49 protein-coding genes, 3 tRNA genes, 1 pseudogene and 2 riboswitches (2 of these 55 only partly in view) are annotated in these 56834 nt (G+C 60.8%); of the genes and pseudogenes, 34 read left to right on the forward strand and 19 right to left on the reverse strand.

The features are described 5' to 3' along the window. Positions 1-225, forward strand: partial view of a GGDEF domain-containing protein gene (locus ASB58_RS07520; protein WP_118129876.1) — the 3' end only. Its footprint begins 1623 nt before the window's first position; 225 of the gene's 1848 nt are visible here — the last part of the coding sequence; its start codon lies off the left edge, out of view; the stop codon is at positions 223-225. A gap of 21 nt (positions 226-246) precedes the next feature. On the opposite strand, the gene ASB58_RS07525 is transcribed toward ASB58_RS07520, so the two are convergent. The 3 genes from ASB58_RS07525 to ASB58_RS07535 all read right to left on the reverse strand — a co-directional run bounded on the left by ASB58_RS07525 (position 247) and on the right by ASB58_RS07535 (position 5428). Continuing rightward, positions 247-1332 carry an AI-2E family transporter gene (locus tag ASB58_RS07525; RefSeq protein WP_118129877.1) on the reverse strand — a complete coding sequence of 362 codons (1086 nt, stop codon included), beginning with the start codon at positions 1330-1332 and terminating at the stop codon, positions 247-249. Between the two features lie 173 nt (positions 1333-1505). Further along, a complete protein-coding gene (locus ASB58_RS07530) occupies positions 1506-3788 on the reverse strand; it encodes an ATP-dependent DNA helicase (protein ID WP_118129878.1) in 2283 nt (760 codons plus the stop codon). Further along, positions 3785-5428 (reverse strand): VRR-NUC domain-containing protein, encoded by a 1644-nt coding sequence (locus tag ASB58_RS07535; protein WP_118129879.1) that lies wholly within the window; start codon positions 5426-5428, stop codon positions 3785-3787. The genes ASB58_RS07530 and ASB58_RS07535 overlap by 4 nt, the downstream gene beginning before the upstream one ends. 188 nt (positions 5429-5616) lie before the next feature. Between ASB58_RS07535 and ASB58_RS07540 the strand changes: the two genes are divergently transcribed. The 10 genes and pseudogenes from ASB58_RS07540 to ASB58_RS07580 all read left to right on the forward strand — a co-directional run bounded on the left by ASB58_RS07540 (position 5617) and on the right by ASB58_RS07580 (position 16108). Then, a complete protein-coding gene (locus ASB58_RS07540; RefSeq protein ID WP_118129880.1) occupies positions 5617-6915 on the forward strand; it encodes a serine hydrolase domain-containing protein in 1299 nt (432 codons plus the stop codon). Positions 6916-7592: 677 nt separating this feature from the next. Beyond that, complete coding sequence (locus ASB58_RS07545) at positions 7593-8354, forward strand: methyl-accepting chemotaxis protein (RefSeq protein WP_407920672.1); 762 nt, start codon at positions 7593-7595, stop codon at positions 8352-8354. A gap of 141 nt (positions 8355-8495) precedes the next feature. Further along, entirely contained in the window at positions 8496-8861 is a 366-nt protein-coding gene (locus ASB58_RS07550) for a response regulator (RefSeq protein ID WP_118129882.1), read from the forward strand. Between the two features lie 27 nt (positions 8862-8888). Next, positions 8889-10691: a chemotaxis protein CheA gene (locus tag ASB58_RS07555; protein ID WP_118129883.1), complete on the forward strand. Its 1803-nt coding sequence runs from the start codon at positions 8889-8891 to the stop codon at positions 10689-10691. Further along, a complete protein-coding gene (locus tag ASB58_RS07560) occupies positions 10688-11200 on the forward strand; it encodes a chemotaxis protein CheW (RefSeq protein WP_118129884.1) in 513 nt (170 codons plus the stop codon). The genes ASB58_RS07555 and ASB58_RS07560 overlap by 4 nt, the downstream gene beginning before the upstream one ends. 113 nt (positions 11201-11313) lie before the next feature. Beyond that, positions 11314-11778, forward strand: a pseudogene (locus tag ASB58_RS20520) (PAS domain-containing protein); the annotation flags it as partial. A 174-nt stretch (positions 11779-11952) separates the two neighbouring features. Further along, positions 11953-13578, forward strand: coding sequence for a methyl-accepting chemotaxis protein (locus ASB58_RS07565; protein WP_456239129.1), 1626 nt, complete (start codon positions 11953-11955; stop codon positions 13576-13578). Positions 13579-13595: 17 nt separating this feature from the next. Continuing rightward, on the forward strand, positions 13596-14441 hold the full coding sequence (locus tag ASB58_RS07570) for a CheR family methyltransferase (RefSeq protein WP_118129885.1): 846 nt from the start codon (positions 13596-13598) through the stop codon (positions 14439-14441). Beyond that, positions 14438-15049: a chemoreceptor glutamine deamidase CheD gene (cheD, locus tag ASB58_RS07575; RefSeq protein WP_118129886.1), complete on the forward strand. Its 612-nt coding sequence runs from the start codon at positions 14438-14440 to the stop codon at positions 15047-15049. Before ASB58_RS07570 ends, cheD begins: the two co-directional genes overlap by 4 nt. 3 nt (positions 15050-15052) lie before the next feature. Continuing rightward, positions 15053-16108 (forward strand): protein-glutamate methylesterase/protein-glutamine glutaminase, encoded by a 1056-nt coding sequence (locus tag ASB58_RS07580; protein WP_118129887.1) that lies wholly within the window; start codon positions 15053-15055, stop codon positions 16106-16108. A 3-nt stretch (positions 16109-16111) separates the two neighbouring features. Here the strand turns inward: ASB58_RS07580 and ASB58_RS07585 are convergent, their stop codons facing one another. Continuing rightward, positions 16112-16789 carry a DUF4197 domain-containing protein gene (locus tag ASB58_RS07585; protein WP_118129888.1) on the reverse strand — a complete coding sequence of 226 codons (678 nt, stop codon included), beginning with the start codon at positions 16787-16789 and terminating at the stop codon, positions 16112-16114. Positions 16790-16921: 132 nt separating this feature from the next. Beyond that, positions 16922-18388, reverse strand: coding sequence for a spinster family MFS transporter (locus ASB58_RS07590; RefSeq protein WP_118130032.1), 1467 nt, complete (start codon positions 18386-18388; stop codon positions 16922-16924). Positions 18389-19015: 627 nt separating this feature from the next. Here ASB58_RS07590 and ASB58_RS07595 point away from each other — a divergent pair. Together ASB58_RS07595 and ASB58_RS07600 are read left to right on the forward strand one after the other, a co-directional pair. Next, positions 19016-19282 carry a DUF4212 domain-containing protein gene (locus ASB58_RS07595; protein ID WP_083727833.1) on the forward strand — a complete coding sequence of 89 codons (267 nt, stop codon included), beginning with the start codon at positions 19016-19018 and terminating at the stop codon, positions 19280-19282. 16 nt (positions 19283-19298) lie between these two features. Then, positions 19299-21065: a sodium:solute symporter family protein gene (locus ASB58_RS07600; protein WP_096005637.1), complete on the forward strand. Its 1767-nt coding sequence runs from the start codon at positions 19299-19301 to the stop codon at positions 21063-21065. A gap of 59 nt (positions 21066-21124) precedes the next feature. Here the strand turns inward: ASB58_RS07600 and ASB58_RS07605 are convergent, their stop codons facing one another. From ASB58_RS07605 to ASB58_RS07615, 3 genes are all read right to left on the reverse strand, one after another. Further along, on the reverse strand, positions 21125-22369 hold the full coding sequence (locus ASB58_RS07605) for an OmpP1/FadL family transporter (protein ID WP_118129889.1): 1245 nt from the start codon (positions 22367-22369) through the stop codon (positions 21125-21127). 258 nt (positions 22370-22627) lie between these two features. Further along, positions 22628-23338 (reverse strand): 3'-5' exonuclease, encoded by a 711-nt coding sequence (locus ASB58_RS07610; protein ID WP_118129890.1) that lies wholly within the window; start codon positions 23336-23338, stop codon positions 22628-22630. After that, on the reverse strand, positions 23335-25269 hold the full coding sequence (locus tag ASB58_RS07615) for a putative nucleotidyltransferase substrate binding domain-containing protein (protein WP_118129891.1): 1935 nt from the start codon (positions 25267-25269) through the stop codon (positions 23335-23337). Before ASB58_RS07615 ends, ASB58_RS07610 begins: the two co-directional genes overlap by 4 nt. 266 nt (positions 25270-25535) lie before the next feature. Here ASB58_RS07615 and gacA point away from each other — a divergent pair, with 266 nt between their 5' ends. The 7 genes from gacA to ASB58_RS20025 all read left to right on the forward strand — a co-directional run bounded on the left by gacA (position 25536) and on the right by ASB58_RS20025 (position 29484). Further along, a complete protein-coding gene (gene gacA / locus ASB58_RS07620) occupies positions 25536-26180 on the forward strand; it encodes a response regulator transcription factor GacA (RefSeq protein WP_065335747.1) in 645 nt (214 codons plus the stop codon). A 14-nt stretch (positions 26181-26194) separates the two neighbouring features. Further along, positions 26195-28009: an excinuclease ABC subunit UvrC gene (uvrC, locus tag ASB58_RS07625; RefSeq protein WP_174704266.1), complete on the forward strand. Its 1815-nt coding sequence runs from the start codon at positions 26195-26197 to the stop codon at positions 28007-28009. A gap of 30 nt (positions 28010-28039) precedes the next feature. Further along, positions 28040-28609, forward strand: coding sequence for a CDP-diacylglycerol--glycerol-3-phosphate 3-phosphatidyltransferase (gene pgsA, locus ASB58_RS07630; protein ID WP_096005723.1), 570 nt, complete (start codon positions 28040-28042; stop codon positions 28607-28609). Positions 28610-28773: 164 nt separating this feature from the next. Further along, a tRNA-Gly gene (locus ASB58_RS07635) sits at positions 28774-28849 on the forward strand. Between the two features lie 49 nt (positions 28850-28898). After that, positions 28899-28972 (forward strand) — tRNA-Cys (locus tag ASB58_RS07640). 11 nt (positions 28973-28983) lie between these two features. Next, positions 28984-29070: transfer RNA gene (locus tag ASB58_RS07645), tRNA-Leu, on the forward strand. A gap of 237 nt (positions 29071-29307) precedes the next feature. Beyond that, entirely contained in the window at positions 29308-29484 is a 177-nt protein-coding gene (locus ASB58_RS20025) for a hypothetical protein (RefSeq protein ID WP_165771315.1), read from the forward strand. Positions 29485-29487: 3 nt separating this feature from the next. Here ASB58_RS20025 and ASB58_RS07650 read toward each other — a convergent pair whose 3' ends face one another. Continuing rightward, positions 29488-30630 (reverse strand): sensor domain-containing diguanylate cyclase, encoded by a 1143-nt coding sequence (locus ASB58_RS07650; RefSeq protein WP_181977882.1) that lies wholly within the window; start codon positions 30628-30630, stop codon positions 29488-29490. Between the two features lie 255 nt (positions 30631-30885). Between ASB58_RS07650 and ASB58_RS07655 the strand changes: the two genes are divergently transcribed. From ASB58_RS07655 to ASB58_RS07665, 3 genes are read left to right on the forward strand one after another with little or no spacing between them, the layout of a single operon-like run. Next, a complete protein-coding gene (locus ASB58_RS07655) occupies positions 30886-32253 on the forward strand; it encodes a UDP-glucose dehydrogenase family protein (protein ID WP_118129893.1) in 1368 nt (455 codons plus the stop codon). Positions 32254-32313: 60 nt separating this feature from the next. Beyond that, positions 32314-33678 (forward strand): glutathione-disulfide reductase, encoded by a 1365-nt coding sequence (gene gorA, locus ASB58_RS07660; protein ID WP_118129894.1) that lies wholly within the window; start codon positions 32314-32316, stop codon positions 33676-33678. A gap of 29 nt (positions 33679-33707) precedes the next feature. After that, positions 33708-34340 carry a trimeric intracellular cation channel family protein gene (locus ASB58_RS07665; protein ID WP_096005971.1) on the forward strand — a complete coding sequence of 211 codons (633 nt, stop codon included), beginning with the start codon at positions 33708-33710 and terminating at the stop codon, positions 34338-34340. Here ASB58_RS07665 and ASB58_RS07670 read toward each other — a convergent pair. Next, positions 34334-34819, reverse strand: a complete 486-nt coding sequence (locus ASB58_RS07670; protein WP_096005972.1) for a copper chaperone PCu(A)C — start codon at positions 34817-34819, stop codon at positions 34334-34336. The genes ASB58_RS07665 and ASB58_RS07670 overlap by 7 nt on opposite strands. Before the next feature lie 218 nt (positions 34820-35037). Here ASB58_RS07670 and ASB58_RS07675 point away from each other — a divergent pair, with 218 nt between their 5' ends. Then, positions 35038-35370 (forward strand): PilZ domain-containing protein, encoded by a 333-nt coding sequence (locus ASB58_RS07675; RefSeq protein ID WP_118129895.1) that lies wholly within the window; start codon positions 35038-35040, stop codon positions 35368-35370. A gap of 37 nt (positions 35371-35407) precedes the next feature. Here ASB58_RS07675 and ASB58_RS07680 read toward each other — a convergent pair whose 3' ends face one another. The 4 genes from ASB58_RS07680 to ASB58_RS07695 form a co-directional block, all read right to left on the reverse strand. Further along, positions 35408-36532 carry a DUF1513 domain-containing protein gene (locus tag ASB58_RS07680; RefSeq protein WP_118129896.1) on the reverse strand — a complete coding sequence of 375 codons (1125 nt, stop codon included), beginning with the start codon at positions 36530-36532 and terminating at the stop codon, positions 35408-35410. Between the two features lie 3 nt (positions 36533-36535). Continuing rightward, positions 36536-37570, reverse strand: a complete 1035-nt coding sequence (locus ASB58_RS07685; RefSeq protein ID WP_181977884.1) for an imelysin family protein — start codon at positions 37568-37570, stop codon at positions 36536-36538. Between the two features lie 16 nt (positions 37571-37586). Further along, the gene (locus tag ASB58_RS07690; protein WP_235827262.1) at positions 37587-38981 is read right to left on the reverse strand and encodes a di-heme oxidoreductase family protein; all 1395 of its coding nucleotides are present in this window, start codon (positions 38979-38981) and stop codon (positions 37587-37589) included. Between the two features lie 133 nt (positions 38982-39114). Beyond that, positions 39115-40476 (reverse strand): imelysin family protein, encoded by a 1362-nt coding sequence (locus ASB58_RS07695; protein WP_118129898.1) that lies wholly within the window; start codon positions 40474-40476, stop codon positions 39115-39117. 157 nt (positions 40477-40633) lie between these two features. Here ASB58_RS07695 and ASB58_RS07700 point away from each other — a divergent pair, with 157 nt between their 5' ends. Then, positions 40634-40849 (forward strand): dodecin, encoded by a 216-nt coding sequence (locus ASB58_RS07700; protein ID WP_096005978.1) that lies wholly within the window; start codon positions 40634-40636, stop codon positions 40847-40849. Positions 40850-40912: 63 nt separating this feature from the next. On the opposite strand, the gene ASB58_RS07705 is transcribed toward ASB58_RS07700, so the two are convergent. Then, the gene (locus tag ASB58_RS07705) at positions 40913-41380 is read right to left on the reverse strand and encodes a 6,7-dimethyl-8-ribityllumazine synthase (RefSeq protein WP_235827242.1); all 468 of its coding nucleotides are present in this window, start codon (positions 41378-41380) and stop codon (positions 40913-40915) included. 91 nt (positions 41381-41471) lie between these two features. Then, a riboswitch (FMN riboswitch) is annotated at positions 41472-41630 on the reverse strand. A 132-nt stretch (positions 41631-41762) separates the two neighbouring features. Here ASB58_RS07705 and ASB58_RS07710 point away from each other — a divergent pair. Beyond that, positions 41763-42221 carry a hypothetical protein gene (locus tag ASB58_RS07710; protein ID WP_235827243.1) on the forward strand — a complete coding sequence of 153 codons (459 nt, stop codon included), beginning with the start codon at positions 41763-41765 and terminating at the stop codon, positions 42219-42221. A 101-nt stretch (positions 42222-42322) separates the two neighbouring features. Beyond that, positions 42323-43543, forward strand: a complete 1221-nt coding sequence (locus tag ASB58_RS07715; RefSeq protein ID WP_118129899.1) for an MFS transporter — start codon at positions 42323-42325, stop codon at positions 43541-43543. 15 nt (positions 43544-43558) lie between these two features. On the opposite strand, the gene ASB58_RS07720 is transcribed toward ASB58_RS07715, so the two are convergent. The 3 genes from ASB58_RS07720 to ASB58_RS07730 all read right to left on the reverse strand — a co-directional run bounded on the left by ASB58_RS07720 (position 43559) and on the right by ASB58_RS07730 (position 47589). Further along, positions 43559-44515 carry a 3-hydroxyacyl-CoA dehydrogenase gene (locus ASB58_RS07720; protein ID WP_118129900.1) on the reverse strand — a complete coding sequence of 319 codons (957 nt, stop codon included), beginning with the start codon at positions 44513-44515 and terminating at the stop codon, positions 43559-43561. A gap of 12 nt (positions 44516-44527) precedes the next feature. Then, positions 44528-46036 (reverse strand): flavin-containing monooxygenase, encoded by a 1509-nt coding sequence (locus tag ASB58_RS07725; RefSeq protein ID WP_118129901.1) that lies wholly within the window; start codon positions 46034-46036, stop codon positions 44528-44530. A 173-nt stretch (positions 46037-46209) separates the two neighbouring features. Then, a complete protein-coding gene (locus ASB58_RS07730) occupies positions 46210-47589 on the reverse strand; it encodes a sodium:solute symporter family transporter (protein ID WP_118129902.1) in 1380 nt (459 codons plus the stop codon). Continuing rightward, positions 47579-47699, reverse strand: a riboswitch (TPP riboswitch). Its footprint overlaps the gene before it by 11 nt. 193 nt (positions 47700-47892) lie before the next feature. On the opposite strand from ASB58_RS07730, the gene ASB58_RS07735 reads away from it, so the two are divergent. The 4 genes from ASB58_RS07735 to ASB58_RS07750 all read left to right on the forward strand — a co-directional run bounded on the left by ASB58_RS07735 (position 47893) and on the right by ASB58_RS07750 (position 52675). Beyond that, positions 47893-48843 carry a sensor domain-containing diguanylate cyclase gene (locus ASB58_RS07735; RefSeq protein WP_118129903.1) on the forward strand — a complete coding sequence of 317 codons (951 nt, stop codon included), beginning with the start codon at positions 47893-47895 and terminating at the stop codon, positions 48841-48843. 2 nt (positions 48844-48845) lie between these two features. Further along, the gene (locus tag ASB58_RS07740; RefSeq protein WP_118129904.1) at positions 48846-49706 is read left to right on the forward strand and encodes a D-hexose-6-phosphate mutarotase; all 861 of its coding nucleotides are present in this window, start codon (positions 48846-48848) and stop codon (positions 49704-49706) included. Between the two features lie 156 nt (positions 49707-49862). Beyond that, positions 49863-52193, forward strand: a complete 2331-nt coding sequence (locus ASB58_RS07745) for an ammonia-forming cytochrome c nitrite reductase subunit c552 (RefSeq protein WP_118129905.1) — start codon at positions 49863-49865, stop codon at positions 52191-52193. Then, the gene (locus ASB58_RS07750) at positions 52190-52675 is read left to right on the forward strand and encodes a GNAT family N-acetyltransferase (RefSeq protein WP_118129906.1); all 486 of its coding nucleotides are present in this window, start codon (positions 52190-52192) and stop codon (positions 52673-52675) included. Before ASB58_RS07745 ends, ASB58_RS07750 begins: the two co-directional genes overlap by 4 nt. A 27-nt stretch (positions 52676-52702) precedes the next feature. Here ASB58_RS07750 and ASB58_RS07755 read toward each other — a convergent pair whose 3' ends face one another. Next, positions 52703-53134 carry a group II truncated hemoglobin gene (locus ASB58_RS07755; protein WP_118129907.1) on the reverse strand — a complete coding sequence of 144 codons (432 nt, stop codon included), beginning with the start codon at positions 53132-53134 and terminating at the stop codon, positions 52703-52705. A 555-nt stretch (positions 53135-53689) separates the two neighbouring features. On the opposite strand from ASB58_RS07755, the gene cyoA reads away from it, so the two are divergent. The 3 genes in view from cyoA to ASB58_RS07770 are tightly spaced (each overlapping or abutting the next) and all read left to right on the forward strand, a layout consistent with a single transcriptional unit that may run on beyond the window. Beyond that, positions 53690-54643: a ubiquinol oxidase subunit II gene (gene cyoA, locus ASB58_RS07760; RefSeq protein ID WP_118129908.1), complete on the forward strand. Its 954-nt coding sequence runs from the start codon at positions 53690-53692 to the stop codon at positions 54641-54643. After that, on the forward strand, positions 54643-56655 hold the full coding sequence (cyoB, locus tag ASB58_RS07765) for a cytochrome o ubiquinol oxidase subunit I (RefSeq protein ID WP_118129909.1): 2013 nt from the start codon (positions 54643-54645) through the stop codon (positions 56653-56655). Before cyoA ends, cyoB begins: the two co-directional genes overlap by 1 nt. Then, on the forward strand, positions 56655-56834 hold the beginning of the coding sequence (locus ASB58_RS07770) for a cytochrome o ubiquinol oxidase subunit III (protein WP_118129910.1). Its footprint extends 438 nt past the window's final position; only the first 180 of its 618 coding nucleotides appear in the window; the start codon lies at positions 56655-56657; its stop codon lies off the right edge, out of view. Before cyoB ends, ASB58_RS07770 begins: the two co-directional genes overlap by 1 nt.

Here is a 56834-nt window from a genome sequence, read left to right on the forward strand (position 1 = left end):
GTCGATGTGCTCGAGCGCTTTCGCCGAACCCTGGAAAACACCCTCATTGCGCTGAACGACGGCATGGAGATCAGCATCACGGTCAGTATCGGCTACTGCGACTTCTTCGATGGCCTGCACGATGTCGACCACTGGTTCAATCTGGCCGACCGCGCGCTATACCAAGCCAAGGCCCAGGGGCGCAACCGGATAATCAAGTGGGTGCCTGACCCGATCGCCCGATGACTGCCCGAGGACCGGAGCAGGCTACTCGCCTTGCTCCGCGAGTGTTTGTTCGTCTACCGGCTGCGTGGTCGGATTGAATTCCTCGGCAAAGATCTGCCAGAACGCGATGAACAGCGCTGCAATCAGCGGCCCGATAACAAAGCCGTTGATACCGAACAATGCGAAGCCGCCAAGGGTGGAGAGCAGAACCAGATAATCCGGCAGCTTGGTATCACGACCAACCAGCAGCGGGCGCAGGATGTTATCCACCAGGCCGATAACCAAGGCACCAAAGGCAATCAGGATGATGCCCTGGGTCCAGTGTCCGATGGCCAGCAGATAAATAGCCACAGGCCCCCAGATCAGGCTGGCACCGACCACCGGAATCAGCGACAACAGCATCATGACAACGCCCCACAGCAGGGCACCGGGAATGCCCAACGCCCAGAAAATCAGGCCACCCAGACCACCTTGCACCGCCGCTACAACCAGGTTGCCCTTGACCGTCGCGCGGGTCACTTCGGCAAACTTGCCAAACAGCTGGTACTCGCGCTCATCACCCAGCGGCAGAGCACGCACCAGCAGCTGTACCAGTTGAGGACCGTCACGCAGCAGGAAGAAGGCCAGGTAGATCATCAGCGCCAGGCTGGCAAAAAAGCTCAAGGTACCCTGACCCAGCTGCACTGCATTCTGGGCGAGGAAGCGGCTGGAGGTGACGGCTGCATCGGTTGCCAGCGTCTTGATGCGCTCCAGGTCAATGTTCAGGCGGCTGAACACGTTCTCGACCACCGGGAAGCTATGGCGCAGCTTGTCCATGATCGCGGCCGGGTCAAACTGGCCGCTTTGCACCCGCTCATAGAGCGCATGGCCCTCCTGAACGAACGAGGTGATCACAAACACCGCCGGCAGGATACACAGCGCCATGCAGACCGTCAGGGTGGCCAGCGCCGCGATGTTCTCATGGCCATGCCAGCGCTTGACCAGACGCTGGTGCAGGGGATGAAACAGCAGACCGATCACGCAGGCCCAGAACACCGCACCGAAGAAGGGTTTGAGCAAATAGAGAAACAGCAAGGTGACGACGATCAGTAACAACAGAAAAGAACGTTGTTCGAGTTTGGCCTGCATGGGCTCGGGCTCCTGCCATGGAAAAGCCTGATTGGAGCAGAAAAGCCCGCTGGTTTGGAAGCACTGATTGCGACCAGCCTCACCTTCAACTGCGCGGGCCACCGCCTCACCCGGTCCAGGCCGACCGGGTAGGACGTACCGATTAGCTCAAACCTTGTAGTAGGCCAGCAGGGTCACAGCCGCCATGAGCTGATCGCCCACCAGCGGGGTAACAGGTCGCGCACCGTGCGCTGGCCAAAGCGGTCATCCAGCAGGTAGACCACGCCTTGATCGTCGGTTGTTCGTATCACTCGCCCGGCGGCCTGCACCACCTTTTGCAGCCCCGGATACAGGTAGGCGTACTCATAGCCGCTGCCGGCGCTGTCACTGAACATTACCTCGAGTCGCTCGCGCATTTCTTCGTTCACCGGATTGATCTGCGGCAACCCCAGGGTGGCGATAAACGCGCCGATCAGGCGGCGCCCGGGCAGGTCGATTCCTTCCCCAAAAGCACCGCCCAGCACGGCAAAACCGACACCGCGGCCATGCTCGCTGAAACGGGCAAGAAAGGCGCTACGCTCGCCCTCATTCATGCTGCGCGACTGAGCCCACACCGGGATGTCGGGGAAGCTGCGCTGAAAGCGCTCCAGCACCTGTTCCAGATAGGCATAGCTGCTGAAGAATGCCAGATAGTTGCCGGGTTCCCGGGCAAACTGCTCGGCCATCAATTCACTGATCGGCTGCAAACTGGCGCTGCGGTGCTGGTAGCGCGTTGACAGGTTGCGAACAATCGAAACGTTCAACTGGTCGGCATGAAAGGGCGACTCAACCTCCAGCCATTGACTGTCTTCGGGCAGCCCAAGCAAGTCACGATAGTAGTGGGCCGGGCTCAGCGTTGCAGAAAACAACGTAGTGCTGTGTGCAGTGATGAAGCGCTGCTGCAAAAAAGGGGCGGGCACGATATTGCGCAGACACAGGGTGGACAGGGTGCGGCGTCCGGTCCCCGGGTGGCGCGTGATGTCGAACAGCGAATGCGGGCCGTAGGCCTCTGCCAGACGGCAGAACAGCATGGCATCAAAGTAAAACAGGATCAGCGCGCTGGCATTGCCGTCCGGCTGGTCGGTCAGATGTTCGGTGATGGCGCTGACGGCTTTTTGCAGGCTGAGAATGAACAGGTCCGCGATCGCCGGATAGATCTGGTAGTCCTCGCTCTGATCACGATGCAGCGCGTTCCAGTGGCGGGCGACCCGGTCGAGCGGGGCTTTCAGCGTTGCCGGCGCCTGCTTGCGCAAGGTGTTGAACACGCCCTGGTCCAGCTCGGCGGTGTACATGCCGCGTGCGCGATCAATCAGGTTGTGCGCCTCATCCACCAGCACGGTTACCCGCCAGTCGTTGAGCACAGTCAGGCCGTAGAGCAGGGCGCTCATGTCGAAGTAGTAGTTGTAATCGCCCACCACCAGATCGCTCCAGCGGCACAGTTCCTGACTCAGGAAATAAGGGCAGACGCTGTGCTTGAGCGCGATGCGGCGCACCGCCGCCTGGTCCAGCCACTGCTCGGCGACGGCCTCGGCCCGGGCGGCGGGCAACCGGTCGTAGAAGCCTTGGGCCAGCGGGCAGGATTCGCCGTGGCAGGCCTTGTCGGGGTGCTCACAGGCCTTGTCACGGGCGATATGCTCAAGCACCCGTAATGACAGCGGCGTTTCGCTGTGCTTGCGCAGACTCTGCAACGCATCCAGTGCCAGCTGTCGCCCCGGGGTCTTGGCGGTGAGGAAGAACAGGCGGTCTATCTGCTGATCAGGCATCGCCTTGAGCTGCGGGAACAGGGTGCCGAGCGTCTTGCCGATACCGGTGGTGGCCTGGGTCATCAACGTCTTGCCGTCGCGTGCGGCGCGGTAGACCGCTTTGGCCAGTTGCCGCTGGCCGCTGCGAAAGCTCGGATAAGGGAAGGTTAACTGCTGCAGCTGCTGATCGCGTGCGCCACGGTGGTGGGTTTCCTGCCGTGCCCAGGCGATGAACCGGTCGCATTGACGGGCAAAAAACTGCCGTAGTTCATCCGCGGCAAAGGTCTCGCGAAAGCTGGTTTCCTTCTGGGTAACCACGTTGAAGTAGACCACCGCCAGGTTGATCTCTTCCAGCTGCAGTTCGGCACACAGCAACCAGCCGTACACCTTGGCTTGCGCCCAATGCAGCACCCGGTGATTGTCGGGGATGCGGCTGATATCGCCGCGGTGGGTCTTGATCTCTTCCAGCAGGTTCAGCTCCGGGTCATAACCGTCGGCACGGCCAATCACCAACAGCCCAGGGTAGCTGCCCGCCAGGGTCAGCTCGCTGACATAACCGGCGCCACGGCGTGACACCACTGTCTGGTGCCCGGCGATACCTTCCTGCGCCGTGGGCGCCGGGGTAAAGCGCAAATCCAGATCACCCTGCTTGGCGGTAAATTCACACAGCGCGCGCACGGCCACCTGATAATTCACGCAATCGGCTCCCACTGCACATGCACCACTTCAACCGGCATGCGGTGCTCGGCGCAGAACGCCAGCCAGCGGCGCTGATTGTCCTGCAGCCGGTCACCAGGCCCCTTGACCTCGACCATGCGGTAGCGTCGCTCGCCAGGCCAGAACTGGATCAGATCGGGCATGCCGGCGCGGTTGGCACGAATATCCTTGAGCATGCGTTCGCACCACCGTTTTAGGTGTTGCGCCGGAATGCACTGCAATGCAAGGTCAAGCAATGCTTCATCAAGCAGGCCCCAGAACACGAATGGCGACTGCAGGCCGTGCTTGCTCTGCCAGCGCTGCCTGATGATCTCCACGTAGCGGCCGTCATCAATGGCAGCCAGCGCGTCGGCGAACAGTGATGACCGGCGGCTGGCGAACTCGGCGTCATGCAGATCCGCAGGCCCGCTCTGGAAGGGGTGAAAGAAGGCACCGGGCAGGGGCGCGAACAGGGCGTCCCAGCAGAGCAGCCCAAACAGGCTGCAGATCAGGCCGTTTTCGACGTAAAACACCGGGGCCTCAGGTTGCGCCAGGTGCTCAGCAACAGCGTGCTCCACGCCCAAAGGGTCCGGGCCGGGGAGCGTCAGCAGACGAGTCGGTGTGTCCGTCTCCGGCACGGCGGCTGGCGTCGGCTGCGACAACTTGCGCCCCAGGCGCCTCAGCGCCCGCTCAAGCAGTTGTTGTTCAGCAGCGCTGTGCGGCGCAGCCAATGCGCTGCTGGCCAGCGCGTACGCCTGCTCCGGCTGATCCAGCCGCTCGTGCAGCCGCACGGCACGTTGACGCGCCTCGCTGTGCTGGCACTGGAGATACAGCGTCAGCGCCTCTTCCAGCCGCTGCTCGCGCTCGAGCTGCTGCCCAAGCTGAAAGCGCAGGCGCTGGTGACGACGCTCAATCCAGGGGTTTTCGCTGGCAAAGTCAGCGCACAAGGCCAGCACCTCGGCCACATCAACCCCGGCTTCCAGCTGATCGCGGTAGCGTCCAAGATAAATGTAATCATCAACATCTGCGGCGCGGTGAAAACTGCGTGACTCAGTACAAAAGGGCACCTGTTCGTATTGCTGGACGCCCAGCTCGGCCAGCACAAACTCGCTCCAGTCCTGCGCCAGGTTGCCAAAAAACAGTAGCCGCAGGCGCTCGCACAGTGGGCTGATGGTCAGACTGTACAAAACGTCAGACGGAATGCCGGGCCACTCACTCCAGGGCCTTGAGTTTGGCCCTTGCGCGATAAGCGCCTCCAGCAATGCCTGCTTGCCGAGTTTGCTCGCCTGGCTGATACCCAGATCAAGGCCGGCCAGTTCGCCTTTGAGCAGCAGACGGGCGAGGGTGTCGATCTCGATGGCCTGATCTGTTACCAGCCAGCCCTGTTCAAGCAGGGGCTGGGCAGCCCGCTCGATATCGCCGACTTCCTCGTAGGCCAGACGACTAGCGCGGAAGTGGTCACCCTTGCGCATGATCAAACGCACCAGCAACGCGCGCGACGCTTCGGGCTGCGCTGTGAACGCCCGCGCGAAGGCGTGCTCATCTGCGCTCAGCAAGTCGGCATAGCGCGCATCAACCCAGTCCAGGACGAACTCGAAGTTGCGCAGGTAGTAGAAGTCGGTGGCGAGCAGTTCAGGCATCACGAAACAAGGGATACTGGTTGAATGTCCAGCATTGTGCGCACCTGAAGCTGCTAATTCAAGCCGGGCGGACCAGCGGATACCAAACGCTGAATGATGCAACAGAGTGTTCAGCGCAGCATGCTTGCCGCCCCGGGCGGCAGCCCCTACCGTGTGGGATTGCACAACAACAAGAACAGGACAGCCCAATGACTCTGATACACGGCTTTCAACCACGCGCCACCCGCCGCCTGCACGCAGCGGCCGATAACGCCCCCGATTTGCCGGCGCCCGACAGCGTGCGCTATGAGCGGCTGGGTTACATGCGCGGCTTTCCGCCAGCGCCCGAGAAGCAGGTAACGCGTGGCGACTATCTGGTGCAGTACCCTAAGTTACGCTGGGCCTTCCAGCATATGCGCGAGCTGATTCCCTCCCGGCAAGTACGGCGTGGCGCTGCTGCGGTCAGCGTGTTGGCGGCAGGTGAAGATCAGAGCGCGGCTATCGAAGCGCTGCCAGTTCAGCTGCGTGACGACAGTACCATCGACTTTGCCGAGTTTTTGCAGCGCAGCTATACCGACGCCTGCATCATCCTGCACCGCGGCAAGATCATTTTCGAGCAATACCCCAACCAGCCAGACCCGCTGAGCCCACACATGCTGTGGTCGGTCAGCAAATCCTTTACCGGGCTGATTGCGGCGCTGCTGGTCGCCGAGGGCACGCTGGATGCCCAGGCGCAGGTCACCGACATTATCCCCGAGCTGGCAGACTCCGGCTGGCGCGGCGCCAACGTGCAGCAAGTGCTGGATATGACGGCTGATATCAACTACTCCGAGGTCTACGCCGACGGCACCTCCGACGTTATTCATTATGGCCTGTCTGCCGGCATCACCCAGTCACCCGACTGGCGCGGCCCGACCAGCCTGTACGGATACTTGCCCAGCATCGGCGCAGCGCGTGAGCACGGCCGCTACTTTGCCTATCGCACCGTGCATACCGAGGTGCTGGGCTGGTTGATTCGTCGCACCAGCGGTCAGGATCTCGCCAGCCTGATTGGCGAGCGAATCTGGAGCAAGCTCGGGGCCGAGGAGGATGCGCTGATGCTGCTGGACCCGACGGGTACCGAGTGGGCTGGCGCAGGTCTGAACGCGACCCTGCGCGACCTGGCGCGCTTTGCCGAGATGCTGCGCCGCGGCGGACGCTGGAACGGTGAGCAAATCATCCCCGAGGCGATCATTGACGACATTCGTGGTGGTGCCGACAAGACAGCCTTTGCCGACTTTGGCCGGCGCGGCATGGAAGGGTATTCCTATCACAACCAATGGTGGATCAGTCACAACCCCGACGGCGTGTATGAGGCCATGGGCGTACACGGGCAACTGATTCATATCAACCCGGCCGCCGAGCTGACCGTCGTGCGTACCGCCTCCCACCCGATTGCCAGCAACGACTTCACCTACGAAATGACCCGCGCCGCGCTGGAAGCGCTGGCCAGACACCTCTCGCACTAATCCTCAAGCGGGCAGCGCCCGAGCTGCCCGCGACCAGCCCCTGGTACACCCACTTACCGCCTTGGACCTTGGTCTATCTTTATCGAATGCAGACCAGCGTTTTATAACCAAATAACCGTTGGCAACTAGCCAATTGCCACATTTTTACTAGGCTGGGTCTGAAAGGACGCTTCGCGACGACATGACCGTTCATCTTTTTTTGAACGACCTGTCTTCAGCGTTGGCGCCTGTGGCCGACCAGCAGGTAACAGGCGCAACAATCCTGGTGCATACGCCAGAACAGGGAACGCTGCATGAGTACAAGACCCAAACCTGCTTTCCAACTATCTGTACTGATCGCCGCGCTAGTCGGTCTGGTCAGCGGCGGCCTCGTGTTGCTGATCTGGCCAGGTTGGGTAGCGATGGTGGTGGCGACCGGCGTCACCACCGGCCTGAGCCTTTTCCTGCTTGGCCGCGAAACACCAGACGTGGCGCAGCAGCAGGCTGGACCTTCAGCCACGCGCCAGGAGCATCAGGTACTGCAACAGGCCGGGCAACTGCAGCAGCCCGAGCTGGACCTTTACCAGCGCCACCTGCAAGACATGAACGGGCTCATTTGCGATGGCGTAGCCCTGCTGCGTCAGGCCTTTACCGACATCCATGATCTGCTGACCGCCCAGCAGCACGCCGTCCGCAAAATGCTGCCCGGCAGCGGCGACGATGCCGCTTCCAGCCTCGACAGCTTTGCCGAACACACCACCCGGACACTGGACACGGTCATTCGCAATGCCGCCGGAGTAGGCGACGACCTGTCCCAACTGGTGAGCAAGGTGACCGAAATTGCCGACCAGATGCCGGAACTGATGAAGGCGGTCAACGAGATCGACCAGATCGCCGGACAAACCAACCTGCTGGCCTTGAACGCCGCGATCGAAGCCGCCCGGGCAGGGGAGCACGGCCGAGGCTTTGCCGTGGTCGCCGACGAAGTGCGCAACCTGTCACGCCGATCCACGCAGTTCAGTGACGAGATCAAAACCAAGCTCGGCGCCATCGACAGCGCAGTGAACCACTTAAGCAAGCACATGGGCGAGATAGCCAGCCAGGATATGGATTGGCTGACGCACTCCCGGCAGGAGGCCGAGGGCTCGATTGCGCAGCTGCAGCACATGGCCGAGCGCGACCGCGCGCTGACCGAGCAGATCGACAGCCTGGCCGCCCAGTTGATGGACGCCTCTGAGCGGGCAACTCGAGGCTTGCAATTTGAAGACATCACGACCCAGACAGCGGGCTACATCATCGACCGTATGGCGCTGATGCAGGCGATCGCCAGAGCGATGACCCAGCTGGAAGGCGAGGCACTGGCGGCCGAGCTGAGACGCATCGGCGAGCAACTCACGACCTACCGGGCCAGCCCGGTCAGTCAGAACTCGATGGCCAGTGGAGAGGTAGAGCTGTTCTAGGCTGAAAAAAATACCACGCGACGATCAGGCAGGTAGAAGGCCAGCGCAAGCGCCTTGTTCACAGTGTGCAACCAGGCACTGCGGCTGCTCCCTAACCAAATCTGACCGTTTGCATACAGCAACCTTGGGAGAGCACGCGGTATGGGTAAACACATTCTGGTGGTCGACGACTCCGCTTCCATCCGGCAGATGGTAGAACACACCCTCAAAGGCGCAGGCTATCAGGTCACTGCGGCCAATGACGGACAGGCCGCACTGGAGCTGTGCGAGCGTAGCCACTTTGATTGCGTGCTGACCGATCAGAACATGCCGCGCATGGACGGCCTGACACTGATCAAAAAGCTGCGCGCGATGGGCGCCTACGTTCGCACGCCGATCCTGGTGCTGACCACCGAAGCCAGCGACGACATGAAGAACCAGGGCAAGGCAGCCGGCGCCACCGGCTGGATGGTCAAGCCCTTCGACCCGGCCAAGCTGCTAGCGGTCGCCTCCAAGGTTCTACCCTGAGCCTGAGCCGCGCTTGCGGAGGTCATCATGAGTGTCGAGCTGAATCAGTTTCACTCGGTGTTTTTTGAAGAGAGTCAGGAGCACATCGACACGATGGAGCGCCTGCTCATGTCCATGTCCGTCAACAACCCCGACCCTGAAGACCTCAACAGCATTTTTCGCGCCGCCCACTCGATCAAGGGCGCGAGCGGCATTTTCGGCTTTGACGCCCTCGGGCAAATCACCCACATCATGGAGAACCTGCTGGATCAGGTGCGCAAGGGGCAACGGGCGGTCAGCAATGATCTGGTCGATCAGTTTCTTGGCGTCATCGACTGCTTGCGCCAGGTTTTGGATAGCTACCGCAACCAGCAAGACATCGACTGGCCGGCAGTAGAACGCACGACCAAGCTGCTGGAGGCACTACTGGGCGCTGCGGCAGCAGACGCAGCAGCAGAGGAAGACGACGGCTTTGGGTTCTTTGACGAGCCGGTCGCAGTACAAGCAGAGGAAGACGATGGTTTCGGCTTTTTCGAAGAGCCGGCAGCGATTCAGCCACAGCCAGAGGAGCAGGGTTGGGGCCTGTTTGAGACGAATCAGGCCGAAGCCGGCACGCCAGGCAAGAGCGCAACCAGCGCCAAGGATGATAACCCGGCCAAGAAGCCTGCCAGCGGCGAGTCGTCCACCATTCGGGTGGATATCGAGAAAGTCGACTCTCTGATCAACCTGGTCGGTGAACTGGTGATTACTCAGTCCATGCTCAAGGTGCTGGGCGATGACCTTGGCGGCAGCAATAGCCGCATGGGTACGGTGCTGGCCGAACTGGAGCGGCATACGCGGGAGATCCAGCAGTCGGTCATGTCGATTCGCATGATGCCGGTCTCCTTTGTTTTCAACCGCTTTCCCCGCGTGGTCCGCGACCTGGCCCGCAAGCTGGAGAAAGAGGTCGACCTGGTACTCGAAGGCGAACACACAGAGCTGGACAAAGGCCTGATTGAAAAACTCGTAGACCCGCTGACGCACCTGGTCCGCAACAGCATTGATCACGGTATCGAGCGCCCCGACGTGCGCCGTGACCGCGGCAAGCCGGAAAAAGGCACCATCACCATCAGCGCCGCCCAGCGCGGCGGCACCATCCAGATCTGCATTGACGACGACGGTGCCGGCCTGAATCGCGAACGCATCATGAACAAGGCGCGCGAGAACGGCCTGAATGTCAGCGACGACATGAACGACGCCGATGTCTGGGATCTGATCTTCCAGCCGGGCTTTTCAACCGCCGAGGTGGTCACCGACGTGTCCGGTCGCGGTGTCGGCATGGATGTGGTGCGTCGCAACATTCAGCAGCTAGGCGGACGGGTGAACATTGCCAGCCGCGCCCTGCGCGGCTCCACCATTACCATCACGCTGCCGCTCACGCTTGCGATCGTCGATGGCATGGGCGTCATGGTTGGCGATCAGACCTTCATCATTCCGCTGGTCAGCATTATCGAATCGATGCGGCCATACCCCGAGAACATCGAGCAGCTCGCCGGCAGCGCGCTGCTGCATGTGCGTGATCAGTTCTGGCCGGTGCTGCCGCTGTATCAGGTCATGGACGCCGAGCCCCGGCATACCTCGCCAAGCGAGGGCATCGTGGTGCTGATAGAAACCAGCAAGCGTCGGTACGGCCTGCTGGTCGACGAGCTGGTCGGCCAGCAGCAGGTTGTTATCAAGAGCCTTGAACAACACTACAAACGGGTTCCCGGCGCAGCCGGGGCAACCATCATGGGTGACGGCAGCGTCGCGTTGATTCTCGACGTGGAGTCGCTGGCAGACGTAGCGCCGATACTGGACGAGGAGATCGCATGAGCGGGCAGAAAGATCAGGCCGCTGGCACGGCTGACAACGACGGTCCAGCCAGCGAATTTCTCACCTTTGTGCTGGGTGACGAGCATTACGCCATCGACATCATGGCGGTCAAGGAGATTAGGGGCTACGAATCGGTCACCAAGATCGCGAAGGCGCCGCCCTACATCAAGGGCGTCATCAACCTGCGCGGCGACATCGTGCCGATCGTCGATTTGCGTATCAAGTTCGACGTCGGCGAAGCCACCTACAACGAGTTCACTATCGTTATCGTGCTGCAGATCAACGAGCGCATGGTGGGCATCGTTGTCGACAGCGTCTCCGACGTGATCGCTCTGACCGCATCACAAAGACGCCCGCCACCCGAATTTGGCGTGGCCTTTGACAGCCGCTTTTTGATGGGGCTGGCCAAGCTACAGAACCACATGGTCATTCTGGTCAATATCGAAGCTCTGGTCTCCAGCAGTGAGCTGGGGCTTGTCGATGCTGCCCTGAAGAAGATGGAGTCGTAAGCAACGGTAGGTATGCCGTAAGCAAAAGACAAGGAAGGCCGAGACAGATTGTCCGGTAAACCTGGCGCCTGGAGGAAAGTTACATGCAACAGTTACCATCGTTTCGCGTTGTTATGCTGTCAGCGGTAGTGCCCTTCGCAGCCGTGCTGCTCGCGACAGTGCTGGCCCTCGCTGGGGTCGGCGGGCCGCAGTCGCAGACCGTCTGGCTGGTTATCGCACTGCTGAGTGCTCTGACCGGCCTGGGCCTGGCGCTGGTCGGCGTGGCCGGCATCCGCGCCAGGCTGGGCACCGAACCTGCCGAACTGCGCAGGCTGATCAGTCAAATCCTGCACCTGGTGCAGAGCCCCGCCCAGGACTCGGACAGCGTGCTGACGCTGCTCAACCGATTGCAGGAGAACGCCAGCGCCCGGGTTGAGCGGGATCTGTTCAATACGCGTATTCGCCAGGCCGTCGACAACGCCAATACCAACATCATGATCGCCGACGCGGAGCGTAACGTCGTTTACATGAACGATGCCGTGCTGCAGATGCTGCGCGACGCCGAATCCGAGATTCGCAAGGACCTGCCCGCTTTTTCCGCCGACAGCGTACTGGGCGGCAGTATCGATCGCTTCCACAAAAATCCGGCGCATCAGATGAACATGCTCAGTGGGCTGAAAGGCACGCACCGGGCGCAAATCACCCTGGGGTTGAATACTTTCGGCCTGATTGCCAACCCCATCTTCAGTGAAAGCGGCGAACGCCTGGGCACAGTGGTCGAGTGGAAGGACCGTACCAAGGAGCTTGAAGCCGAGAATCTGGCGATCTTCAACACGCGCATTCGCCAGGCGGTCGACAACTCCAGTAACAACATCATGATCGCCGACGAAAATCGCGACGTGGTCTACATGAACAAGGCGGTAGAGGGCATGCTGCGGCACTCCGAAGGGCAGATCAAACGCGACCTGCCCAACTTTGCCGTGGACAAGGTGCTGGGTGGCAGCATCGACCGCTTCCACAAGAACCCCGCGCATCAGATGAACATGCTGAGCAGTCTGCAGGGTACCCATCGCGCCCAGATCACGCTCGGCGACAGCACCTTTGGGCTGATCGCCAACCCGGTGTTCTCACCAGACGGCAGCCGCCTTGGAACCGTGGTGGAGTGGCTGGATCGTACTGACGAGCTGAAGGCATCGGATGCGGTCACCAGCCTGGTGGCCGCCGCGGCCGCCGGCAACTTTACCCAGCGCATTGCCACCGAAGGCAGGCAGGGCTTCTTCCTGGAGCTGGCGACCGGCTTGAATCAGTTAATGGAAACCTCCGACAAGGGCTTGAAGGATATCGCCCGCGTGCTCGGCGCCATTGCCGAAGGGGACCTGACCGCGAAGGTCAGTGCCGAATACCAAGGCACCTTCCTTGAGTTGAAGAACTTCTGCAATCGCACCACCGACAACCTCTCCAGCATGATCGGCGAAATACGCGGCGCCTCCAGCGCCATCATGACCGCCTCCAGTGAGATTGCTCAGGGCAATGCCGACCTGTCGAGCCGTACCGAGCAACAGGCCTCCAGCCTGGAGGAAACCGCCTCCAGCATTGAGGAGCTGACCTCCACCGTGCGCACCAACACCGACAATGCCAAGCAGGCCAATGTGCTGGCCGAGCAGGCAACCGACATCGCCACAGAGGGCGGCGACCTGATTCGCAAGGTCGTTACCAACATGGAGTCGATCAACGAGTCGGCACGCAAGATCAGCGACATTATCGGGGTCATTGACGGCATCGCGTTCCAGACCAACATTCTTGCGCTGAACGCCGCCGTAGAAGCCGCCAGGGCAGGGGAGCAGGGCAGAGGCTTTGCGGTCGTTGCAACCGAGGTGCGCACGCTGGCTCAGCGGTCAGCGGAGGCCGCGAAGGATATCAAGCAACTGATTTCCGACTCGGTTTCCAAGATCGAAGGCGGCAACACCCTGGTCAACAAGTCCGGGGAAACCATGACCGAGATCGTGACCGCCATCAAACGGGTCAACGACATCATGGCCGAGATCGCCGCGGCCTCGGTCGAGCAGGCCAGTGGCATCGAAGAGGTCAACACGGCAGTCGGTCAGATGGACGAAATGACCCAGCAGAACGCCGCGCTGGTCGAGCAAGCAGCGGCGGCGGCAGAAAGCCTGCGCTCGCAGACAGAGGGCCTGCAGCGTCAGGTCAGTGCCTTCAAACTGGATGAAACCGATCTTGAGCCGCTCGCGGCCAGCCCCGCTGCCAGACCGAAAGCCGCCGTGCCAGCCAAGCCCCTGCGCGCCGTTGAGGGCAGGCCGGCGACCAAGCCTGTTAAGCCAAAGACCACTCGCAAAGTGGATGCACCGGACCACGATGACGACGGCGACTGGGAATCCTTCTGAGGGGAACGCGCGCCGCGATGACCAGGACAGAGATCCCTGAACGCGAGTTTTCCTACGCCTGGGAAGACTTTGAGTCAGTACGCAAACTGCTGTACTCCAGTACCGGCATCAGTATGGCTGATAGCAAGTTCCAGTTGGTCTACAGCCGGCTGGCACGCAGGCTTCGCGCGCTGCGGTTGCACTCGGTCAACGATTACCTCAACTACCTGAAAAACCATAGCGAGGAGCAGGAGCACTTCGTTAACGCCCTGACGACCAACCTGACGGCGTTTTTTCGCGAGCCGCATCATTTCGACGCACTGGCACGCTTTCTCAAAGAGAAAGCTGGCAGAGGCCGGCGCTTCACATTGTGGTGCGCCGCGGCCAGTACCGGCGAGGAGCCTTACTCCATGGCGATGGTCGCGCTGGAGGCATTAGGTGACAGTCCGCCCGTATCCATCATCGCCACAGATATTGATAGCCAGGTGCTGCAGCAGGCGCGCCAGGGTGTGTATGCAGCCGAGCGTTGCAAGGGCCTTTCAAATGAGCGACTCAAGCAGTTCTGCTTGCGTGGCAGGGCCGGCACGCCGCAGCAGGGCATGGTAAAAATGCGACCGGCACTGCAGCGGTTGATCGAGTTTCGCACCCTGAACCTGCTATCTAGCCAATGGGCTCTGCAGCCACCGTTCGACATTATCTTCTGCCGCAACGTGATGATTTATTTCGACAAACCAACCCAGCGCAGGCTACTCGAACGCATGGTGCCTATGCTGGTGGATGACGGACTTTATATTGCAGGGCACTCGGAGAGTTTCACCAATGCGGGCAATCTGGTCCGTCTGGTGGATCGCACCGTTTATGTGCCCGTCAGGAAAGTCAAATGAGCAGCGCGACGGCGGAGGCGGCGTTGAATCAATACTATGATCGCTATTTCGACCGTCAGGCCACCAAGATATTGCCTGGCGAATACTACGCCACCAGCGAGTCCGAGGTGGTTGTAACCGTGCTGGGCTCGTGCGTATCAGCCTGTGTGCGAGACCGGATCAATGGCGTTGGTGGCATGAACCACTTTCTCTTACCGCTTGACGGCTCAGCGGAGCCGGGCAAACCCACTAAGTCCGCGCGCTACGGTGCATATGCCATGGAACTGCTGATCAATCAGGTGATCAAACTGGGTGGTAAGCGCGAGCGCCTTGAAGCCAAGGTATTTGGCGGCGCGGCAGTCTTGCGCGGCATGCTGCTCAATGACGTCGGCAAGCGGAACGCGACCTTTGTCACCGAGTATCTGGGCAATGAGCGCATCCCTATCGTTGCTGCCGATCTACTGCAGGACTTTCCGCGCAAGGTCTACTTCTTTCCCGCGACCGGACAGGCCTGGGTCAAGCGCATCAGGCACATCAAGAATGACACTATTTTCGAGCGCGAGCGCGCCTACCGGCTACGCGTCAAGGAGGATGTCGACAGCGGCAGCGTAGAGTTGTTTGAGGAGTAACAGATGAGCATATCGGTACTGGTCGTAGATGACTCTGCGTTGATTCGCCAGGTACTGGGCGAACTGATTCGCACCGCCCCGGGCTTTCGCCTGGTGGGCACGGCTAACGATGCCTACGCAGCGCGCGACATGGTCAACCAGTTCGCTCCGGACGTCATCACCCTGGATATCGAAATGCCACGCATGGACGGCCTGACCTTTCTGTCCAAGCTGATGAAGGCTCGTCCGACACCGGTGGTCATGGTCTCGACACTGACCGAGGAGGGCGCTGACGCCACCCTGCGCGCCTTGGAGCTGGGTGCTGTCGACTTTATCACCAAGCCCAAACTGGATATACGCAAGGGGCTGGAAGAGTACCGCGAGCTGTTGCTCGACAAACTGCGGGCCGCCGCGCAGGCCAGGGTCAAACGCAGCGCTCCCAAAGCAGCCGGCAGCCCCATTGTCACCGACCAGGTAAGCTATCAGGGCACCGAGCATGTGATTGCCATCGGCGCATCCACCGGAGGCACTGAAGCCATCAGAGTGGTACTTGAATCACTGCCGGTGGGGATGCCTGGTATCGTGATGACCCAACATATGCCACCGGGCTTCACCACCTCCTATGCAGCCAGGTTGGACCGGCTGTCTCGGCTGCGCGTGCAGGAGGTCAAGGGCGGAGAGCGGATACTGCCTGGTCACGCCTATCTGGCGCCGGGTGACAAGCACTTGCTGGTCGAGCGCTACGGTGCCGATCTGGTCTGCAAGCTATCCGATGCCGAGCCTGTGAACAGGCACAAGCCAGCGGTCGATGTCATGTTTGATTCGGTGGCGCACACTTGCGGTGCCAGCGCGACGGGTGTACTGCTGACGGGTATGGGCAAGGATGGCGGGCAGGGCATGCTGACCATGCAACAACACGGCGCCCTGACCATAGCCCAAGATGAAGCCAGCTGCGTGGTCTTTGGCATGCCCAAGGAAGCCATTCGGCTGGGCGGCGTCGCAGAGGTACTGCCACTGGATGAGGTGGCCGCGCGGCTGGTCTCGCACCTGAAACAGGTGGGACGCGGCAACCGGGTATAAGGCTCAAAGCGCGTCAAAAACCTTCTGCGCCAGGCTGCTCGCTGCGGCTGCCGGATCGCTGCGAATGGTCGCCTCTTGCTGGGCAATCATTTCAAACAGACCATCCAGCGCCTGCTCGGTGACGTAGCTTTCGACGCTGCTGGCGCTGGAGTCCACCACGCCGAAACCGGCGGCCTGCGTAGCAAGCGCGTTGTATTGCTGGGCAACCCCCACTTGGTCGGTGGCCTGTTTGACGGCGGGCAGAAACAGCGCGCGTATGTCGTCTCGGCTGCTGCTCTCAAGATAGCGCGTCGCCGCATCCTCACCGCCGGTCAGAATACCCTTGGCGTCGGACAGACTCATTGAGCTGATGGCGTTGATCAGGATCGTCTCAGCCTGCGGGACCGCGGCCTCGGCTGCCTGATTCATGCTGTTCTCCAGGGCGGTAATCTGACTGCCCATGCCCATCATTTTCAGCGTCCGTGCTGCGCTGCCCAATTTGCCGGGCAACTCGATGCGCACATCCGGGTTGTCGCTGAAGCCACCGGGCTGCCCCAGCTCGCGGACGGCGACCCTGGCCCCTTGGCTCAGGGCATCTTTCAGCCCCGTCGCGGTGTCCTGCTGAGTCAGGTCCGAGAGTGAAAGGGCGGCTACGTTAAACGACAGCAGAACAGTGCAGAGCATCAGGGCAGCGCGTTTCATGGAGAGCTCCAGGCTCGTGATGTGCTTTCCTAGACTCTAGACCATGCAGGGCAAGGCAGCCGAGCAGAATCACAGTGAGGGTGTGGCGTCAGATCAGACGACCCGTCTGATCTGACGTCGACTTCTCCCCACTTAAGCCGTAACCGGCTTATTCCCCTGCCTGTCCACCATGTCGTTGCCGAGGCGGCGCCAGGTCAACAGGAAGCACAGCGCGCTGGCGAGGTACAGGCAGGCCATGATCACCATGGAGGTCTGCAGGCTTTGCGCATAGACTTGCCCACACACCTCCTGCAGGTTCTCACTCAACTGACCGACCACCGCAGGATGACATTGGTTGCGCGTCAGTTCGCCCGCCGCGACCCCAAGCTCGGCAATGCCCGACTTGAAGAAAATGTCGGAGACGGCGCCAATAAACAGCGGGCCGAAGCCGTAGCCAAGCAGGTTGACCAGCAGCAGCATCACGGCCGTGGCCATGGCGCGCACCCGCATGCTGACCACACCCTGGCCAATGGTGTATTGCGCTGCCAGATAGCCGTACTTTACAAAGCCGCCGATAACCAGGCCGATGGCGGCGTAAAGCAAGTTGTTAGTGGTGAACGCGAAGATGTAGAACGGCACCGACAAGGCCAGGCCTGCCGCCGGTACCCAGGCGATCGCGCCCGGATGCTTCTGGTAAATGCGGGTCGCCAGCCAACCGGTAGCGAAGGTACCAATGGCCGCAGACAGCGCCACCGGCGTGTTGATCCAGATAGCCGCCTGACCGGCAGTAATTTCATAGGTGCGGACCAGAAACAGCGACTGGAACGAGGAGATACCGTAGCCACAAAATGCGGCAATGGTGGCACCCGCTGTCATCAGCCAGAACGCAGGCTTGCCCATCAGCTCCTGGATAGCCTCACTCAGATTGGCTCGTTCCTTTTTCTCGGTTTCCGGCGGATCGGTGTAGCCGCGCGGCGGCTCCTTGACCGTCAATTTGAAGACAAGGGCAACCAGCAAGCCCGGCAAACCGACGACGAAAAACGCGGTGCGCCAGTCGAACATGTCGGTTACCCAGCCGCCAACCAGGTTGGCGACCATGGTGCCGAGTGTCACGCCCATGGCGTAGAAGCCCAGTGCCTGGGAGCGTTCCCGCGGAATGAAGTAGTCCGCGATCAGCGAGTTGGCCGGCGGCGTACAGCCCGCCTCGCCAATACCGACACCGACCCGGCATATCAGCAGAATCCAGAACGCGCCTATGGTTAGCGAACCAATGGTCACTTCCGTCGCCAGGCCGCAGGCAGCGGTCATCAGCGACCACAGCGCCACACAGACGGTCATAATCCAGACACGATGGCCGACATCAGCAAAACGAGCTAGCGGAATACCCACGGCCGTGTAGAGCAGGGCGAAGCCAAAACCGGTCAGCAGCCCAAACTGTGTGTCGGTAATGCCGAGATCCGGCACCAGATCGGGGCCGACCACCGCGAGCAGCGCGCGGTCGACGAAATTCAGGATGTAGATGAGGGTTAACGCCAAAAGTACATAATTGCGGTAGGCCTTGGAGCCGTAGCCGGCCAAGTGGCCCTGGACTCCGCTTGCTGCGCCAATGCTGGCTTTCATGAACATCCCCCGTGCTGAGTACATTGTTATAAGTCGATGCGGGCTGTAGTGAGGCTTGGCTATGGTTCGCCCACTATCCCCGTCAGCATATCGACATCTTGAACAGGGTGTCGCCCCAATTGTTGAGCCTTGTTCGGCCTGCCAAACGACCAGCTTCTGTAACATTACAGCGCAGCAGCGGCACCGCGTGGCCTGCAAGCTACCTGGCTCGGTTTGCCGGCAGCCCCCAATCCATTGTGCAAATAGCAAGGTATCAGCAAAATGCTGCGCACAACTGCGGCTCCCGCAGTTCATTCAAGGGGGGAGGGAGTCAACGTCAAGGTAGCGTTGCTTGTGACTATGCCGTTGCGGTGTACACCTGCTGGCTAAACCATGGCCCTGGCGTTTTCTTCACGCCGCTATGGCCTGCTGCAAAGCGGTGTACGTCCTTAGTCTAATGAGCCGCCAGAGCAAGCCTGCCCTCGCGATAAAAAAGCATAAAAAACAAAATCTTACTTTTCTTTATTGATGTTATTTAAAGGCATTGAACGGCAGTACAAGCGCCGCGTTCTACCAAAGTCTTACTCTTCAGCCCCCATTCGCGGTGCTACCGTTACCAGCGTAATAACAACAACAATGGAGACGCTAATGTCCATGTCAAAAGAAGAGGCGGCGCGCGGCTACTGGCGTGAAAACCTCAAACTCATGATGATGCTGCTGGTCGTCTGGTTTGTGGTCTCATTCGGTGCCGGTGTGCTGTTTGTCGACCAACTCAATGCCATCACCTTCTTCGGATTCCCGTTGGGGTTCTGGTTCGCCCAGCAGGGCTCCATCTATGCCTTCGTGGTGCTCATCTTCGTGTACGTCTGGAAGATGAACCAGCTCGATCGCAAATACGACTTCCACGAAGAATAAGAACAGGAGTCCAGCGATGGATACCCAAACTCTGATCTATCTGTTCGTCGGGGCGACGTTTGCCCTGTACATCGGTATCGCCATCTGGTCACGAGCTGGTAGCACCAGCGAGTATTACGTGGCCAGCAAAGGCGTTCACCCGATCGCCAACGGCATGGCCACTGGTGCTGACTGGATGTCTGCCGCATCCTTCATCTCCATGGCCGGTATCATCTCCTTCACCGGCTATGATGGCTCTGTCTATCTGATGGGCTGGACCGGCGGCTACGTGCTGCTGGCAATGTGCCTGGCTCCGTACCTGCGCAAATTCGGCAAGTTCACTGTGCCGGAGTTTGTCGGTGAGCGTTACTACTCACAGACTGCCCGGGTGGTGGCGGTGATCTGCGTGATCTTCATTTCCTTTACCTACGTAGCGGGCCAGATGCGCGGTGTCGGCATCGTGTTCTCACGTTACCTGGAAGTGGACATCAACACCGGCGTCGTCATCGGCATGGCCATCGTGTTCTTCTACGCCGTACTCGGCGGCATGAAGGGCATCACCTACACCCAGGTGGCGCAGTACTGCGTGATGATCTTCGCCTACATGGTTCCGGCCATCTACATCTCCATCCTGATTACCGGCAACCCGATTCCGCAACTGGGCTTTGGTAGCGAGGTGATAGGCACAGGCCAGTCCGTGCTTGAACGACTGAACGGGTTGGGGGCGGAACTGGGCTTTGGCGCCTATACCGACGGGTCCAAGTCCACCATCGACGTGTTCTTCATCACCATGGCCCTGATGGTCGGCACCGCCGGTCTGCCGCACGTTATTGTTCGCTTCTTCACCACGCCTACTGTACGAGATGCACGTAAATCAGCAGGTTATGCGCTGCTGTTCATTGCGATTCTGTACACCACTGCGCCGGCGGTAGCCGCCTTTGCACGCACCAACCTGCTGACCTCGGTGCCCAACACCGCCTATCAGGAAGTACCTGCCTGGCTGACCACCTGGGAAAACGCGGGCCTGATCGCTTGGCAGGACAAGAACAATGACGGCGTCATCCAGTACGGCCCTGGTACTCCCTTTGTCGGTGCGCCCAAGTTCACTGATGAGCGTGGTGCCAATGGCGAGCGTCTGCTGAGCAATGAGCCGACCGCAGCCGCCACCGAGCTGTACGTTGACCGCGACATCATGGTTCTGGCAAACCCGGAAATTGCCCAACTGCCGGGCTGGGTAGTCGCCTTGATCGCCGCCGGTGGTCTGGCTGCCGCCTTGTCGACCGCAGCTGGCTTGCTACTGGTTATCTCGACATCGGTCTCCCATGACCTGCTGAAGAGCAACATGGCACCGAATATCACCGAGAAACAGGAGCTGCTGGCGGCGCGGGTGGCTGCGGGTGTCGCCATTGCCATTGCCGGTTTGTTCGGGATTTACCCACCCGCCTTCGTGGCACAGGTGGTCGCCTTTGCCTTTGGCTTGGCGGCGGCCTCGTTCTTCCCGGTCATCGTCATGGGGATCTTCTCCAAGAAGATGAACAAGGAAGGGGCGATCGCCGGGATGGTCGTTGGCCTGACCTTCACCTTCGGTTACATCGTCTACTACAAGTTCATCAACCCGGCAGCAACGGCTGATGACTGGTGGTTCGGTATCTCGCCGGAAGGTATTGGCACCCTGGGTATGATCTTCAACTTCATCGCCGCGATTCTGGTAGCTTCCGTTACCAAAGCGCCGCCGGAGAAGATCCAGCACCTGATCGAGGATATTCGTATCCCGCGTGGCGCCGGTGCAGCAGTAGATCACTAAGCACCTGCGCAAATAAAAACGCCCCGCATATGCGGGGCGTTTTTTATTGCAGCACCAGATCAGAAGCGCCAGGTTGCCTGGGTAGCCAGACCGTGGGCTGAATTGCGGAAGTCAGCCGAGTAGTCGGCATAACCGACCTCCCCTTCGGATTCGCGCAGGTAAGAGTAGGCAACGTCCAGTGTCAGATCCGGCGTAACATCCCAGCCTGCGCCCAGAGAGAACACCTTGCGGTCCGATACCGGGATACGCACGGTACGGTGGGTGTCATTGGTCGGCGACGGGTCAACGGTAAAGCCTGCACGCAGCACCCATTGCGGGTTCAGCCGATAGGCCGCACCAACCGCCCAGGAGATCACGTCATCCCACTGCATGTCCTCCTCAACCGTGCCAAAGCTCGGCTGATAGGGCGCCAACAGGCCGCTGTTCTCTACCTCGATACCATCCAGACGGCTCCAGCGCGTCCAGGTGCCACCGGCATACAGCGTCCAGCGGTCATCCATTTCCCAGGTCACCGAGGTATCGACGGATTCGGGCATGGTGATGTCCAGCGCAGCATCGTAGCTGCCGTCCAGCCCCGGGAAGGTACCGAAACCACTGAAGCGGGTGCGGCCCTCAAGGCCGAAGTCGATCGCCGAATGATAGGTCAGGCCCCAGCGCACCTGGTCAGTGACCTGCACCAGCACACCGGCATTGAAGCCATAGCCAGTATCATCACCCTTGATATTGACCTCAGCGTTGCTTCCCAGCGGCGCCAAAGGCTGGCTGGTCAGCTTGCCGCTGATGCGGTTGATGGTGGGGCCGAAACCAACCGACACGCGGTCGTTGATCTGGTAGCTCAGGGTAGGCTGCAGCGTAACAACCTGTACCTTGCTGTACAGGCCATGCGCACGACCCTGAAACGCGTCTTCATAATCGCTGATGACGCCGAAGGGCGCATAGATGCCGATACCAGCGTGCCAGCGGTCGTTGAGCGGGGTGACCAGATAGCCGAACGGCACCACCGCGTTGGGCACCATGTCACCGTCATTGCTGCCAGGGGCAACGCCTTGCGCGTTATCGATGTCGGTCTTGGCGAAGATGGTGGCAAAACCACCGCTAATTTCAGTTCTGTCCAGCCTGGACATACCGGCGGGGTTGCCAAACAAGGTGCTGGCGTCCTCAGCGGAGGATGAGCGTCCTGCAAATCCAGTCCCCATGCCGCTAGCGCTTTGCTCGTTGATGCTTAGGCCGTTGGCGTTGACGCCAGAAGCGGCGAGGGTGACGGCCAAGGCAACGGATGACTTCAGCCAGGCGTGTCTGTTCATGGAATGCTCCGGAGTGTCTGTCTTGGGAAAACGTCTCATGCAGTCGACAGTCGCTTCATGGAATAGGTTGCACTGAAGCTGTCAGGGAGGTCGGACTTGATCAGCGCCGCAGTTTGATACAAAAAGAGGCAATGACTCGACCATGATGAAACGAGAGCGCAAGCTAACAGCATCTACGCCGATCATCCAGTACAGTTTGGGGAAATAAACCAACAAAAATAGAGCAAAAGCTCTAATCTCCGGCGATTTTGAGCTCAACTACAGACTGCCGATCCTCGCCTGGCGCAGACGTCGCCAATGCCGCAGACGGCTGTTCAGCTCCGCCAAGGTCGCGATGCCCTGGGCGCGAGCCCGGCTGAGCAGAATCAGCAGGATCTCCGCCGTCGCCAAGGCATCGGCGGCTGCGTGATGGCGTTGGCTGTTGCGCAGCTGAAAATAATCTTGCCAGTCATCCAGCGTTTTCCTGCCAGTTACCTCCGGGTACAGCATCGGAGCCAACTCCGCCACGTCAAGGAAGACATGCCGTAAACGGGTGTTCAGCGTCTGCCGCAGCCCGCGCTGCAACATGCGCTGATCAAAGGCCGCATGGAAGGCAACAAACACGCCATTGTCGGCAAAGGCCATGAAGTCCAGTAGCGCATCAGCCGGTGCTACGCCGCGGGCAACCTCACTGGGCGCGATACCGTGGATCAGCACCGACTCGGTCACTCGGTGATTTTCCTGGAACAACGTGCACTCATACTGGCTGCCCAGATCAATGCTGCCGTTCTCAACCACCACCGCACCCACGGACAGGATCCGGTCGCGATTGACGTTGAGGCCGCTGGTTTCCAGGTCCACCACGACGAGACGACAGCGCTCCAGCAAGGTGTCATCCAGCGCCTGAGGCGTCGGTAAGCGCGCCAGGCGAGCCTGCTGCTCGCTGTCCAGCGCCTGACGCCGGGTGCCCAGCCAGCTCAACGGGTTCACAGGTTGTACCTCAGTGCCAGACTACCCTGCAGACGCTTGGCCTGGCGGAAGGACTCGCGCAGGATGCGCCGATCCAGCTGGTTCAGGCTATCCGGGTCCAGTCGATTGCTGAAGGGCCGCTGCTCACGCTCCTGCTGCTGATGCTGCTGCATGCGTACCAACTGGATGAACTGATAGCCCTCGATATAAGCGTCGGCATCCAACGGATCAAGCACACCGCGTTGACGCAACTGCTGCAAGCGCTCCAGCGTATTGCTCACGGCGATGCCATTGGCCAAGGCGAGCAGTCGCGCACCATCAACGAAGGGTCCCAGACCTTGTACCTTGATATCCAGCGTGTCCTTCTCGGCGCCACTGCGCGCAACCACAAAATCTCGCAGCCGGCCAATCGGCGGGCGATGCTGCAGCGCATTCTGCGCCATCTGCTGCTGAAACAGCGTATTGCTGCCGATCTTGCGCAGCACGCCCGAGAACACCTGGTCGGCTGCCCGCCGGTCGCCCCAGACCACCCGAAAATCAAAGTAGATCGCCGACTTGAGCAGGTTAGCGGGCGTCGTGCTGGCAATGATGCGATCAAAGCGCGCCTGCCATTCTCTTGCCGACAGGCACAGCTCCGGGTTGCTGGCCATGATATTGCCCTTGCACAGGGTAAAGCCACATTGCGCCAAAGCCTGGTTGATCTTGTCGGCCAGCGGCAGCAGCAGGGTGCGTCGCTCCTCGGCCTGCTCGGGGGAGGCGGCAGAGAACATCATGCCGTTGTCCTGGTCCGTGTGCAGCGTCTGCTCCTGGCGCCCTTCGCTACCAAAACACAGCCAACTGAAGGGCACGCCCGGATCACCGTGCTCGGCAATAGATAACTCGATCACGCGGCACACCGTATGATCATTGAACAGGGTAATGATACGAGTGATCTGCCCGGACGATGCACCGTGGGCCAGCATGCTGTCGACCAGTTGATGAATGTGGCTGCGCAGCGCAGCCAGGCGCTCCACGCTCTCGGCCTGCCGCAGGGTGCGTGCCAGGTGCACCAGGTTTACCCGCTGCAGGGAAAACAGATCTCGCTCCGACACCACGCCCGTCAGGCGACCATCATCGACCAGACAAATATGGGCGATGTGGCGCCGCGTCATGGCGATGGCCGCATCAAAGGCGCTGGCGCTGGAGGGCAGGGCGGCGGGGTCCGGCGTCATCACGCTGCTGAGCGGACGGGTCAGATCAACCTCGTCGCTGGCAATCAACGCCCGCAGGTCACGCAGGGTAAAGATACCCAGCGGCGCCAGGGCCTCATCGGTGATCACAATACTGCCGACACTGGCCTCATGCATCTGCCGCACGGCGCTGCGTATCGGGGTGTCCGGAAGGCAGTGCACGGGCGAGTGGCCAACCAGCTCGTCGAGCCTGGCATCCAGCGAGTAATGCGCACCGAGGGTCTCGCTGGCCTGCTTTTGCGCCTGCTGATTGACCTGGTCCAGCAGGCTGCTGACCCCGCGCAAGGCAAAATCACGAAACGGCAGGGACCGGCTGAACAGGGTGACAAAGGCGTCGCGCTCAATGGTCAGGCAGAAGCTGTCCTGCGCTGCACGATGCAGGGTGCGGGTAGCACGCTCGCCCAGCAGGGCAGCTAGCGGAAAGCACTCTCCGGTACCAATCTCGAACGTGGTATCCGGCCGGTCGGCATCGGCGACCACCCGCTCGCCGCGAATCAGCCCTTGCTTGACGATAAAAAAGCGCTGAACCGGGCCATCCTGCGGCTGCAGGATGGGCTCGCCCGCGGCAAAGAAGCGCAGCTGAGCCTGCTCAACCAGCCAGGCGAGGTGCGCGGGTTCCATCAGGTTGAAAGGCGGGTAGCTCTGCAGGAAGCCGATCAGCCCCTGAACGTTCTGCATCACGGCGGTTTTGCCCGCCTCGGCGAATTTGTCGTCTTTGTTCATGGCGCTACAGCTGTTGTTTTCCGGGGATTGTCTGCCGCAACCACATAACCCACTATTCGACCTATGTCGCCCCCGGTCGGCCAACGAGTTGGCGCGTCAGGCACAGACAAGTCATTTCATCTGGCAGGCCGTTTTGGTATTGTGACGCAAACGGCACGTTGGGCAATTGACCGGGCCGATTTGAGTATAGAAGAAAGGCAGCGTGCTGGGATGCCGCCTCCCGTTGGGGAGGAATAACAATGTTCGGTGTGTTCAAGGGGTAGTGCTTGATCAAAGTGCTGGTGGTTGATGACCATGACCTGGTTCGCATGGGCATCAGTCGTATGCTGGGCGATGTCCCTGGCCTGTCCGTGGTGGGCGAGGCCGATTGCGGTGAAAACGCCGTGACCCGGGCGCGCGAGCTCAAGCCTGACGTCGTCCTGATGGACGTGCGCATGCCCGGCATTGGCGGTCTGGAGGCCACCCGCAAACTGGTCCAGCATGATCGCAACCTCAAGGTCATCGCCGTCACGGTCTGTGATGAAGAGCCGTTCCCCACCCGCCTGATGCAAGCCGGCGCTGCGGGTTACGTCACCAAGGGCGCGGCTCTTGATGAAATGGTGTCGGCCATTCGCCAGGTTCACGCCGGACAACGCTACATCAGCCCCAACGTCGCCCAACAGCTGGCACTGAAACGCTTCAACCCAGGCGGTGACTCGCCGTTCGACTGCCTTTCCGAGCGCGAAATCCAGATCGCTTTGATGATCGTCGGTTGCGAAAAAGTGCAGAGCATCTCCGACAAGTTGTGTCTCAGCCCGAAAACCGTCAACACCTATCGCTACCGCATTTTCGAGAAACTGGGCATCACCAGTGATGTCGAGCTGACCTTGCTGGCGGTACGGCACGGCATGGTCGACGCCAGCCAGCAGTGAGTCAGTCAACGCCCCTGGACAGCAAAGCCTTTCTCGCCTCGGCCAGCAGCAAGCCCGGGGTCTATCGCATGTTCGATGCCGACGGTGCCCTGCTGTACGTCGGCAAGGCAAGCAACCTTAAAAAGCGCCTGTCCAGCTACTTCCGCAAAACCGGCCTGAGCCCCAAGACCGAGGCGCTGGTCAGCCGCATCCAGCAGATTGACACCACCATCACCGCCAACGAGACCGAGGCGCTGCTGCTGGAACAAAGTCTGATCAAGGCCAACCGGCCGCCGTATAACATCCTGCTGCGCGACGACAAATCGTACCCCTACGTTTTTCTGTCCAGTAATGACGACTTTCCGCGCCTGGGTTTACACCGCGGAACCAAGCGCGCCAAGGGGCGCTACTTCGGCCCCTATCCAAGTGCTGGCGCGATTCGCGAAAGCCTCAGCCTGCTGCAAAAGACCTTTCTGGTGCGCCAGTGTGAAGACAGCTATTACCGTAACCGCACCCGGCCTTGCCTGCAGTACCAGATCAAGCGCTGCAAGGCTCCCTGTGTCGGCCTGGTAGACGCCGACGAGTATGCGGAAGACGTGCGCCATTCAGTCATGTTTCTGGAAGGGCGCAGCAACGCCCTGAACACGGAGCTGACCAGCGCCATGGAACAGGCGTCCATGAACCTGGACTTTGAACGGGCCGCCGAGTTACGCGACCAGATTGCCCTGCTGCGGCGGGTGCAGGACCAGCAAAGCATGGACACCGAGCAGGGCAACGTGGATATCATCGCCGCGGCGGTGGCGCCCGGCGGCGCCTGTGTGCATGTCGTCATGGTCCGCAATGGCAGGGTGCTAGGCAGCAAAAACCACTTTCCCCGAGTGCCCATTGAGCAACAGCCCGGCGAGGTGCTGGCAGCCTTCCTGCCGCAATACTATCTGGGTACCGCCGAACGCGAGCTGCCCCCCGAGCTGATCGTCAATGCCGAGCACCCCGATTTCGCCGTCATCGCCGAAGCCCTTGCTCAAGCGCGCGGGTACAACCTCAGCATTACCAGCCGAGTGCGCGGCAACCGCAAACGCTGGCTTGACCTGGCTGCGGGTAACGCCGAGCAGTCTCTGACCAGCCTGTTGAGCAATCGTCAACATGTCCATCAGCGCTTCGAGGCGTTGCAGCAGGCATTGCAGCTGGACGAGCTGCCCACTCGCCTGGAGTGCTACGACATCAGTCACTCCAGTGGTGAAGCGACCGTCGCCTCCTGCGTGGTGTTTGGGCCGGAAGGGCCGCTGAAAAGCGACTATCGCCGCTTCAACATCGAGGGCGTTACGGCCGGCGACGATTACGCCGCCATGCGTCAGGCACTGCACCGCCGCTTCAGCCGTCTGAAGGAGGGGGAGGGCAAGATGCCCGATGTACTCTTGGTTGACGGCGGCAAAGGCCAGATGAACATGGCGATCGAGGTTCTGCAGGAGCTGGCCATTCATGACCTGACGCTGCTAGGCGTAGCCAAGGGCGTCACCCGCAAGGCTGGCATGGAAACCCTGTACCTCAACGACCCGCACAATGAGCTGGTGCTGCCCGGCCATTCGCCTGCCTTGCATTTGATCCAGCATATACGTGATGAAGCGCACCGCTTTGCCATCACCGGACATCGCCAACGGCGCGGCAAGGCACGCACCAGTTCCAGCCTCGAGGGCATTGCCGGTGTTGGACCCAAGCGCCGCCGTGAACTGCTGCGCCATTTTGGTGGCCTGCAGGAGCTGAAGCGGGCCAGCGCCGCAGAAATCGCCAAAGCACCGGGTATCAGTAAAAAACTTGCAGAACAGATTTATGCCGCCCTGCATAGCGATTAGAATGCTCTGTTGCTAACAATGGCCGAGACCATGAACATCCCAAATATCCTGACCCTCATCCGGGTTGCCCTGATTCCGATTTTCATCCTGCTGTTCTACATGCCGTTCCACTGGAGCTACATGGCGGCTGCGGTGGTGTTCACGCTGGCAAGCGTGACCGACTGGCTCGACGGGTACCTGGCCCGCAAGCTGCAGCAGAGCACACCTTTTGGCGCCTTTCTCGACCCGGTAGCCGACAAGCTGATGGTGGTGATTGCGCTGGTGCTGCTGGTACAGCATCACGCCAACTTCTGGATCACCGCGCCAGCCGCCATCATCATCGGTCGCGAAATCGTCATCTCCGCACTGCGCGAGTGGATGGCCGAGATGGGCGCACGAGCCCAGGTCGCCGTATCGCAGCTCGGCAAATACAAAACCGCGCTGCAGATGGTGGCACTGGTGGTCCTGCTCGCCAACCCGCCTGAGTTCACGTTGTGGGTGATGCTGGGCTATGTACTGTTGGCCTTGTCTGCCGTGCTGACGCTCTGGTCCATGGTGGTCTACCTGATTGCCGCCTGGCCGCACCTGCGTCCCGACAGTGATCAAAATTCCGCCAAATAAGTTTTTTTGAATCAATGACTTGACAGGTCGGCGCAGAAGGATAGAATGAGCGCCGTCCGATGCGATGACCGCTCAATACGGCGCATTCAAGTGTCGCTCGGCTCAAGCAAGAAAAGCTCTATTAAGTAGAGCTCGACCTTAGGGTCAGGTAATACTAGTTTTACGCGGGAATAGCTCAGTTGGTAGAGCACGACCTTGCCAAGGTCGGGGTCGCGAGTTCGAGTCTCGTTTCCCGCTCCAGTTTTATATTCTGTTGACGTCATCCACAACAGAGTAGTCCCCCTTTAGAGGCCGGGTGGCAGAGTGGTCATGCAGCGGATTGCAAATCCGTGTACGCCGGTTCGATTCCGACCTCGGCCTCCATCTTTACTTTCGCCCGGATGGCGAAATTGGTAGACGCAAGGGACTTAAAATCCCTCGATGGCAACATCGTGCCGGTTCGACCCCGGCTCCGGGCACCATCTACCACGCGTCTCGCAGCCATCCAGCAGCAAATACCCTTGGTCCGCGAATCAATACCGGCCCGCCATTCCTGGCTTGTCGCCCATGCAGCCTCACAGCTGTACCACCACGCCAGAACCACGATCCGTTGTCGTACCCTTCGCTCGCCATGCGCCAACGCTGTTGGTGATTCAAATCAGCACATTGGTCGCCCAAATCGCCTATTCTAGACACAACAAGACGAGCGGGGGTGCTGCATGCAAGGTGAGGTTTTCTGGATAACCATTGGCTTCTTTACCGTCAGCCTGCTGTTGATCTGCATTGGCTGGGGCAAGGTAGAAGGGCGGGTTGGAGTGGCACTTATCTGGTTGGGGGCTCTCATCATGCTGGGTCTGATTTTTGTGCACATCTGGCTAGGCGTGGCAATCGAGTAGCCGTCACGGCGGCTCCGGCAAAGCATGCAGCTCCACTCGGTTGCGCCCCAGATGCTTAGCGCGGTAGAGCGCCAGGTCAGCACTGCGTAGCAGGGCATCGATATCACTGCCGTGACGCGGGAAGCTCGCAACCCCCAGTGAAATAGTCGCAGTCAGCTCGGCGCCGTGCCAATCGAGACGGAGATTGGCAAACACCGCGCGGTAGTGCTCCGCTCGCCGTTTCGCGGTATCGGCATCAGTGTTGGGCAACGCGACCAGAAACTCCTCTCCGCCATAACGACAGACGATATCGCTGGCGCGTGAATGCAATGAGAGCACGTCCGCCAGCGCCGTCAATACCAGGTCACCCGCCTGATGACCGTACTCGTCGTTGACCGTCTTGAAGTGATCAATGTCGATCAGAATCAGCGCCAGTGCCTGCTGGTGGCGAGAGCACTGCACCAGCTCGCGCTCAATACTGACATCGAAATAGCGGCGGTTGTACGCGCCGGTCAGCGGGTCGCGATCAGCCTGCGCGCGCAGCTGTTGTTGCAACAGATTGATTTCGGCCAGTTGCTGGTGCAACGCGTGATTGGCCTCCTGCAAGGCCGCCTCACTGGCGCGCAGCTGTTCGCGCGCCTCGCGAATGCGGTTGTTGCGCGAGAAGGCTACGTTACCCACCATCATGAGATACAGCGTCAGGCCGACGATGCACAGCAGGTTGGCGAGCCAATGGTTCAGCGTCGTCAGGTAGGGAGGCTGGACCAGCCAGGCGAGGGCGATGCCCAGCATCAGCGCCGTTGCGGCCTGAACCATGCCGAGCGGGCCGCGAAACACCATCAGGTTGATAGTGATGCCAATCACCATGGTGTAGCTGATCCACAGCGGAAAGCCCAGCAGGCTAATCCAGACGCCAAAGAGCAGGGCATCAAGCAGTAGGCTGTTCAATTCGGTACGCAGAGGGCTGGGTGCGCGCCTGGCGCGCCAGTAGATCAGATGGGGATACAGCAGAAACTGCAGAGTCAGCAAGGACCAGAGCAGCCAGCCCGGCTGGGTAGCGCTCAGGTGAACAGCAATGGCCGAGAACAGCAGGGCGAAGGAGCCGGTGCGGTTCTTGTGGTTGAGCTGCACAATCCAGTGCGAGTTTTCCGGCGTCGTGCCTGTCATGATCGGCTGCAGTGAAATGACCTGCAGCCGATTGTAGCGAGCAACGGTAGACCCGCATAGAGGGCTCTGAACCCTCTGCGCCACAGATCGCTGCTGTCGCGGGTGATCTCCACGTCCTGCTGGGTGTAGCTGACGTCCACGACATCCGCGCATCGGCAAAATCGCTCTCAGCCGTCATCAAGGCTTCACGTGCAATTAACGTCCCTGTCACGGTGCCGTGGCGCAATCGTTACAGCGCAACGCAGGAGCACAATCATGCAGATGACGGTCATCGGCTGTGGCTACGTAGGACTGGTAACGGCAACCTGTTTTGCCGAGATGGGGAACCGAGTGTGCTGTGTCGACAGCAACGCCAAGCGCGTTGATGCGCTGCAACATGGAGTGGCACCGATCTTCGAGCCTGGCATCGAGCCGATGATCCAGACCAACCAGCGGGCAGGGCGCCTGACCTTCAGCACCGAGCTGGACACTGCCTGCGCCCGCTCAGAAGTCATCTTTATAGCGGTAGGCACGCCGCCTGCTGCCGACGGCGCCGCCGACATCTCTCAGGTGCTGGCCGTCGCCGCCCGGTTGGCTGCCTGCCTGGAGCAACCGACTGTCGTGGTCTGCAAGTCAACCTCTCCGGTGGGCACCGCCTGCCGGGTGCAGAGCATTCTGGACCAGCACTGCCAGCGCCGCGGCCTCAGCTGGCGCCATACGGTGGTGAGCAACCCGGAATTTCTTAAGGAAGGCGCCGCAATCGACGATTTCATGCGGCCCGACCGCATCGTGCTGGGCTGCGAAGACCCGCACGCCGAGGCCGTGATGCGGTCGCTCTACGAGCCGTTCGTGCGCAACCATGACCGCATACTGAGCATGTCACGCCGTGCGGCGGAAATGACCAAGTATGCGGCCAACACCTTTCTTGCCGCCCGCATTTCCTATATCAACGAAATCGCCAGCCTGTGCGAACAGCTCGGCGTGGATGTCGAGCAGGTGCGTAAGGGGATCGGTTCAGATCAGCGCATCGGCCACCACTTCATCTATGCCGGATGCGGCTATGGCGGCTCATGCTTCCCCAAGGACATTCGCGCGCTGCTGCACATGGCTGACGAGCAGGGCATGCAACTGCCGATTCTCGAAGCGGTTGAGCAGCGCAATCAGCTGCAGAAAACCTGGCCGCTACGCATGCTGCAGCGGGAGCTAGGCAGCCTTTACGGTCGCACACTGGCGATTTGGGGACTCGCGTTCAAGCCGGGTACAGACGATATCCGTGACGCACCAAGCCTGGTCCTGCTGGACGCCTTGCTAGCTGGCGGCGCCCAAGTGCGGGCCTTCGATCCGGCTGCTAGCGACAACATCGCACAGCGGTATCCGGAGGCGGTGAAGAAAGGCCAACTCCAGCTATTCCAGGACCCTTATGCCGTGCTGAACAATGCCGATGCACTGGTTCTGCTGACCGAATGGAAGCAATTTCGACAGCCTGACTTTCACCTCGTTGCCCAGCGCCTGCGAACCCCGCTGCTGATCGACGGCCGCAACCAGTATGACCCGCAAGCCATGGCCGACCTGGGGCTGCGCCACGTTGGGGTGGGTCGTCAGGTTGCGCCACCGGCGTCACCGGTGTTGCGCGAGGTGGTCTGATACCAACCGCTTTGCGGTATGCTGGGGCCCTTTCATTCAGCGTAGGCAGGAAGCAAGCCCATGTCCCAGTATGATTTCGACCTCTTTGTCATCGGCGCAGGCTCTGGTGGTGTGCGAGCCAGCCGCATGGCGGCCGGCTTTGGTGCCCGTGTCGCCGTCGCAGAAGACCGCTACCTGGGTGGCACCTGCGTCAACGTGGGCTGCGTACCCAAAAAGCTGTTCGCCTATGCGGCCCACTTCGCGGAGGACCTGGAGGACGCTGCGGGCTATGGCTGGAATCTGACAGCGGACAGCTTTGACTGGCCGCGTCTGGTGGCCAACAAAAACGCCGAGATCATCCGACTGAATGGCATCTACCGCAATTTGCTGACCTCCGCCGGCGTGCAGTTGCTGGAAGGGCGGGCGCGCCTGCTGGATTCGCACCACGTTGAGGTCAACGGCCAGCGCTACAGTGCCGAACGTATCCTGATCGCCACCGGCGGCTGGCCCTTCATCCCTGATTTTCCCGGTCGCGAGCATGTCATCAGTTCCAATGAAGTCTTCTTCCTGGAGCAACTGCCCAAGCGTGTGCTGGTCGTCGGGGGCGGGTACATCGCCATCGAGTTTGCCGGCATCTTCCACGGCCTGGGCTGCGACACAACCCAGCTCTACCGGGGCGAGCTGTTCTTGCGCGGGTTTGATCAAGGCGTGCGCGAACACATGACGCACGTGCTCAAGGAAAAGGGCCTGGACCTGCGCTTCAACAGCGATGTAGCACGCATTGAGCGCAACAGTGACGGGAGCCTGGAGGTGCAGCTCGACAACGGCGAATATCTGCAGACCGACCTGGTGTTGTACGCCACTGGCCGACGCCCGCATGTGGATGGCCTTGGACTGGAAAACACCGATGTCGAGCTGGATGCCAAGGGCAATATCCAGGTCAACGCCCACTACCAGACTACCGACCCGTCCATCTTTGCCATCGGCGACGTCACCGACACGGTCGAGCTGACACCGGTGGCGCTGGCCGAAGGCATGGCACTAGCGCGCTGGTTATACAAACCTGACGAATACCGTGCAGTCGACTACGACGATATTCCTACCGCGGTATTCTGCATTCCCAACATCGCCACGCTCGGGCTCAGTGAGGAGGCTGCGCGCGCGAAGGGACACAAGCTGAAAATCTACGAAAGCCGCTTCCGCGCCATGCGCAACACTCTCGCCGGCCGCGCGGAGCAGAGCTTCATGAAGCTCATTGTTGACCAGCAGAGCGACAAGGTACTGGGTGTCCATATGGTGGGGCCGGAAGCCGGCGAGATCGTCCAGGGGCTGGCCGTGGCCGTCAAGGCTGGGGCAACCAAGGCGGTCTTTGACGCCACCCTCGGGATCCATCCCACGGCTGCCGAGGAGTTTGTTACCATGCGCACGCCAAGCCGCGAGGACTGATCGCGGCGCCTGTCTGGAGCGTCCCTCACATGACCTGGTTCTACGCTTTCGACCTGTTCGGCGTGGCGGTTTTCGCGATCACCGGCGCCCTGATGGCCGGTCGCAAATCCATGGACCTGTTTGGCGTGCTGGTCATCGCGATCATCACCGCCTTGGGAGGAGGTACGCTACGTGATGTGATTCTCGGCCACCATCCGGTGAGCTGGATTCGCAACGACGTGTACATCCTGGTCGCCACACTGGCCGCCATAGGGACCGTGCTCTGGGTGCGACTGACCCGGCCAATCAACGAAACAGGTCTGCTGGTCGCCGATGCCTTTGGCCTGGCGGTATTCACCGTCATCGGCACTCAAGTAGCACTCAGCCATGAGGTGCCGGTCAGTGCGGCCGTCATCATGGGTGTGATGACAGGGGTCGCCGGCGGGGTGATGCGCGACATCATCTGCAACGAGATTCCGCTGATATTCCATAAGGAAATCTACGCAACAGCCTGCATTGTCGGCTCGCTGGCGTACATCGCCCTGAGCCAGCTCACCCTGCGCGAAGATATCGCCGCCGGACTGTGCATCACCATTGTGCTGGCGATCCGCCTGGCCGCCATTCGCTGGCATCTGGCGCTGCCACGCTTTCACCTGCTGGACCGCAACGACAGGGCTCAGTGATGCTGATGGTGGTGCTCTTCCTGCGCCGATGACGGCTCATCGTCGGCTTGCACATTTACCTGGACCTCAACCTCTCCGGTATTGGCGAACTGCAGCGTCAGCGGGTAGCTATCGCCAGCCGCGAGCGGGCGAGCCAGGTTGAACAGCATCAGGTGATAGCCGCCGGGCGCGAAGGTCACGGTGGCGCCCGGTTCAATGACCAGGGATTCGACGCGTTGCATTTTCATCATGCCATCGGCATGCACATGCTCATGGATCTCCACCTTGCCTGCCACCTCGGTTTGCGCACCGAGCAGGGTGTCAGCGCTATCACCGTGGTTGCTTATGCTCAGATAGGCCGCGCCGGCCGGAGCTACCGGAGGCAAGGCGCGAGACCAGGGATGATCAATATGTAATTGGCCGGCATCAAACTCATGGGCTTGCACCAGTTGCGCCATTGCGCACCCGATCAGTAACAGCGATAGCTTGTTGAAACGCATGGACAGGCATCCTCGTTGTACGCGTGTTGTGGGCTCACCATACCCGGATCCGGCTGCCAGATGAAGCAGTTCACAGTCGGACGATTACAGCGTCTGCAAAATGTGCGGTAGTTATATAAATTGTGCAGAACATAGCTTTTCGCCATTATTCATTTGTCGCACACTGAGGGCAGGTGATGTGACAGCCTCGGGCCGCCTACCGGAAGAATGAGCACGCCATGACAGAACGCAGACGATTGGAGCGACACCAAGTGAGTAGCAGCCTGGAAGTGTTTGACCTCGATACCGGGGACCATCTTGGACGCGTTGTAGACCTGCATGTAGAGGGTCTTATGCTGCTGAGTGATCGACCGGTCGATCTGTTCCGATCCTTCGCCCTGCAGGTCAACCTGCCGATGACCCTGAACGGAGTTCGTGAGTTTCTCCTGGATGCCGAAAGCCTCTGGAACCGCGAAAGCATCAACGGCAAGCAGTACTGGACCGGCATGCACTTCACCAACCTGCCCGAGGCCTCGCGCCTGTGCATCGAAAGAATGGTCGCCAGCGTCTGATGCCGGCGACCAGGCGGTAACTGAAGACTGGCAACACTCAGGCGCCGATGAACTGACCCGGTGTCAGGTGGTTGTCCCAGCGGACCGGAAAGCTACCGTGTGGCACTGCCTGATCATTGTCAGCCGACAGCAGATACACTCCACCTAATCCTGACGTCACTACAAAACCTTGCTCGCCAAAGGGCAGGGCGCCGGCAACATCTTGCACGGCAACCCGTTGCAGCAGCTCGCCGGTGCGATAATTGATGATGATGGCACGATTGCCCAACGGAGCAGTGACAACGGCCAGCGGCGCATGACGGCTGATGGCAATACTGGCCGTGTAGTTACGCAAACCAGCCAGCTCTTCCTGCGGCAACTCAGGTTCGGAAAACACCCCCGTCGCCGTATCCAGCCTGGCCAGCAGCGGCGGCGTTTCCCACTCGGGGCCTTCGTACTGGTACCCGGCGATCACGACGCCGTCCGGACTGACATCCAGGTGACGACAACTCAATTGATGGTGCGAGGGCGTGTAGCGCGCAGTGACGACACCAGAGTGCCGGTCCAGCAGCAGCAGGGCTGGCTCCATGCGATCCAGATTCAGCTTGATGCGATCATAGTCCGGATGGGTCTCGATGCCGCCCAGCGCTACGATCAGGGTATCGCCATCCGGATGCAGGCGCAGCTCGTGCGGCCCGATGCCCTGCAGATCGAAGTCGGCAACCTGACGATAGCCATCAAAAGCGTCGTATACCCGCACCAGACCAGCAGAGGTGTGATAGTTATTCATGGTGACGTACAGCAGGCGTGCGTCCGGGCTGTACACACCGTGGCCGTAATAGTGATAACCATCGCCGGCGTGCACGCTGCGCTCCAACTGACCGTTGCGCGTGTTGATCACATGCATCTCACGGCCGGGGCGACGGGCAAACACCACGACATGGTCGCCGTGGGGCTGCGGGCAGCCACCATGGCAACGCTCGGCGACCGGGATCTGAAAGCGCTGCTGGCCGCGGCTATCCACCCCGCTGATATAGTGCCGTCCCTCCGCGTCGTTAACGGCGCTGACCAGTTCCAACGGCGGCGCTGGCCGACCCAGGAGAGCACCGGTGCTGCAGGCACTGGCCGCGGTCACCGAGGCGCCCGCAAGAGACGCCTTGAGAAAGCCTCGACGAGTGAGCATGACTCAGTCCCCGTCGCTCGAGTTGAAGCCGCGAACGATGCCCAGCTTGCTCGCGACCGGACCAGTCAGGATCGCACCGGTGGCGCGAACGTCCTCGAGCAGCGCCGTCAGGCTCGCTACGCCCTCTTCGGTCTCCAGCAGAGGGGTGATATCTGCCGGCAATCCATCAAAATGCGCCAGCGTCTTATTCAGTTGGGTGCTGAACTGTTCGGCCAGATCAGCCGCGTTGTTCTCGGCCATCAACAGATTAAGGCCCGGCACAAAGTAGTCGGCCATCCCTTGCAGGGACGCCCGTAAGGTCACCAGTGACTGCTCGCTGCGCCAGGCATCAGCCAGATACGGGTTGGGCCGACCGGTTCCACGCACACCCAGCGGCGCAGCCAACCGCCAGTCTGCCATGATTTCGAGGGCATGCATGGCAGAGGTGAGGGTGCCGTTATTGTAATCGTTTACTTCGAGATAACGAGACTGCAGCTGCCCCCAGTCGGCAGACAGCCCTTCGGCGTTCTGCTTCAGGTTGCCGCTGATAGCCCTCAGCAGGGCACAGCTTCGCTCGGCGGGCAACGCACGCTCCCCGTCGGTGATCTGCGGGTCGTACAGCAGATATTCAGCCGCCGGAAAGCCCTGGATGGCGACACTGTCGCGAGACAGAGCGTCAACATCAATCGGCTTATCATTGCCCAGCCAGTAGCGAGCCTTGCTCGCAGTCAGATTTTTGGGGTCAGGCCAGAACTGAAACTTCCAGGCCCGCGTGTTCTGCTCAATCGGCCCAAAGTCGACAAAGCGCACCGCCTGCCAGCTGTTGAAGGCGGACAGCCACTGTTCCCTGACCGCCTGCAGCCCGGCATCCGTCGGCTCAGCGCAGTACTCGCTGGTCAGTTGAGCAAAGGTGTTGGTGCTGCTGGCCAATTGTTCGTAGCCGTGGCCAATCTGGGCATGCCAGGCAGCGCGCGGCGTTTCCGCCATGGCCTGAGCGCTAAGACCCAGCGTCATAGCCGCAACCAGCGGCAGGCGGAGCAGAGTGGTTGTCGCCTTCATAAAACGGTTATCCCGATTAGAGAGAGTTAAGGAAGCGCAGCAATGCCTCACGCTCGTTGGCGGGCAGCAGGCGGTATTCATCGGCAGCTGCACGGGCTTCGCCGTCGTGCCAGAGAATCGCGTGCTCTACGGTTTCAGCCCGGCCGTCGTGAAGAAAACCAGCCAGCGGATTTACCGTCTTGGTCAGCCCCAGCCCCCAGAGCGGCGGTGTGCGCCATTCGGTACCATCGGCCAGAAACTCATCACGCCCATCCGCCAGGCCAGGTCCCATGTCGTGCAGCAACAGATCCGTGTAAGGCCAGATTACCTGTTCGTTCAGGTCTGCACGCTCGTGCTGACCCGTCGTGTAAGTGGGCGTATGACAGGCAGCACAACCAATCTGGTTGAACAGCTCGGCACCTCGCTGCACGTCAGGATTATCCATATCGCGGCGAGTGGGGACCGCCAGACTGGTGGCATAAAACTCGATAAAACCGGCAACCTTGTCGCTGACTTCCGGCACGCCACCATTAGGGAAACGCTCACACTGCTGCTGCGGCGTACAGTCGGTTGAAAGCGTAACGTTCGAGGTCAGACCCATATCACCCGCAAAGGCATCCATGCTTTGTTGCAGCACGTTCGGTTGCCCGGCCTTCCAGCCGAAGCGACCCAGCACGGTCTTTTCCGCAACCCGGTCCCAGACTTGGTTGGCACGCCCAGAAATGCCGTCGCCGTTTTCATCGTCCGGATCGGCAGCCGCAAGCAGCACTTGCTCCGGGATGGCTTCAAGCAAGCCCAGACCTATCATCGGCGGGGCCACGCGAGGGGAGGTCAGCAGATTGTCCGGCAGCGGACCGTAGTTGGGGTTTTCAATACGGTAGACAGGTTTGCGCATGACGACTTCAGTACCATCGCCGAGGGTCTGGGTAATCGCCTCCCACTCAACGATCATGTCCGCCTCGGGCTTCATGCCGGGAATGGCGGAGGTTTGCAGCTGGCCACCATAGACCGGAGCGGGCACCAGACCGTGCTCACGCAGAAAGTCGGCATCACGCTCCGGATCAGCCGGGATCGATAGCCGCAGGAACAGCGACACCGAGGGCGCATCAACGGAGGCCGGTGCGTGGCCACGGCCGTCCTTCAGGTGACAGCCCTGGCAGGAATTGGTATTGAACAGGGGGCCCAGGCCATCGCGGGCGTCAGTGCTGGAAGGCGCGACAACCCAGGGATTGCGAAAAAAGCTGTTGCCGACGCTGAAGTCCAGCCGGCGGGTCATCGGCAGGTTGCCCTGGGGCAGAGAGTAGGCATTGTGATCGTGCTGCTCAACACTGCCTGCACCGCCGCTCAGGGGAGTGTCCTGCAAGGGATAGGAAGTCTCTGCGGCTTGGCAGATCGCGGAAACAAACAAAGCCGCGACGGAGGCGACCGGCATACTGAATTTATTGTAGAACATAAAGCCTGTATCACTGTGCGCGGTACTGGTACCAGCGAAGATCAATCTTGCTCAACGAAAGCGGCGGACAGGGCTCTCAACCCTGCCCGCCGCTTTGCTTCAAGCCTCTGATTCAGAACTGATGACCAGCATCGTCCGGTTCAAGGGAGTCGACACCCACCACAGCAGCAACTTGCTCGATAGAACCAGTTTGCTCGACCAGAGCCGCGATCGCATCATTGATGATCTTGGCTCCCTCGGCGTTGTCGGGGGCGATCATCATATCAAAGGTGACCGGGTTTTCTGCCTGCTCGGCGGTCTGCTTCATGTGACCCAATGCCGCAACGCTGGCGTCCAGCTGCGCGGTCAACGCCTCATTCAGCTCAGGCTTGTCTGCTACGACCAGATCGGACAGTGATGCACCGCTCAGCTCGGTACCGTCAATACGCTTGTAGGTACCGGTATAGACATTCTGGATACCCAGCGCGTTGTAGTAGTGCGAGTTATGGGTGTTGTCGCTGAAGCAGTCGTGCTCGTCCTCGTAGGAGTTGGCTTCCAGTGCGACCTTCATGCGCTCACCCGCCAGCTCGCCGAGCGACAGCGAGCCCATGCCGAACAGCATTTTCTGGTACACGGCCGAGGGTGCCATGCCCGTCAGCTCGGCGCGGTAGTTACCTTCCACACCGGGTTTCCACTGATCGACCATCCACTGCAGGTCACTGACCAGCAGATCGCTGACCGCATCCAGATAGGCGCCACGACGTTCGCAGTTGCCGTTGGTGCAGGCATCACCAGACGCGTAGTCAGTGGCCTTGCGGTCGCCAGCGCCAGCTTCAAACCCGTTCAGGTCCTGCCCCCAGAGCAGAAACTCGATAGCGTGATAACCGGTCGCAACGTTGGCTTCCGAGCCACCTACTTCGTTCAGGCTAGCCAGCAACTCGGGGGTCAAGGTGGTGAGATCCATAGTCTCGCCGCCGACATTCAGCTCGGTGTTGGCGATGATGTTGGCATTGGCGCCATCATTACCCAGCGCATGCTGGTAGTCGTCGCTTTTGACGTAGTCGATCAGGCCTTCATCCAACGGCCAGGCATTGAGCTGACCTTCCCAGTCGTCAACAACCGAGTTGCCAAAGCGGAAAACCTCAGATTGCTGGTAGGGCACCCGCGCCTGCAGCCAGGCTTCCTTCGCCGCAGCAAGCGTTTCCTCGGTGGGGTTGGCGATCAGCGCATCAGTCGCTTCATTCAGCTTCTCGGCGCTGGTCAGGGCGTCTTCATAGACAGCCAGCGCCATGTCAGCGTAATGCGCCACCACCGCTTCCGGGGCGACGGCGCTGGCGTCGGCGGCCGGTGCAGCAGGGGCTTCAGCCGGTGCACTCTCGGCAGCCGGCGCTGCTGCTTCAGGAGCTTTAGGCTCATCGCCCTCAGAGCAGGCAGTCAGCAGAAAAGAGGTGGAAATTGCTAGCGCAAGCGCCTGCAAAGGAAAACGCGCAGCCATATAAAACTCCCTGTTGGCATTAAAGGATTAATCAATGATAGTGATTAGCATTCGAGATTATATGCTCCTGCTCATATATTGCAATGCGGCGATCAGGCAGCAATCGGGGTCTTTGCCATACTCAGGACTCATTATCCGAATGTTGAGGAGGCCTGCGATGTCCAATCATCACGTCTACAAGAAGGTCGAGGTTGTCGGCTCATCCACTGAGAGCACTGATGACGCGATTCGGGTGGCGATTGCCGAGTGCGGCAAGACCATCCGCTATATGGAGTGGTTCGAAGTCAAGGAAACACGCGGTCACATAATCGACGACAAAGTCGCGCATTTTCAGGTAGTGCTGCAAATCGGCTTTCGCATCGCCGGCAGTTGAAAGCCCAGCCGGAGCACTGATTGCCTCTGCACGCCTGGCGGAGGCAATCGGCGCCAGCTGCAATCAGCCCTGCAGCGCCTGCCAGTGCAGCTGCATAGCTGCTGCGGCGGCGCTGGCCAGCTCTCGGCCCTTGGTAACAAAGTGCGTGCGGTAGTAAGTCTGGTGCTCAGCATGTTCATGGAAATGGTGCGGTGTGAGCACCGCCGTCAGCACCGGAATCTCGGTCTCCAGCTGCACTTGCATCAAGCCACTGATTACCGCGTTGGCTACAAAATCGTGGCGGTAGATGCCGCCGTCAACCACCAGACCGGCACAGGCAATCGCCGAATAGCGGCCGCTCTTGGCCAGCAACTTGGCCTGTAGCGGTATTTCGTAGGCGCCAGGCACAGCAATCACGTCGACCTTGTCGGCCGCGTAACCGCGCTGGCTGATTTCTTCACGGAAGCCATCCAGGCAGCGCAACACGATATCGGCGTGCCAGGAAGCGTGGATAAAGGCAATGCGCTGTTGCGCAGGATCAAATTGGGTCATCGTCTTGCTCTGATTCATAAGTACGTCGGTTTGCTGTTGAATCAGGGCGAACGGGCAGGGCTGCGCGGGCCCAAAGGCCACGCAGTATCTGACACGCTCTCTCTTATCCGGACTATTACCGTCGGCTCCGGAATGACACCGGATCTGCTGACCTCTGCTACTGCAGAGCGCTCGCGGGCTGGGAGCGCGAGCATGGCCTGCAGACTCCATCACCGCCGGTGGGGAGTTGCACCCCGCCCCGAGAACGATGCCGCATCACGCTGGACGCGGCGGGGCCCAATATAGGGAACAGCGTGATCGGGGTCAAAGCCGATAACCGCTAAAGTCCCTTCATCACCGACCGATATAGACAGATATCCACCTCTTTTTACAGGACACTCCCATGCGCATCGGCGACTTGACCTGGAGTAACCCGACGCCGCCTTCGGCTGAAGCAAGCGCGACGCCGACCACGGAAGGCACTGCGCCACTGAAGAGCAACCGCGATATAGCCGAGAGCGTCAAGGTGTCCCTGTCCGAGCGCGCTGAGCGTACCCAGCAAAGCCGCAGCACCGAGGACATCGATGACAGCGACCTGCCGCAGTTGATCAAGCGTCTGCTCAAGCAGATTCGCGAGCTGAAACAGCAAATCGCCGAGCTGCAGCAGCAGATGGCCGAGCTGGCTCGTCAGCAGGGGTTGACCGACGAGGAGCGCGCGACCCGCCTGGACGGTTTGCGCACTGAGCTGACCAGCCTGTCCAGCGCGCTTACCAGCGCCTACAGTGCCCTGGCGAAGGCAATGAAGCAGCAGAACCTGAGTGATGAACAGCGCACCAACGTGCTGCAATTGATGAACGCCTAGGTACGATTTACGCAACAGTGTTTTGAGATAGCCCGCCAATAACGTTCGAGATAACTCGAACAAACATGCGTAACATGGCCTCCTTTCCAACAGGAGGCCCCATGCCTGCAGCCGAGCACCGCGGCATTACCACCGGGTTGATGTTCTTTCTTGCCGCGTGCTGCGGCGTGATCGTGGCCAATCTCTACTACGCCCAGCCGTTGGTAGGGCCCGTCAGTGCATCCCTGGGGCTGGATCCGCAGGCCAGCGGCCTGATTGTCACCCTGACCCAGATTGGCTACGTCATCGGGCTGGTGCTGGTCGTCCCGCTGGCCGACCGTCTGGAGAACCGCACACTGATCAGTGCGATGGTGTTGCTGCTGGCGGTAGCGTCATTGGGCACGGCGCTTTCGAACTCGGCGCAGACCTTCCTGCTGTGCTCGCTGATCATCGGCATTGGCGCGGTAGCGGTGCAGATCATCGTCCCATTATCGGCTCACCTGACAAGTCCGGCGTACCGGGGCAGGGTGGTCGGTAATGTCATGGGCGGACTGATGTTCGGCATCATGCTGGCCCGTCCGGTTTCCAGCATGGTTACCGACCTGCTGGGCTCATGGCGCTGGGTATTCGTGTTCTCCGCAGCGCTGATGGTGTTGCTGGTGCTGGTGATTCAGCGGGTTCTGCCACGCCGCACACCGTCAGCCAGCATGGGCTACTTCGCACTCCTTCGCTCAATGGGCAGATTGGCTGTGGAAACGCCGGTACTGCAACGCAGGGCTTTCTATCAAGCCATGATGTTTGGTGCGTTCAGCCTGTTCTGGACAACCACCCCTCTGTTGCTTGCCGGCCCCGACTATCTGCTGTCACAGTCAGGCATCGCGCTCTTCGCGCTGGCAGGGGTCGCCGGTGCCATCGCCGCGCCGGTTGCCGGTCAACTGGCCGATCGGGGGCTCACGCGCCCCGCGACTATCGGCGCCATGCTGTCGGTGATCATCGCCTTTGCCATTACCCACGTCAGCGCGCCGGGGTCGCACCTCTCGCTGGCGCTGCTGGTGGTAGCGGCGGTGCTACTGGACCTGGGCGTGTCCGGCAACGTCGTCCTCGGGCAACGCATGATCTATGCCCTGGGAGAAGCTGAGCGCAGCCGCCTGAACGCCATCTACATGGCAACCTTTTTTGTCGGCGGTGCGTTAGGTTCGGCGCTTGGCACCTGGGCCTATGTCAGCGGCGGCTGGCTGGCTGCCTCGCTGCTGGGCAGCCTGATGCCGGCAGGTGCGCTGCTGGTCCTCTGGCTTGCGGACCCAGCACCAGCAGCCGATGAAAGGGAAGCCGAGCCGGGCTAATCAGCCAGGGATCGACTAGCCCGGCCGCGTCAGTCGCACGATATCCTCAACGGCCTCCAGGCCGGGTACGGCAAGGAAGTCAGGCGCGGCGTAAGCCGGGTTCGGATACTGGTAGTAGCCGCTGCCGGTCTGTAAGCCCATCTTGCCCTGATTAATCAGTTGCTCCTTGATATAGGCTGCATTGCGCAGCGTCTGCGCGTCGCTATGCTGGTGACCCCAGTAGTTCAATACGTCGTAGCAGGTCTTCATGCCGATGACATCCATGATGCCAAATGGCCCCAGCGCCACTCCACGATTAGTGATCATGTAGGTTCGATCAACCATCTCCGGCGTCGAGATGCCATTGGTTACCAGCGTCTGCGCAGCGCCGAGTAACGGCACCAGCAGCGAGTTGAGCACGTACCCGTTCTGAGGCTTCTGGATGGGGATAGGGACCATGCCGATTTCAATGGCGAAAGCGGCAATGGCGCGCAGGGTCGGTTCCGCTGTGCCGGCATGCGCCATGATCTCGGCAACATTCATCGACCAGATCAGATTGGCGAAGTGCAGGGCGCAGTATTGAGCTGGCCGCCCAGTGTCTTCGGCAAAGTCGCTGGGCAACAACGTGGAGGAGTTAGTTGCAATCAGGCAGTGCGGCTGCAGCAACGGCGCCAGCCGGCAATACACCTGCGTCTTGACTTCGGGGATCTCCGGCACCGCTTCGATCACCAGGTCCGCCTGTGCCACCGCATCAGCCAGATCGGTACTGTACCGCAAGCGCTGACGCGCCTGTTCCAGTTGCTCGTCGCAGGCGCCCAGGTCGGCGCGATAAATCTCGGAGTACTGTTCGTGGGCTACTCTGCAGCGGCCCAAGGCCTCCTCGAACAGGTCGTAAACCACCACATCCTTGCCCATGTAGGCACTGTGCCAGGCAATCTGCCCACCCAAAACGCCGGCACCGAGTACCGTCAGCTTGTTCAGTTCACTACTCATCTCGGTCTCCGCTCAGGCCGCGCGCACATCGCGCGATGTGGGGCCGGGCTTGGCAGCTCGGCTTCGTTCAGTCAGCTCCAGCATTGTGTCCTCGACCGGCTCCTCAAGGAGCATCTCGCGGTCTCGCTCGTAGGCATTTAGCAGCCGCCAGGGCGCGCTGCGGCCCTGGCGCGGCAGGATGGTATTGCCGCGCTGCACATAACCGGACTGCAAGGCCCCCATCATGGATTCAGCGGCCACCAGGTTGTTGTCGTGATCACGCGGGGTAGCCACCTGTACGCCAGCGGCGCGCATGTGGTTGAGCAAACGGCAGACCCACTGCGCAGCAATGTCCGACTTGAGCGTCCAGGGTGCGTTGGTATAGCCAAATATCCAGGCCATGTTCGGCACGTCCTGCAGCATGACGCCCTTGTAGGTCATGCGCTGATTGATATCGAACGGCTGGCCGTCGATCAGCATTCGCGTGCCGCCCAGCACCTGCAAAGTCAGGCCCGTTGCCGTGATGATGATGTCCGCGTCAAGCTGTGCGCCGGACTTGAGGCGAATACCGCTCTCGGTAAAACAGTCAATCTCATCGGTCACCACAGACGCCTTGCCACTGTTGATCGCCTTGAACAGATCCCCGTCCGGCACCGCGCACAGGCGCTGATCCCAGGGCATGTAGGACGGGGTGAAATGCGTCATCTGCGACGGATCATCAAGCTGCTCGGCGACCTTCTTCAACAGAAAACGACGGGTGCCCTCAGGCCAGCGTTTGGCGGCCTTGAATATCCAGCGCTGAATCGCGATATTGCGCTTGCGTGCCAGACCAAACACCCAGTCATTCGGCAGCACCTTGCACAACATCTCGGTAATTCGATCGTGCGCTGGCACCGTCATGATGTAGGAGGGTGAGCGCTGCAGCATGGTGATATGCCCGACCTGCGGGGCCATTGCCGGCACCAGCGTGACTGCCGTCGCACCACTGCCGATAACCACCACCTTCTTGCCGCTGTAGTCCAGGTCCTGCGGCCAGTGCTGCGGATGAATACACTGCCCCTGATAGCGCTCGACGCCCGGAAACTCGGGCAGGTAGCCGGCCTTGTGGTCATAGTAGCCGGTACAACTGATGAGAAAGTCACAGCTGTAGTGACGGGCCTGCCCGGTGGCCAGGTCACGCGCGCTGACGACCCACTGCTGCTGTTCGGAGCACCACTGCACCTGCTCGGTCTCGATACCAAAGCGGATCTTCTGCTCAACGCCGTATTCGCGCGCGGTATCGCTGATATAGCGACGAATCGACTCGCCGTCAGCCAGGGTCTGCAGGTCGTTCCAGGGGCGGAAGGCGAAGCCAAAGCTGAACATGTCGGAATCCGAACGAATGCCAGGGTAGCGGAACAGGTCCCAGGTGCCACCCACCTGCTGGCGGCGCTCGAGAATCGCGATGCGCTTGTCGGGGCAGTTCTGGCTGAGGTGCACGGCGGTACCGATGCCGGACAGGCCGGCACCGATGATCAGTACATCGAGGTGCTCATTCGTCATGATTGTCTCTCTTGTTGTCTGACGTTTTGCAAGGTCACTATAGACTGCCTGCAAGCCATCGCAGCCGACTGGTCGAATGACGACAATTGCTCGGCATTTGCCGCCAACTTCGCGAAGCGCCAATCAGGTCAACAAGAGTCGGCGCCGCCGCGTGACGGCGCTCAAGGGAGATCTCAGCCCAGGGAGGCTCGACGCGGCAACAGCAGCGCCATAATGAGGCTGGCCAGCGTCGAGGCCAGCAGCGCTCCGGCAAAGGGCGCCAAGGTGGGTACCGTATCTGGGAAGCTGGCCAGCAGGATGCCCTGCTGCAGACTGCCGGTATCCAGCCAACCGGGTAGCACAGCACCGACCAGACCCGCCAGCGCGCCGGCAATGGCCGCCACCGCGCTCATGCGCGACCACAATCCAAGCAGCACCGGCACCACCGCAGTGGCACACAGCAGATCGGCAATCAAGAACAACCGCAGCACAGAGTTGCCCTGCAGCGCAACCCACACTACCGGCAGCATCAGTGCCACCGTCAACCAGCGCGCCGAGGCCAGCGACAGACCGCGCTTTTCAGTGACCAGCAGCGACGCAATGGCGTTTTGCAGGGTATCAACAGACGACGCGACCAAAGTCAGCGCCAGCAGCAACGCCGGCAATGCCAGCCAGCCCGGGGCTTCTCGCAGCATGGCAAAGAAGGGAATGGGCGGCGAGCCCACGTCAGCGCCGCTCATCACAGTGACAATGCCCAGGCCGCCAATCACTGCCACCACGGCGATGGTCGCCAGCCCACCGAGCACCGCGCCACGGGCCAGCGCAGCGTCACTTTCGGCCGCCCACACCCGCTGCCAGTAACCCTGGTGGAACAGATTGGCTGCTGTTACCGCCAGCACCAGAGTCAAGGCCACCCCCAGTGCGGCGCTGGCAGGAATACCGGGCATCGAGCCGGTAGCGGTCGCCTCTGGCAGCCGCTGCATCGCCACGGCGCCGACCAGCGCCAACAGGGCGAGCAGCAACCAGGCCTGCCAGCGGTCAGTCGTCATGCTCGCACGCAGGCCACCCCAGGCGGTGTAGAGCAGGGTTGTCAGGGCAACGCCCACCACCACCAGGTTGCCGTTGATATCCGACAGCATGCTGGTGATGGCGCCGATCGCGGTCAACTCGGCAATCAAAAAGCAGCTCATGTAGAGCAAAGCAATCAACCCCACCCAACGGCGTACCGCGGAACCGTAAAAGTGCTCGGCAAACTCACCGATGCTGCGCCCCTGCGGCAAGGCTCGACGAATAGCCGGCCCGAGAGCGGCAAACAGCGCGAAGGGCAGGGCAGCGCCCAAGGCATAGCCGGCCAACGCCAACGGGCCGACCAGCGCGCCGACTTCCGGCGGCGCAAACAGAATCCAGCCGCCCATGCCCGAGGCAAGAAAAGACAGGCCGATGGCGCGGGCGCCCTGGGAATTGCGAGCGGTAACAAAATCATCCAGGCCCGCCTGGGTAGAGCGCGCCCGCAGACCAATCCAGGCAAACAACAGCAACACGGCAGCCAGGGCTGCCATAGACAGGTACAACATGTCGCACTTCCTCCGCCGGCATGATCCGGATCAGGTTCCAGGGTTTCGGCTGGTGATCAGCGTGTTCTCAGCCCGTGCGATGCGACGCACGGACACCCCTGGCGACGTTGACTAAAGAACGCGGCCGAACAAACGAACAAACCGCCATACGCGGGCCCGAGCTCCGGAGCACTGGCCGTTTTGCGCGCAACATGATGTCACATCTGCATCAACTCGCGTAATCTGACTTCGAGTAGCATCGCCGGTTTGCCTGCAGGGTAATCGGCGCGCACAGCGCTCAGCCAATAAATCCGAGCTTGCGTCATGGATGAAACCAACCCGTCTCAGCAACAGACCCGCGCCAGCCAGTCCGCCCTGGAAACAGTGCTAGACAGCCTGGATGCGCTGGTTTACGTCGCCGACATGCAAACCCATGAGCTGCTTTTCCTGAACGCCTACGGCCGCGCCAGGTGGGGCGAGGTAGATCACCGCAAGTGCTGGGAGACCCTGCAGCAAGGGCAGGAAGGCCCCTGCAGTTTCTGCAACAACCACCGGCTGCTCGACAGTCACGGACAGCCCACCGGCGTGCAGGTGTGGGAGTTTCGTAACACCCACAATCAACGCTGGTATCAATGCCGAGACCAGGCCATCCGCTGGCCGGATGGCCGATGGGTGCGCCTGGAAATCGCGACCGACATCTCCGACATCAAGCTCCTTCAGGCACAACTGCGCAACGCGCAGCACCGCGCCGAACAGTTGGCGCACGAGGATGAATTGACCGGCCTGGCCAATCGCCGGGCGCTCTTCGCCCTCGGCCAGAGCGCCATCGAGCAGGCACGTCGACTGGGGCATCCCGTTGCGCTGATAGGTCTTGACGCTGACCACTTCAAGCAGATCAACGATCAGCACGGGCACGCCGCCGGAGACGCTGCTCTGACGGCACTGGCATCCATCCTGCGTAGCCTGACCCGGGCAGCCGATATCTGCGCCCGACTGGGCGGCGAGGAGTTCGCCATTGTGCTGCCCGGCACCGACCTGGCTGCCGCCACCGAGCTTGCCGAACGCCTGCGCCAGGCGATAACCGACATGCGAGTGGAGTATCAGGGCAAGCAGCTACTGCTCACCTGCAGCTTCGGTGTCACCGCCAGTGAGCAGGGGGCTGCGAGCCTTGAGCAGTTGCTCAGTAGCGCCGATATTGCCACCTACCGGGCCAAGCATCTAGGCCGCGACCGCGTAGCGGTCGAACACATCATTCCGGTCACAAAAACGGAGTAAGCATGATCAGTACGTCCCCTTTGCCCGACGGCATTTCCTGGGTACACAACGCCGCCGGCAAAGCCTTTGTGGAGATCGAGCACTCCAACGTTCGTGCTCGCGTTGCGCTGGAGGGCGCGCACCTGGTGTCCTGTATTCCAAGCGGACAGGCCGATCTACTGTGGATGAGCCCCTGCGACGCTCAGGCACCGGGTGGCGTACTGCGCGGCGGGGTGCCGCTGTGCTGGCCCTGGTTTGGCAACAGCCGCAGCGGACCGGCCCATGGCATTGCCAGGCGCAGCCTCTGGCAGCTCACCGCCGCCGAGCGCGACGAGCAGTCGGTACGGTTGCGCCTGGAGCTACCCGCCACGACGCAGCATGATGCCTTACCCGACGAATCCTGGGCACTCAGCCTGGAACTGCAACTGGGTACCAGCCTGCAGATGACACTGACCAGTCGTAATACCGGCCGCAGGGCACAAACCCTGAGCCAGGCACTACATACCTACCTGCCGGTCAGCGACATCAGTGAGGTGCGCGTTGCGGGGCTCAATGGCGCAACCTACCTGGACCAGTTGAGCGGCAGCCATCAAGTGCAGCAGGGTGACCTGATGATTGAGCGCGAAGTAGACCGTATCTATCTGCAGCACAGCCAACCCATTTACCTGAGCGACGGGCAGCGCACGCTGGAAATCTGCCGCAGCGGTAGTGCTTCTGTGGTGCTGTGGAACCCGTGGCAAGACAAAGCGCGCAAGCTGGATAACTTTCCAGCCGATGGCTACCGGACCATGCTCTGCATCGAAGCGGCCAACGCCGCTGCAGATAGCCGCACGCTGCAGCCGGGTGAACATCACAGCCTTGGCTGCAGTATTCGGCAAATATAGTCCCGGGAGGTAGCACTCAAGCATTAGCGTCCGCTAGCATGCGCAAGAAGAGCAGAGCCCATCCTGGCTGCGTCCTGCGCAGATGGGAAAGCGAGGGTCACCCAGCCTGCGTACTCGAGGCGGCAATGCCTCCCCCGTGAAAAGGATGCACGCCAGATGCGGCAAAAGAACAAAAACAAGCAGGACCCAACCGTATCCCCCCCGCACTGGCGTCTGATTCTGCCGGCACTGCTGATCCTCGCAGCCGCCGGCATCTGGTGGCTGACACGAGCAGAACCAAACGCCAGCACGCTGGACACCTCCGTCGCGACCCGCTCTGAGCCCTCTGTACCAACGCCAGCCGCCGAAGTACCACCGTCACCAGTCAGCACCCTGTCCACCGACCCAGAGTATGTCGGCCGCCGAACCTGCGCCAGTTGCCATGCCGAACAGAGCGAGCAGTTCAATGGCTCGCACCACGACCAGGCGATGCAAGAAGCCAACGTGCAAACCGTCTTGGGTGATTTCGCCGACCAGACCTTCAATTTTGGCGGCGTGACCAGTCGCTTCTTCCAGCGCGAAGAGCAGTTTTGGGTCAACACCGCCAATGCCGAGGGCGAGTACAGCGATTACCGCGTGGACTACACCTTTGGCGTCTACCCGTTACAGCAATACCTGCTGGCCATGCCAGGCGGCCGCTATCAGGCCTTCAGCGTGGCCTGGGACGCAAGGCCGGCAGAGGAGGGCGGCCAGCGCTGGTTCCAGCTCAACCCGGATGTGAACGGCGACGATCCCGTGAAGGCGCTGCACTGGACCGGTCGCCAGTTCAACTGGAACCTGATGTGCGCCGAATGCCACTCAACCAACCTGGAACGCAACTTCGATAGCGTCAGCAACAGCTACAACACCGGCTGGAGCGAGATTGATGTGTCCTGCGAAGCCTGCCACGGCCCAGCGTCCAACCACCTGCAATGGGCAACCCACCCTGACAGCCACCCCGAGATGGCCGATACCCTGGGCCTGATTGTACGCTTTGACGAACGCCAGGGTGTCAACTGGCTGCGCAATGCCAGCGGACACCCTGAACGCACTGTGCCGCGCACCAGCGAGAAGGAAATCCAGGCGTGCGCCGCCTGCCATTCGCGCCGCGCCCAGCTCTTCGACGATCGACAGGACGCCGGCCTGCTGGTCGAGAACTACCTGTTGTCCACTCTGGATCAGGGGCTTTACCACCCGGACGGGCAGATTCAGGACGAAGTTTTCGTGCACGGCTCCTTCCTGCAGAGCAAGATGTACCAGGCCGGGGTCACCTGCAGCGACTGCCACAACCCGCACTCGCTGGAACTGCGGCTACCCGGTGACGGCGTATGCCTGCAGTGCCACCAGGCCAACCAGTACCAGACACCCAAGCACCATTTTCACAGCACGGCGGCGGGCAGCGCCTGCGTTGATTGCCACATGCCGGCGACCACCTACATGGAAGTGGACCCTAGGCGCGACCACAGTCTGCGCGTCCCTCGCCCGGACCTCAGCGTCACCCTGGGCACACCCAATGCCTGCAACCAGTGCCACACTGACCAAAGCGCCGAGTGGGCAGCCGAGCATGTACAGCAGTGGTACGGCCACACACCACAGGGACTGCAGCAGTATGCCGAGGTCTTTGCCCACGCCCGTGCCGGAGCCAGTGGTGCTGAGCAAGGCTTGCTCGAGCTGCTCGCGAACGAATCCCAGCCGGCCATCGCCCGTGCCACCGCCGCCAGCATGCTGCAATCCTGGCCGGGGCCGGAAGTCGCGCAATCGCTGTTCGTTGCACTGCGGGCCGAGGATCCGCAAATTCGCCTGGGCGCACTGCAGGCGGTGTCCAGCTATCCTCCGATCACACGCTGGCAACTGGTCAGCCATCTGCTGGAGGCGCCAGAGCGGGTGGTGCGCCTGCAGGCCGCCGCCCAATTGCTGGATATTCCGCCGGAGCAGATGCGCGGCGATGATATAAAACGGCTGCGAGATGCTCAGGACGCCTATCTGGCCGCCCAGCAGGCCAATGCCGACGACACCTCCGCGCAGCTGAATATCGGCGTTTTCTACCAGACCCGAGGACAGCTGGCGCTGGCCGAAGATGCCTACCAGCGCGCGATTGAGCTGGACCCGTACTTTATCGCCGCCTACGTGAACCTGGCTGATCTGTACCGCGCCTCGTTCCGCGACCCGGACGCCGAACGTCTGCTGAAAACAGGGCTGCAGCAACTGCCCGAAGCAGCGCCGCTGCACTTCAGTCTCGGCTTGCTCAACGTGCGCAACAAACAGATGGATCAGGCCCTCAGCGCCCTGCGCCAGGCGGTCACGCTAGACCCTGACACCAGCCGCTACCGCTATGTGCTGGCAGTGGGGCTCAACAGCACGGGGCAACGCCCAGAGGCCTTGGCGGAACTGGAGGAAGGCCTGCAGCGTAACCCCCACAGTCAAACCCTGCTGACCCTGCGCCAGCAACTGCAATCAGGACAACCATGAGTATCGATATCATCAACGGCGATTTGGCCAATCCAGCCCACGCGCACGCGCTTGTTCAACTGCTCAGCGAATATGCCCTGGACCCGATGGGCGGCGGCAAAGCGTTGCCTTCGGAACTGCTGGCAGCACTGCCGGAGCAACTGGCAAACCGCACTGACTACCTGTTCGTGCTGGCCAAGGATGAGTCCGGCTTTGTCGGTCTGACCAATGCGTTTGAGGGGTTCTCCACGTTCAAGGGCAAGCCGTTGATCAACATCCACGACGTCATTGTCTCGGCCCATGCCCGGGGCAGGGGAGTAGCGCGCCGAATGCTCCAGCAGGTGGAAGCCATTGCCCTTGAGCGCGGCTGCTGCAAGCTGACACTGGAAGTGCTTGAGGGTAATCAAACCGCGCAAAACAGCTATCGCGCGGTCGGTTTCAAGGGCTACGAACTCGACCCGGTCATGGGCCGGGCCATGTTCTGGGAGAAAACGTTGTCATGAGTTACTCGGACACCCAATGCCGTGTCTCTACTGCTGAGCCTGCCGCATCGCCTGGCTGGCCTGCACCACGCGGTTGGCTGGCACCCTGAGCTGCTCCAGCAGATAGCTGGCAAAGGAGGGGTGGAAGTTCTGACGAGCTATCGCCCGCGCCATGCAATCCAGCCACTGATCACGCAGCTCGGGTCCAACCGCCCAGCGCGCGTGAAAGGACGGAATGCTGATACTGCCAAATTGCTGTTGAAACAGCCGGGGACCACCCAGCCAGCCCGATAAAAAGGCCGTCAGTTTTTCCCGCGCCAGCGTCAGATCCTCCGCATGTAACGCGCGCAATTCGCGCGCGCCTTCCCAGCTGTCCATCTCCTGATAGAAGTCTGCTACCAGTTGACGAATTCCGTCGATCCCCCCAGCTGCCTGGTAGGAAGTGTCGGCCTGCCCGTAAGTCGGGGAGTTGTCTGTCATGTCAGCATTACCGCAAGTGAGCGTAGGCGCATGGTAGGAAGGAAATAGCACCTGCTCAAGCGACCTGACGCCGCACCCCGCATCGCGACATAAAGTCGCACCCCTGCGCGGCCATGTCCGCTGCCACGGCATCACCCTACAGCCCGCTCGCAGCGCAGCCTGCATCCATTGCTGGTGTGCTCAGTCGACCCTGGCTATCACCCGGCACACCCCTGCGCATTGATCTGTGTCATTAGTTGTTACAATTGCGAAGCATCTGGAAATACTTTGTAATACTTTTCGCAACAGGTTCCAGGCGTCCGCTCTGGTTCCCCACGGAAGGCGCCGCTCCCGCGGCCGGTTTGGCGATTGATGCTGTACGCCGTCTCAGTCTGCACAAAGACATTACGCTGACCCATAAAAAAACACTCGGCAGCACCTGACACGCTCATGCGGGAGCGTCACGGGGTGCTGTTGCGTGGGCTATGGGTCGGCTGGTGGGTACACATCACTGGGGCCTGTTGCACCTCGTTCCCTGTCGGGCGCGAGGGCCTGTTCAACGACTAAGGCTGCAACATGAACCCGAAGCAGATAACTTCACTCCTGAAACGGCTCGCCTGGCTGCCGCTGCTGATGCTTAGTGGCTGCAAGATGGTGTTGCTGGACCCGAAAGGGCAGGTCGGCGTCGACGAAAAGTCGCTGATCATCACCGCCACGCTGCTGATGCTGATCGTGGTCATTCCGGTCATCGTGATGACCCTGGTGTTTGCCTGGAAGTACCGTGCAAGCAACACCAAGGCGACCTATCGACCCAACTGGTCCCACTCCACCGCGATTGAACTGGTGGTCTGGATCATTCCCTGTGTGATTGTGGCTATCCTCGGCACCATCACCTGGAAGACCACCCACGAGCTGGACCCGTACCGCCCGCTGGACTCGGACGTAAAGCCGATCGAAGTGCAGGTGGTATCGCTGGACTGGAAGTGGCTGTTCATCTATCCGGAGCAGGGCATCGCCACCGTTAACGAACTGGCCTTCCCGGTCGACACCCCCGTCAACTTCAAGATCACCTCCCAATCGGCGATGAACTCGTTCTTCATTCCGGCGCTGGGTAGCCAGATCTACTCGATGGCCGGCATGCAGACCAAGCTACACCTGATCGCCAACCATGAAGGCAGTTACGACGGGTTCTCCGCCAACCTCAGTGGCGAAGGCTTCTCCGACATGAAGTTCCAGGCCATCGCCACCGATGAGCAGGGCTTCAACGACTGGGTCAGCCAGGTCAAGGCCAACAGCGAGACGCTGGATCTGGACAGCTATCCGGCGCTGGCTGCGCCGAGCAAGGCCGATCCGGTGCGCTACTACGGCAGCGTTAGCCCGATCCTGTACGACACCATCCTCATGCAATACCACAACGGCGGTAAGCACGCGGCCGGCCACGGAGACCACGCAGGTCACCACGGCCATGAAGCTCGTACTGGCGCCGAAATGGCTGGCATGCCCATGAACGCTGCCGAGGAGACCCACTGATGTTTGGCAAGCTGACACTCGAGGCCGTGCCGTTTCACGAGCCGATTATCATGATCACCCTGGCGGTCGTTGCGATTGCCGGCCTGGGGATCTTTGGCGCTATCACGTATTACCGCAAGTGGGGCTACCTGTGGACCGAGTGGCTGACCTCGGTCGACCACAAGAAAATCGGTGTGATGTACATCCTGGTTGCCCTGATCATGCTGCTGCGCGGCTTTGCCGACGCCATCATGATGCGCGGCCAGCTGGCCATTGCCGAAGGCGCTTCGCAGGGCTACCTGCCGCCGGAGCACTACGACCAGATCTTCACCGCGCACGGTGTGATCATGATCATCTTCATGGCCATGCCGTTCATGGTCGGTCTGATGAACATCGCGGTACCGCTGCAGATTGGCGCCCGTGACGTTGCCTTCCCATTCCTCAACTCGCTGAGTTTCTGGCTGTTCGTGGCTGGCGCGATTCTGGTCAACGTCTCGCTGGGGGTAGGGGAGTTCGCCCGCACCGGTTGGGTGGCCTATCCGCCGCTGGCAGAACTGGGCTACAGCCCGGGCGTGGGGGTCGACTATTACATCTGGGCGCTGCAGTTATCGGGGCTAGGGACGCTGCTGACCGGCGTCAACTTCCTGGTCACCGTGTTCAAGATGCGTGCGCCGGGCATGAGCTGGATGAAAATACCGGTCTTCACCTGGGCCTGTACCTTCACCAACGTACTGATTGTCGCGTCCTTCCCGATTCTGACCGCTACCCTGGGCCTGCTGAGTCTGGACCGCTATCTGGACATGCATTTTTTCACCAACGAGCTTGGCGGCAACGCCATGATGTACATCAACCTGTTCTGGGCCTGGGGTCACCCCGAGGTGTACATCCTGATCCTGCCGGCGTTCGGTATCTTCTCTGAGGTGATTTCGACCTTCTCCGGCAAGAAGCTGTTCGGGTACGCCTCGATGATCTGGGCCAGCGGAGCGATCACCGTTCTCGGCTTTGTGGTCTGGCTACACCACTTCTTCACCATGGGCTCGGGCGCCAACGTCAACGCCTTCTTCGGCGTGGCGACCATGGTGATCGCGGTGCCGACCGGGGTAAAACTGTTCAGCTGGCTGTTTACCATGTTCCGCGGCCGCGTGCAGTTCACCACCCCGGTGCTGTGGACCCTGGGCTTTATGGTGACCTTCACCGTGGGCGGCATGACCGGCGTTCTGCTGGCCGTACCGGGTGCGGACTACGTGCTGCACAACAGCCTGTTTTTGATCGCTCACTTCCACAACACCATCATCGGTGGCGCGGTGTTCGGCTATCTGGCCGGCTTCACCTTCTGGTTCCCGAAAGCCTTCGGTTTCAAGCTGGATGAGCGTCTGGGCAAAGGCGCCTTCTGGTGCTGGATCACCGGTTTCTTCGTGGCCTTTATGCCGCTCTATGTGCTGGGCTTCATGGGCATGACGCGCCGTCTGAACCACTACGACAACCCGATGTGGCAACCGTACCTGATCGTTGCCTTCTTCGGTGCCGGCCTGATTCTGTGCGGCATTCTGTTCCAGTTGGCTCAGCTGGTGGTCAGTCTGCGCAACCGTGAATCGCTGCGTGACGTGACCGGTGATCCGTGGGGTGGTCGCACCCTGGAATGGTCGACCAGTTCGCCGCCGCCGTTCTACAACTTCGCCGTTACCCCGACCGTGCGTGCACTGGATGCCTTCCAGGATATGAAAGAGCGCGGCGAAGCCTACCTGCGTCCTGATCACTACGCACCGATTCACATGCCGAAGAACACCTCGGCTGGCGTGATCATCGGTCTGCTGGGCGCGGTATTCGGTTTTGCGCTGGTCTGGCACATCTGGTGGCTGGGGGCGGTCAGCTTCATCGGCATGATCGCGACCTTTATCGCCCGCAGCTACAACGAGGACGTCGACTACTACGTGCAGCCCGACGAAATCGAGCGCGTCGAGAACCGGCATCACGCCAACTTTGCGGCGCCGCGTTCGGTGCTGAACACTCAACCCGTTGCGGAGCAGATCTGATGTCGAGCACTGTAATGCACTCAAACCACGCCGTGGCGCATGACGACCACGCGCACCACGACACCGGCGGCAACACCGTGTTCGGCTTCTGGCTGTACCTGATGACCGACTGCATCCTGTTCGCCAGCGTGTTCGCCACCTACGCCGTACTGGTCAACCACACAGCCGGTGGCCCCAGC

This window comes from Pseudomonas abyssi (assembly GCF_003444685.1).
In the GTDB taxonomy this organism is placed as follows: Bacteria; Pseudomonadota; Gammaproteobacteria; order Pseudomonadales; family Pseudomonadaceae; genus Halopseudomonas; species Halopseudomonas abyssi.

Excerpts from the sequence above, each read along its gene's own strand:
- ASB58_RS07525 (WP_118129877.1), bottom strand. The coding sequence starts at position 1,332 with ATGCAGGCCAAACTCGAACAACGTTCTTTTCTGTTGTTACTGATCGTC.
- ASB58_RS07535 (WP_118129879.1), bottom strand. The coding sequence starts at position 5,428 with ATGCCTGAACTGCTCGCCACCGACTTCTACTACCTGCGCAACTTCGAG.
- ASB58_RS07540 (WP_118129880.1), top strand. The coding sequence starts at position 5,617 with ATGACTCTGATACACGGCTTTCAACCACGCGCCACCCGCCGCCTGCAC.
- ASB58_RS07545 (WP_407920672.1), top strand. The coding sequence starts at position 7,593 with ATGCTGCCCGGCAGCGGCGACGATGCCGCTTCCAGCCTCGACAGCTTT.
- ASB58_RS07550 (WP_118129882.1), top strand. The coding sequence starts at position 8,496 with ATGGGTAAACACATTCTGGTGGTCGACGACTCCGCTTCCATCCGGCAG.
- ASB58_RS07555 (WP_118129883.1), top strand. The coding sequence starts at position 8,889 with ATGAGTGTCGAGCTGAATCAGTTTCACTCGGTGTTTTTTGAAGAGAGT.
- ASB58_RS07560 (WP_118129884.1), top strand. The coding sequence starts at position 10,688 with ATGAGCGGGCAGAAAGATCAGGCCGCTGGCACGGCTGACAACGACGGT.
- ASB58_RS07570 (WP_118129885.1), top strand. The coding sequence starts at position 13,596 with ATGACCAGGACAGAGATCCCTGAACGCGAGTTTTCCTACGCCTGGGAA.
- cheD (WP_118129886.1), top strand. The coding sequence starts at position 14,438 with ATGAGCAGCGCGACGGCGGAGGCGGCGTTGAATCAATACTATGATCGC.
- ASB58_RS07580 (WP_118129887.1), top strand. The coding sequence starts at position 15,053 with ATGAGCATATCGGTACTGGTCGTAGATGACTCTGCGTTGATTCGCCAG.
- ASB58_RS07585 (WP_118129888.1), bottom strand. The coding sequence starts at position 16,789 with ATGAAACGCGCTGCCCTGATGCTCTGCACTGTTCTGCTGTCGTTTAAC.
- ASB58_RS07590 (WP_118130032.1), bottom strand. The coding sequence starts at position 18,388 with ATGAAAGCCAGCATTGGCGCAGCAAGCGGAGTCCAGGGCCACTTGGCC.
- ASB58_RS07595 (WP_083727833.1), top strand. The coding sequence starts at position 19,016 with ATGTCCATGTCAAAAGAAGAGGCGGCGCGCGGCTACTGGCGTGAAAAC.
- ASB58_RS07600 (WP_096005637.1), top strand. The coding sequence starts at position 19,299 with ATGGATACCCAAACTCTGATCTATCTGTTCGTCGGGGCGACGTTTGCC.
- ASB58_RS07605 (WP_118129889.1), bottom strand. The coding sequence starts at position 22,369 with ATGAACAGACACGCCTGGCTGAAGTCATCCGTTGCCTTGGCCGTCACC.
- ASB58_RS07615 (WP_118129891.1), bottom strand. The coding sequence starts at position 25,269 with ATGAACAAAGACGACAAATTCGCCGAGGCGGGCAAAACCGCCGTGATG.
- pgsA (WP_096005723.1), top strand. The coding sequence starts at position 28,040 with ATGAACATCCCAAATATCCTGACCCTCATCCGGGTTGCCCTGATTCCG.
- ASB58_RS20025 (WP_165771315.1), top strand. The coding sequence starts at position 29,308 with ATGCAAGGTGAGGTTTTCTGGATAACCATTGGCTTCTTTACCGTCAGC.
- ASB58_RS07650 (WP_181977882.1), bottom strand. The coding sequence starts at position 30,630 with ATGACAGGCACGACGCCGGAAAACTCGCACTGGATTGTGCAGCTCAAC.
- ASB58_RS07655 (WP_118129893.1), top strand. The coding sequence starts at position 30,886 with ATGCAGATGACGGTCATCGGCTGTGGCTACGTAGGACTGGTAACGGCA.
- gorA (WP_118129894.1), top strand. The coding sequence starts at position 32,314 with ATGTCCCAGTATGATTTCGACCTCTTTGTCATCGGCGCAGGCTCTGGT.
- ASB58_RS07665 (WP_096005971.1), top strand. The coding sequence starts at position 33,708 with ATGACCTGGTTCTACGCTTTCGACCTGTTCGGCGTGGCGGTTTTCGCG.
- ASB58_RS07670 (WP_096005972.1), bottom strand. The coding sequence starts at position 34,819 with ATGCGTTTCAACAAGCTATCGCTGTTACTGATCGGGTGCGCAATGGCG.
- ASB58_RS07675 (WP_118129895.1), top strand. The coding sequence starts at position 35,038 with ATGACAGAACGCAGACGATTGGAGCGACACCAAGTGAGTAGCAGCCTG.
- ASB58_RS07680 (WP_118129896.1), bottom strand. The coding sequence starts at position 36,532 with ATGCTCACTCGTCGAGGCTTTCTCAAGGCGTCTCTTGCGGGCGCCTCG.
- ASB58_RS07685 (WP_181977884.1), bottom strand. The coding sequence starts at position 37,570 with ATGAAGGCGACAACCACTCTGCTCCGCCTGCCGCTGGTTGCGGCTATG.
- ASB58_RS07690 (WP_235827262.1), bottom strand. The coding sequence starts at position 38,981 with ATGCCGGTCGCCTCCGTCGCGGCTTTGTTTGTTTCCGCGATCTGCCAA.
- ASB58_RS07695 (WP_118129898.1), bottom strand. The coding sequence starts at position 40,476 with ATGGCTGCGCGTTTTCCTTTGCAGGCGCTTGCGCTAGCAATTTCCACC.
- ASB58_RS07700 (WP_096005978.1), top strand. The coding sequence starts at position 40,634 with ATGTCCAATCATCACGTCTACAAGAAGGTCGAGGTTGTCGGCTCATCC.
- ASB58_RS07705 (WP_235827242.1), bottom strand. The coding sequence starts at position 41,380 with ATGACCCAATTTGATCCTGCGCAACAGCGCATTGCCTTTATCCACGCT.
- ASB58_RS07710 (WP_235827243.1), top strand. The coding sequence starts at position 41,763 with ATGCGCATCGGCGACTTGACCTGGAGTAACCCGACGCCGCCTTCGGCT.
- ASB58_RS07715 (WP_118129899.1), top strand. The coding sequence starts at position 42,323 with ATGCCTGCAGCCGAGCACCGCGGCATTACCACCGGGTTGATGTTCTTT.
- ASB58_RS07720 (WP_118129900.1), bottom strand. The coding sequence starts at position 44,515 with ATGAGTAGTGAACTGAACAAGCTGACGGTACTCGGTGCCGGCGTTTTG.
- ASB58_RS07725 (WP_118129901.1), bottom strand. The coding sequence starts at position 46,036 with ATGACGAATGAGCACCTCGATGTACTGATCATCGGTGCCGGCCTGTCC.
- ASB58_RS07730 (WP_118129902.1), bottom strand. The coding sequence starts at position 47,589 with ATGTTGTACCTGTCTATGGCAGCCCTGGCTGCCGTGTTGCTGTTGTTT.
- ASB58_RS07735 (WP_118129903.1), top strand. The coding sequence starts at position 47,893 with ATGGATGAAACCAACCCGTCTCAGCAACAGACCCGCGCCAGCCAGTCC.
- ASB58_RS07740 (WP_118129904.1), top strand. The coding sequence starts at position 48,846 with ATGATCAGTACGTCCCCTTTGCCCGACGGCATTTCCTGGGTACACAAC.
- ASB58_RS07745 (WP_118129905.1), top strand. The coding sequence starts at position 49,863 with ATGCGGCAAAAGAACAAAAACAAGCAGGACCCAACCGTATCCCCCCCG.
- ASB58_RS07750 (WP_118129906.1), top strand. The coding sequence starts at position 52,190 with ATGAGTATCGATATCATCAACGGCGATTTGGCCAATCCAGCCCACGCG.
- ASB58_RS07755 (WP_118129907.1), bottom strand. The coding sequence starts at position 53,134 with ATGACAGACAACTCCCCGACTTACGGGCAGGCCGACACTTCCTACCAG.
- cyoA (WP_118129908.1), top strand. The coding sequence starts at position 53,690 with ATGAACCCGAAGCAGATAACTTCACTCCTGAAACGGCTCGCCTGGCTG.
- cyoB (WP_118129909.1), top strand. The coding sequence starts at position 54,643 with ATGTTTGGCAAGCTGACACTCGAGGCCGTGCCGTTTCACGAGCCGATT.